Source organism: Streptomyces sp. PH10-H1 (genome assembly GCF_030063355.1).
Taxonomy (GTDB): Bacteria; Actinomycetota; Actinomycetes; order Streptomycetales; family Streptomycetaceae; genus Actinacidiphila.
In genome coordinates this window covers 1-53,335 of sequence record NZ_JASISZ010000008.1, presented here as the reverse complement: position 1 = coordinate 53,335, position 53,335 = coordinate 1, and the positions used below count along the sequence as shown (strand labels likewise).

Annotated in this window: 43 protein-coding genes and 2 riboswitches; of the genes, 34 read left to right on the top strand and 9 right to left on the bottom strand. The window is 70.7% G+C overall.

The genetic code is table 11. The features are described 5' to 3' along the window. Nucleotides 1–72: 72 nt before the first annotated feature. A complete protein-coding gene (locus tag QMK24_RS07815) occupies nt 73–1,275 on the top strand; it encodes a CaiB/BaiF CoA transferase family protein (protein ID WP_283464521.1) in 1,203 nt (400 codons plus the stop codon). A gap of 29 nt (nt 1,276–1,304) precedes the next feature. Here QMK24_RS07815 and QMK24_RS07810 read toward each other — a convergent pair whose 3' ends face one another. The 4 genes from QMK24_RS07810 to gcvT form a co-directional block, all read right to left on the bottom strand. Beyond that, nucleotides 1,305–2,672 (bottom strand): L-serine ammonia-lyase, encoded by a 1,368-nt coding sequence (locus tag QMK24_RS07810; protein WP_283464520.1) that lies wholly within the window; start codon nt 2,670–2,672, stop codon nt 1,305–1,307. A gap of 163 nt (nt 2,673–2,835) precedes the next feature. Next, nucleotides 2,836–4,104 (bottom strand): serine hydroxymethyltransferase, encoded by a 1,269-nt coding sequence (gene glyA / locus QMK24_RS07805; RefSeq protein WP_283464519.1) that lies wholly within the window; start codon nt 4,102–4,104, stop codon nt 2,836–2,838. Between the two features lie 62 nt (nt 4,105–4,166). Further along, nucleotides 4,167–4,544 (bottom strand): glycine cleavage system protein GcvH, encoded by a 378-nt coding sequence (gene gcvH, locus QMK24_RS07800; protein ID WP_283464518.1) that lies wholly within the window; start codon nt 4,542–4,544, stop codon nt 4,167–4,169. 53 nt (nt 4,545–4,597) lie between these two features. Next, complete coding sequence (gene gcvT, locus QMK24_RS07795; protein WP_283464516.1) at nt 4,598–5,728, bottom strand: glycine cleavage system aminomethyltransferase GcvT; 1,131 nt, start codon at nt 5,726–5,728, stop codon at nt 4,598–4,600. A 92-nt stretch (nt 5,729–5,820) separates the two neighbouring features. Then, nucleotides 5,821–5,928, bottom strand: a riboswitch (glycine riboswitch). Nucleotide 5,929: 1 nt separating this feature from the next. Then, nucleotides 5,930–6,025: riboswitch (glycine riboswitch) on the bottom strand. Between the two features lie 134 nt (nt 6,026–6,159). Between gcvT and QMK24_RS07790 the strand changes: the two genes are divergently transcribed. The 3 genes from QMK24_RS07790 to QMK24_RS07780 all read left to right on the top strand — a co-directional run bounded on the left by QMK24_RS07790 (nt 6,160) and on the right by QMK24_RS07780 (nt 8,550). Next, on the top strand, nt 6,160–6,912 hold the full coding sequence (locus tag QMK24_RS07790) for an AAA family ATPase (RefSeq protein WP_502962453.1): 753 nt from the start codon (nt 6,160–6,162) through the stop codon (nt 6,910–6,912). Continuing rightward, nucleotides 6,878–7,630, top strand: a complete 753-nt coding sequence (locus tag QMK24_RS07785) for an enhanced serine sensitivity protein SseB (protein WP_283464515.1) — start codon at nt 6,878–6,880, stop codon at nt 7,628–7,630. Before QMK24_RS07790 ends, QMK24_RS07785 begins: the two co-directional genes overlap by 35 nt. Nucleotides 7,631–7,788: 158 nt before the next feature. Continuing rightward, the gene (locus QMK24_RS07780; RefSeq protein WP_283464633.1) at nt 7,789–8,550 is read left to right on the top strand and encodes an enhanced serine sensitivity protein SseB C-terminal domain-containing protein; all 762 of its coding nucleotides are present in this window, start codon (nt 7,789–7,791) and stop codon (nt 8,548–8,550) included. A gap of 36 nt (nt 8,551–8,586) precedes the next feature. On the opposite strand, the gene QMK24_RS07775 is transcribed toward QMK24_RS07780, so the two are convergent. Then, nucleotides 8,587–10,116: a DUF885 family protein gene (locus QMK24_RS07775; protein WP_283464514.1), complete on the bottom strand. Its 1,530-nt coding sequence runs from the start codon at nt 10,114–10,116 to the stop codon at nt 8,587–8,589. 309 nt (nt 10,117–10,425) lie between these two features. Here QMK24_RS07775 and QMK24_RS07770 point away from each other — a divergent pair, with 309 nt between their 5' ends. The 23 genes from QMK24_RS07770 to QMK24_RS07660 all read left to right on the top strand — a co-directional run bounded on the left by QMK24_RS07770 (nt 10,426) and on the right by QMK24_RS07660 (nt 39,813). Beyond that, nucleotides 10,426–11,424 carry an ABC transporter permease gene (locus tag QMK24_RS07770; RefSeq protein ID WP_283464513.1) on the top strand — a complete coding sequence of 333 codons (999 nt, stop codon included), beginning with the start codon at nt 10,426–10,428 and terminating at the stop codon, nt 11,422–11,424. 63 nt (nt 11,425–11,487) lie between these two features. Then, nucleotides 11,488–13,242 (top strand): ABC transporter substrate-binding protein, encoded by a 1,755-nt coding sequence (locus QMK24_RS07765; protein WP_283464512.1) that lies wholly within the window; start codon nt 11,488–11,490, stop codon nt 13,240–13,242. A gap of 76 nt (nt 13,243–13,318) precedes the next feature. Then, a complete protein-coding gene (locus QMK24_RS07760; protein WP_283464511.1) occupies nt 13,319–14,329 on the top strand; it encodes an ABC transporter permease in 1,011 nt (336 codons plus the stop codon). Nucleotides 14,330–14,364: 35 nt separating this feature from the next. Next, entirely contained in the window at nt 14,365–15,432 is a 1,068-nt protein-coding gene (locus QMK24_RS07755; protein ID WP_283464632.1) for an ABC transporter ATP-binding protein, read from the top strand. Between the two features lie 11 nt (nt 15,433–15,443). Next, nucleotides 15,444–16,493, top strand: coding sequence for an ABC transporter ATP-binding protein (locus QMK24_RS07750; RefSeq protein WP_283464510.1), 1,050 nt, complete (start codon nt 15,444–15,446; stop codon nt 16,491–16,493). 118 nt (nt 16,494–16,611) lie between these two features. Beyond that, nucleotides 16,612–18,033, top strand: coding sequence for a M1 family metallopeptidase (locus QMK24_RS07745; RefSeq protein WP_283464509.1), 1,422 nt, complete (start codon nt 16,612–16,614; stop codon nt 18,031–18,033). A gap of 13 nt (nt 18,034–18,046) precedes the next feature. Continuing rightward, complete coding sequence (locus QMK24_RS07740) at nt 18,047–18,721, top strand: trimeric intracellular cation channel family protein (protein WP_283464507.1); 675 nt, start codon at nt 18,047–18,049, stop codon at nt 18,719–18,721. 125 nt (nt 18,722–18,846) lie between these two features. After that, complete coding sequence (locus QMK24_RS07735) at nt 18,847–19,707, top strand: thioesterase family protein (protein ID WP_283464506.1); 861 nt, start codon at nt 18,847–18,849, stop codon at nt 19,705–19,707. Nucleotides 19,708–19,741: 34 nt separating this feature from the next. Next, nucleotides 19,742–20,908 (top strand): cysteine desulfurase family protein, encoded by a 1,167-nt coding sequence (locus QMK24_RS07730; protein WP_283464505.1) that lies wholly within the window; start codon nt 19,742–19,744, stop codon nt 20,906–20,908. A 257-nt stretch (nt 20,909–21,165) separates the two neighbouring features. Further along, complete coding sequence (gene mnmA / locus QMK24_RS07725; RefSeq protein WP_283464504.1) at nt 21,166–22,308, top strand: tRNA 2-thiouridine(34) synthase MnmA; 1,143 nt, start codon at nt 21,166–21,168, stop codon at nt 22,306–22,308. Between the two features lie 33 nt (nt 22,309–22,341). After that, the gene (locus tag QMK24_RS07720) at nt 22,342–22,872 is read left to right on the top strand and encodes an LOG family protein (protein ID WP_283464502.1); all 531 of its coding nucleotides are present in this window, start codon (nt 22,342–22,344) and stop codon (nt 22,870–22,872) included. Continuing rightward, nucleotides 22,869–23,558: an SDR family oxidoreductase gene (locus QMK24_RS07715; protein WP_283464500.1), complete on the top strand. Its 690-nt coding sequence runs from the start codon at nt 22,869–22,871 to the stop codon at nt 23,556–23,558. Before QMK24_RS07720 ends, QMK24_RS07715 begins: the two co-directional genes overlap by 4 nt. Nucleotides 23,559–23,780: 222 nt before the next feature. Beyond that, complete coding sequence (locus QMK24_RS07710; protein ID WP_283464498.1) at nt 23,781–24,791, top strand: methionine synthase; 1,011 nt, start codon at nt 23,781–23,783, stop codon at nt 24,789–24,791. Between the two features lie 17 nt (nt 24,792–24,808). Then, on the top strand, nt 24,809–26,968 hold the full coding sequence (ligA, locus tag QMK24_RS07705; protein ID WP_283464495.1) for an NAD-dependent DNA ligase LigA: 2,160 nt from the start codon (nt 24,809–24,811) through the stop codon (nt 26,966–26,968). A 221-nt stretch (nt 26,969–27,189) separates the two neighbouring features. After that, on the top strand, nt 27,190–29,328 hold the full coding sequence (locus tag QMK24_RS07700) for a putative bifunctional diguanylate cyclase/phosphodiesterase (RefSeq protein ID WP_283464494.1): 2,139 nt from the start codon (nt 27,190–27,192) through the stop codon (nt 29,326–29,328). 140 nt (nt 29,329–29,468) lie between these two features. After that, on the top strand, nt 29,469–29,765 hold the full coding sequence (gene gatC / locus QMK24_RS07695; protein WP_283464493.1) for an Asp-tRNA(Asn)/Glu-tRNA(Gln) amidotransferase subunit GatC: 297 nt from the start codon (nt 29,469–29,471) through the stop codon (nt 29,763–29,765). Between the two features lie 5 nt (nt 29,766–29,770). After that, nucleotides 29,771–31,264 carry an Asp-tRNA(Asn)/Glu-tRNA(Gln) amidotransferase subunit GatA gene (gatA, locus tag QMK24_RS07690; RefSeq protein WP_283464492.1) on the top strand — a complete coding sequence of 498 codons (1,494 nt, stop codon included), beginning with the start codon at nt 29,771–29,773 and terminating at the stop codon, nt 31,262–31,264. Next, nucleotides 31,261–31,500 (top strand): hypothetical protein, encoded by a 240-nt coding sequence (locus QMK24_RS07685; protein WP_283464491.1) that lies wholly within the window; start codon nt 31,261–31,263, stop codon nt 31,498–31,500. The genes gatA and QMK24_RS07685 overlap by 4 nt, the downstream gene beginning before the upstream one ends. Nucleotides 31,501–31,514: 14 nt before the next feature. Continuing rightward, the gene (gene gatB / locus QMK24_RS07680; RefSeq protein ID WP_283464489.1) at nt 31,515–33,023 is read left to right on the top strand and encodes an Asp-tRNA(Asn)/Glu-tRNA(Gln) amidotransferase subunit GatB; all 1,509 of its coding nucleotides are present in this window, start codon (nt 31,515–31,517) and stop codon (nt 33,021–33,023) included. Between the two features lie 191 nt (nt 33,024–33,214). After that, on the top strand, nt 33,215–35,455 hold the full coding sequence (locus tag QMK24_RS07675) for an MMPL family transporter (protein ID WP_283464488.1): 2,241 nt from the start codon (nt 33,215–33,217) through the stop codon (nt 35,453–35,455). 201 nt (nt 35,456–35,656) lie between these two features. Next, nucleotides 35,657–36,292 carry a hypothetical protein gene (locus QMK24_RS07670; RefSeq protein WP_283464486.1) on the top strand — a complete coding sequence of 212 codons (636 nt, stop codon included), beginning with the start codon at nt 35,657–35,659 and terminating at the stop codon, nt 36,290–36,292. A 174-nt stretch (nt 36,293–36,466) separates the two neighbouring features. Then, on the top strand, nt 36,467–36,682 hold the full coding sequence (locus tag QMK24_RS07665; RefSeq protein ID WP_283464484.1) for a hypothetical protein: 216 nt from the start codon (nt 36,467–36,469) through the stop codon (nt 36,680–36,682). Then, complete coding sequence (locus tag QMK24_RS07660; RefSeq protein WP_283464483.1) at nt 36,679–39,813, top strand: helix-turn-helix transcriptional regulator; 3,135 nt, start codon at nt 36,679–36,681, stop codon at nt 39,811–39,813. Before QMK24_RS07665 ends, QMK24_RS07660 begins: the two co-directional genes overlap by 4 nt. Here QMK24_RS07660 and QMK24_RS07655 read toward each other — a convergent pair. The 3 genes from QMK24_RS07655 to QMK24_RS07645 all read right to left on the bottom strand — a co-directional run bounded on the left by QMK24_RS07655 (nt 39,794) and on the right by QMK24_RS07645 (nt 42,362). Next, the gene (locus tag QMK24_RS07655) at nt 39,794–39,955 is read right to left on the bottom strand and encodes a DUF6191 domain-containing protein (protein WP_283464482.1); all 162 of its coding nucleotides are present in this window, start codon (nt 39,953–39,955) and stop codon (nt 39,794–39,796) included. The genes QMK24_RS07660 and QMK24_RS07655 overlap by 20 nt on opposite strands. Before the next feature lie 17 nt (nt 39,956–39,972). Beyond that, nucleotides 39,973–41,145, bottom strand: coding sequence for a PQQ-dependent sugar dehydrogenase (locus QMK24_RS07650; protein ID WP_283464481.1), 1,173 nt, complete (start codon nt 41,143–41,145; stop codon nt 39,973–39,975). A 224-nt stretch (nt 41,146–41,369) separates the two neighbouring features. Further along, nucleotides 41,370–42,362 carry an aldo/keto reductase gene (locus QMK24_RS07645; protein WP_283464480.1) on the bottom strand — a complete coding sequence of 331 codons (993 nt, stop codon included), beginning with the start codon at nt 42,360–42,362 and terminating at the stop codon, nt 41,370–41,372. Nucleotides 42,363–42,449: 87 nt separating this feature from the next. On the opposite strand from QMK24_RS07645, the gene QMK24_RS07640 reads away from it, so the two are divergent. The 7 genes from QMK24_RS07640 to QMK24_RS07610 all read left to right on the top strand — a co-directional run bounded on the left by QMK24_RS07640 (nt 42,450) and on the right by QMK24_RS07610 (nt 52,833). Next, complete coding sequence (locus tag QMK24_RS07640) at nt 42,450–43,403, top strand: 2-hydroxyacid dehydrogenase (RefSeq protein ID WP_283464478.1); 954 nt, start codon at nt 42,450–42,452, stop codon at nt 43,401–43,403. 267 nt (nt 43,404–43,670) lie between these two features. Beyond that, the gene (locus tag QMK24_RS07635; protein WP_283464631.1) at nt 43,671–46,517 is read left to right on the top strand and encodes a putative bifunctional diguanylate cyclase/phosphodiesterase; all 2,847 of its coding nucleotides are present in this window, start codon (nt 43,671–43,673) and stop codon (nt 46,515–46,517) included. 197 nt (nt 46,518–46,714) lie between these two features. Continuing rightward, nucleotides 46,715–48,592 (top strand): acetolactate synthase large subunit, encoded by a 1,878-nt coding sequence (locus QMK24_RS07630; RefSeq protein WP_283464477.1) that lies wholly within the window; start codon nt 46,715–46,717, stop codon nt 48,590–48,592. Between the two features lie 31 nt (nt 48,593–48,623). Then, nucleotides 48,624–49,151 carry an acetolactate synthase small subunit gene (gene ilvN, locus QMK24_RS07625; protein ID WP_138358736.1) on the top strand — a complete coding sequence of 176 codons (528 nt, stop codon included), beginning with the start codon at nt 48,624–48,626 and terminating at the stop codon, nt 49,149–49,151. 131 nt (nt 49,152–49,282) lie between these two features. After that, complete coding sequence (ilvC, locus tag QMK24_RS07620) at nt 49,283–50,284, top strand: ketol-acid reductoisomerase (RefSeq protein WP_283464475.1); 1,002 nt, start codon at nt 49,283–49,285, stop codon at nt 50,282–50,284. A 236-nt stretch (nt 50,285–50,520) separates the two neighbouring features. Beyond that, entirely contained in the window at nt 50,521–52,113 is a 1,593-nt protein-coding gene (serA, locus tag QMK24_RS07615; RefSeq protein ID WP_283464474.1) for a phosphoglycerate dehydrogenase, read from the top strand. Between the two features lie 132 nt (nt 52,114–52,245). Further along, complete coding sequence (locus QMK24_RS07610; RefSeq protein ID WP_283464473.1) at nt 52,246–52,833, top strand: Uma2 family endonuclease; 588 nt, start codon at nt 52,246–52,248, stop codon at nt 52,831–52,833. 27 nt (nt 52,834–52,860) lie between these two features. On the opposite strand, the gene QMK24_RS07605 is transcribed toward QMK24_RS07610, so the two are convergent. Next, a partial coding sequence (locus tag QMK24_RS07605) for a PucR family transcriptional regulator (protein ID WP_283464472.1) occupies nt 52,861–53,335 on the bottom strand: 475 nt, incomplete at its 5' end.

The window sequence follows — 53,335 nt, the reverse complement described above, 5'->3', positions numbered from 1 at the left end:
CTCGTTCCAACGCCCCCGCCGCGTCTCCCTCCACCGATCTTGCGACCAGACAGCCTCACACCGGAGGTGACCATGTCCGAGCCCACTGCCGCCCCGCTGGACGGCGTCCTCGTAGCCGACTTCAGCCGCGTTCTCGCCGGCCCGCTCGCCACCGCTACCCTCGCCGATCTCGGCGCGACCGTCGTCAAAGTCGAGCGTCCCGGCGGCGACGACACCCGCGCTTGGGGGCCACCGTTCGTCGACGGCACCGCCACCTACTTCGACGCCGTCAACCGCAGCAAGCACGGCATCACTCTGGACCTGGCCGACCCGGACGACGCCGAGGCCGCCCGTGAGCTGGCCCGCCGCGCCGACATCCTGGTCGAGAACTTCCGCCCCGGCGGCCTGACCCGCTACGGCCTGGACCACACCTCCGTGCGCGCCGCCAACCCCGGCCTGGTCTACTGCTCCATCAGCGGCTTCGGCAGCGGCAGCGACCTGCCCGGCTACGACTTCGTCGTCCAGGCGGTCGGCGGTCTGATGAGCATCACCGGCGACACCTCGGGCGAGCCGCACAAGGTCGGCGTCGCACTGGTCGACGTGCTCACCGCGAAGGACGCCGTCACCGCCGTCCTCGCCGCCCTGCGGCACCGGGACCGTACCGGCGAGGGACAACTGGTCGAGGTCAACCTGCTGTCCAGCCTGCTCGGCTCGCTCGCCAACCAGGCCTCCGGCTACCTCGCCACCGGCCGCGCACCGCGGGCGATGGGAAACCAGCACCCCAGCATCGCCCCGTACGAGACCCTGCACTGCGGCCCCGGCCGCAGCGGGCTGCTCGCCGTCGCCTGCGGCAACGACGGTCAGTTCCGGGTCCTCGCCAAGGCCCTGGACGCCCCCGGGCTCGCCGAGGACCCGCGCTTCGCCACCAATCCCGGCCGGGTACAGAACCGCCTGGCGCTGATCGCCGCCCTGGAGACGGCGCTGGCCGCCCACGACGCCGCGCACTGGCAGCGGCTGCTGACGGTGGCGGGCGTCCCCTGCGGTCCGGTGAACGATCTCGCCGGCGCCTTCGCCCTCGCCGCCGATCTCGGCCTCGATCCAATCGCCGAAGTCGGCGCGGGCCGTGTCCCCCAGGTCCGCAGCCCGCTGCGACTGTCCGCGACGCCCGTGCGGCCGCCGGTCGCGCCGCCCCGCCTGGGCGAGCACGACGCCGCCCTGCGCGCCTGGCTCGCGGCCCCCGCTGATACGCCCCCGCCCGCCCTGCCGTGCGCAGAGGAAAGCCCGGGCAAGAGCTGAATAGGGGAAACTCGCAGCTCAGACCCGCGTCAGCACTCGATGACGTTGACCGCGAGCCCGCCCCGGGAGGTCTCCTTGTACTTGACCTTCATGTCGGCGCCGGTCTCCTTCATGGTCTTGATGACCTTGTCGAGAGACACGTGGTGGCGTCCGTCGCCGCGCATGGCCATCCGGGCGGCGGTGATGGCCTTCACCGCGGCCATGCCGTTGCGCTCGATGCACGGGATCTGGACGAGCCCGCCGACCGGGTCGCAGGTGAGGCCGAGGTTGTGCTCCATGCCGATCTCGGCCGCGTTCTCGACCTGCTCGGGGGTGCCGCCGAGGACCTCGGCGAGGGCGCCGGCGGCCATCGAGCAGGCGGAGCCGACCTCGCCCTGGCAGCCGACCTCGGCGCCGGAGATGGAGGCGTTCTCCTTGAAGAGCATGCCGATGGCGCCGGCGGCGAGCATGAAGCGCACGATGCCCTCCTCGTCAGCGCCGGGCACGAAGTTCATGTAGTAGTGCAGGACGGCCGGGATGATGCCGGCCGCGCCGTTGGTGGGCGCGGTGACGACGCGGCCGCCCGCGGCGTTCTCCTCGTTGACGGCCATGGCGTAGAGGGTGACCCACTCCATCGCGAGGGCGATCGCGTCGCCCTCGGCGCGCAGCTGGCGGGCCGAGTTCGCGGCGCGGCGGCGGACCTTGAGGCCGCCGGGGAGTATGCCCTCGCGGGACATGCCGCGCGCGACGCAGGACTGCATGACGCCCCAGATCTCCAGCAGACCGGTGCGGATCTCGGTCTCGCTGCGCCAGGCCTTCTCGTTCTCCAGCATCAGGGCGGCGATGGACAGCCCGGTGTCGCGGGCGAGCCGCAGCAGCTCGTCGCCGGTGCGGAAGGGGTAACGCAGGACGGTGTCGTCGAGCTTGATCCGGTCCTCGCCCACGGCGTCCTCGTCCACGACGAAGCCGCCGCCGACCGAGTAGTACGTCTTCTCCAGAAGCGTCGCGCCCTCGGCGTCGTAGGCGAAGAGCGTCATGCCGTTCGCGTGGTACGGCAGCGAGCGGCGGCGGTGCAGGATCACCTGGGTCGCGGCGTCGAAGGGGATCTCGTGGGCGCCGAGCAGGTTGAGGCGGCCGCTGGTGCGGATGCGCGCCACCTCGTCGTCCGCGGTCTCGACGTCGACCGTGCGGGGCGAGTGGCCCTCCAGTCCCAGCAGCACGGCCTTCGGGGTGCCGTGCCCGTGGCCGGTGGCGCCCAGGGATCCGAAGAGCTCGGCGCGGACGGAGGCGGTGTGAGCGAGCAGGCCCTCGTTTTTGAGCCGGTGGGCGAAGATGCCGGCCGCGCGCATGGGTCCGACGGTGTGAGAGCTGGACGGGCCGATGCCGATCGAGAACAGGTCGAAGACCGAGATGGCCACGAGAACTCCTTGGTTGAGCAGACTCCGTTGTCTGCCGGGGGTGGTGCTGTGAGCAGGGGCGTGGGGGATGTTGCGTGGGACGCGGGACGCGGGACGCGGTGCGGGGCACCGGCTCACCTTCCAGTGTGCGCGGTGCCCCGACCTGACGCGTACGACGGGCTGATTACAGTCCGGGGTACAGCGGGTGCTTCGCTGCCAGCGCGGACACCCGGGCCGACAGGCTCTTGGCCTGGTCCTCGTCGAAGGCCGGCTTGAGGGTCTCGGCGATGATGTCGGCGACCTCGGTGAAGTCCTCGGTGCCGAAGCCGCGGGTGGCCAGCGCCGGGGTGCCGATCCGCAGGCCCGAGGTGACCATCGGGGGGCGCGGGTCGTTCGGGACGGCGTTGCGGTTGACCGTGATGCCGACCTCGTGGAGACGGTCCTCGGCCTGCTGCCCGTCCAGCTCGCTGTTGCGCAGGTCGACCAGGACCAGGTGGACGTCGGTGCCGCCGGACAGCACGGAGACGCCGACCTCGGTCAGATCGGGCTGGACCAGGCGCTCGGCGAGGATCTTGGCGCCTTCGAGGGTACGGACCTGGCGGTCCTTGAACTCGTCGGTGGCCGCGGCCTTGAAGGCCACCGCCTTGGCCGCGATCACATGCTCCAGCGGGCCGCCCTGCTGGCCGGGGAAGACCGCGGAGTTGATCTTCTTGGCGTACTCGGCCTTGGAGAGGATCACGCCACCGCGCGGGCCGCCCAGGGTCTTGTGGGTCGTGGTGGTGACCACGTCCGCGTACGGCACGGGCGAGGGGTGCAGCCCGGCCGCGACGAGGCCCGCGAAGTGCGCCATGTCGACCATCAGGAGCGCGCCGACCTCGTCCGCGATACGGCGGAACTCGGCGAAGTCGAGCTGGCGGGGGTAGGCCGACCAGCCCGCGATGATCAGCTGCGGGCGGTGCTCCTTGGCGAGACGCTCGACCTCTTCCATGTCCACGAGGCTGGTCTTCTCGTCGACGTGATAGGCGGCGACCTTGTAGAGCTTGCCCGAGAAGTTGATCTTCATGCCGTGGGTGAGGTGCCCGCCGTGCGCCAGATCCAGGCCGAGGATGGTGTCGCCCGGCTTGATCAGGGCGAACATCGCGGCGGCGTTGGCCTGGGCGCCGGAGTGCGGCTGCACGTTCGCGGCCTCGGCGCCGAACAGCGCCTTGACCCGCTCGATGGCGAGCGTCTCGACGACGTCGACGTGTTCGCAGCCGCCGTAGTAGCGGCGGCCGGGGTAGCCCTCGGCGTACTTGTTGGTGAGGACCGAGCCCTGGGCCTCCAGGACGGCGACCGGCGCGAAGTTCTCCGACGCGATCATCTCGAGGGTGGACTGCTGGCGGTGCAGTTCGGCGTCGACGGCGGCGGCGACGTCCGGGTCGAACTCATGAAGGGAGCTGTTCAGGAGCGACATGGGATCTTCCTGGTCGAGGACAGGACCACAGGATCGAGGTCGGGATCGAGGTCCGGGAGGGATCAGCTGCCGGCGAAGGCGGTGTACTCGTCGGCGGACAGCAGGTCCGCGGGCTCGTCCGTCGTCTTCACCTTGAACAGCCAACCGCCTTCGAAGGGGGCGGAGTTGACGAGCGAGGGATCATCGACGACGTCCTGGTTGACTTCGGTGACCTCGCCGGTGGCCGGGGAGTACAGGTCGCTGACCGACTTGGTCGACTCCAGTTCGCCACACGTCTCGCCCGCGGTGACGGCGTCGCCGACCTCCGGGAGCTGGACGAAGACGACGTCGCCGAGCGCGTCGGCGGCGAATGAGGTGATGCCCACGGTGAACACTCCGGCCTCAGGGACGGAGAGCCACTCGTGCTCCTTGCTGTAGCGCAGCTGCTGGGGGTTGCTCATAACGGAATTCTCCCGGATGTGAAGGTGTGCTCGCGCAGGGGTCGGCGGGTCGGTCAGCGCTGGCGCTTGTAGAAGGGCAGCGCAACCACCTTGTGCGGCTCTTGAGCGCCGCGGATGTCGACGGCCACGCCCTCGGTGCCGGGCGCGGCGTGCGCGGCGTCGACGTATGCGATGGCGATCGGCTGTCCGAGTGTCGGGGAGGGCGCGCCGGAGGTGACCTCGCCGATCACGGAGCCGTCGGCGGCGGTGACCGGGTACCCGGCGCGCGGCACCCGGCGGCCGTCGGCGACCAGGCCGACCAGCTTGCGCGGCGGCGCGGTCTCGGCCCGCGCGGCGGCGGCAGTGAGCGCCGTACGCCCCACGAAGTCGCCCGGCTTGTCGAACTTCACGACGCGTCCCAGGCCGGCGTCGAACGGGGTGGTGGCGGTGGTCAGCTCATGCCCGTACAGCGGCATGCCGGCCTCCAGGCGCAGCGTGTCGCGGCAGGACAGGCCGCACGGGATGAGGCCGGCGCCCGCGCCGGCCTCGGTGATCGCCTTCCACAGCGACTCGGCGTGCTCGGGGGCCACGAAGAGTTCGAAGCCGTCCTCACCGGTGTAGCCGGTACGGGCGATCAGCGCCGGAACGCCCGCGACGGTGCCGGGCAGGCCCGCGTAGTACTTGAGCCCGTCCAGGTCCGCGTCGGTGAGGGCCTTCATGATGCCGGGCGACTCGGGGCCCTGGACGGCGATCAGCGCGTACGCGTCGCGGTCGTCGCGGACCGTGGCGGCGAAGTCCCCGGCACGGGCCGTCACGGCGTCCAGGACGACCTGGGCGTTGCCCGCGTTCGCGACGACCATGTACTCGGACTCCCCGAGGCGGTAGACGATCAGGTCGTCCACGATCCCGCCGTCCTCGGCGCAGATCATCGTGTAGCGCGCCCGGCCGACCGCGAGGGCCGAGATGTGCCCGACGAGCGCGAAGTCCAGCGCCTCGCCCGCCTGGGGGCCGGTGACGGTGATCTCGCCCATGTGCGAGAGGTCGAACAGGCCGGCGCGGGTGCGGACGGCGGTGTGTTCTTCGCGTTCGCTGGCGTAGCGCAGCGGCATGTCCCAGCCGGCGAAGTCGGTCATCGTCGCGCCGAGCCCGCGGTGCAGGGCGTCGAGCGCGGTACGGCGCGGGGCGTCGGTGGGCGGCTGGCTCATCAGTCGGGCTCCCGGTGCAGGCGTGGCGAGACTCTCATGACAAAAGATGGGGAACCCAAAGAAACCCCATAGAAACCCCAAAGAAAGGGGCCTCCCCATCTGTCATCGGAACCTGAGAGGTTCACCGCGGCCCGGCGGGGCCCCGGTTTGCACCTTGGGTGGGACAGGCCGTGAACGGGCCTGTCCGCTTTTCAGATGTGCCTCGCCCGCGCGGTGACTGTGCCTGAGAGATTCAAGGGAGGGCTTGCTCCTTCGGCGCCCTGCTCATGATGGCAGGGACTCTCCCGCGCGGCCTCGAACGGCCAGTATGCAAGTTGTGGCGCTCATCATTGCATGCGCGGGATGCCGGTGGTCCTCTGGGGAATCCCTTTACGTGCCGTTACCCTCTTCTTTACTGAGGGCGGCGGTTCTGTCCGGGGGAGGCGGGATCTGTGCAGGGGCAGGAGCGGGCCGGGACGATGCTGCGCTACCCCATGGGGGATGTGCTGGTCGTCTCGGGATTGCCGGGCAGCGGCAAGAGCACGCTGATGAGCCGTGCGGTCGACGACCGCGACGGCGAGGTCCGCAGGATCGACTCGCAGGACGTGCGGCGGCACTGGGAGGCGCTGATGCCGGCCCTGCTGCCGTACGCGGCCTACCGCCCGCTGGTCAGGATCGACCACTACGCGCGGCTGCGACGGGCGCTGCGCAGCGGCCGCAGCCTCGTCGTCCACGACTGCGGAACCCTCGCCTGGGTACGGCACTGGCTCGCCAGGGACGCCCGCCGCCGCGGCCGGGGCCTGCATCTGCTGGTACTGGACGTACCGGAGGACGCGGCCCGCGCGGGCCGGCTCGCGCGCGGACGGGGGGTGTCCGCGTACGCCATGGCCCGGCACCGCAGGGCCGCCCGGCGGCTGGTGGCGCTGGCCCGGCCCGGCGGGCGGCCCCCGGGGTGCGCCTCCGCGCTGCTCCTGGACCGCTCCGCGGCGGGTGCGGTGGGCCGGATAGTTTTCGGTGGGCGACGGACGCCCGGAGTGGCCGTTCCGGCGGATCGGGCAGCCGCGAACCCGGTAGCCGCTAGGGTTCCGGCAGAGCGGCAGGCGCCGGAAACGGCAGCCGCGGGACGCACGAACCAGACCCACCAGGCACTACACCGCGAGGCACAGCGCAGTGAATACGGAGCTTCCGGCGCAGCACACAGCTGACACATGGCCGGTGAACGAACTCGAGTCGGTACTCGCGGCGAGCGTCGGCAACCCGGGCGCGAACGCCCGGCTCCTCGAAGTGCTCGGCCGCTCCCAGCTGTGGGTGCCGCTGCCGAACGGCGGCGGTCCCGACAGCTCCGACCTGGATCTGCCGGCCTTCGAGATCGAGGGCACCTTGTACATCCCGGTGTTCAGCTCCGAGCAGCAGTTCCTGTGGGCCGCTCAGGGGATGTCCTGCACCGTCGCGCCGGCCCGGGAGTTCGCCCGGGGGCTGCCGCCGCAGGTCGGCATCGCCGTCAATCCGGGCGGAACCGCCGGGATACCGCTGCCGCCGCCCGCCGTCCAGGACTTGTGCCGGTCCGACCGCGACCCGCGGGCGGCGACCGGCGGCCGGGTCCGGCTGTGGGAGCCGGACCCCGACGACGAGCCGGTGGACTTCCTCGCCGCCGCCGCGGGCGAGTTCGCGGTCACCCCGGTGGTGCTGTCCGCGCGCCGCGCGGTGGCCAGCGTCGAGGGGGCGCCTCCGCAGCTGTTCGTCGGCGTCGAACTCGACCGCTGGCAGGAGGAGGACCGGGCGGCTGCGATGGACGCCCTCGGCCGGGCGCTCGGCGCCGTACCACTGTCCTTCCCGGTGCAGCTGGTATTGCTGGACATCGCCCAGGACCCCGTCGGCGACTGGATGCTGGAGCGGGTGCGCCCCTTCTTCGGACGGGACTGAGGCCATGCGCTGTCTGCGGGGGAGCACAACCTGGTTTGATGGCGGGCGGTGCACGGGAGTGCGCCGGACCCGGTGACACCGGTGACGGAGAGAAGGGGCGGACCCACGTGATCGCGGGCGCGCAAGGCGGTGCGGCGGCAGCCGGCCACGTCGAGCAGATGCTTCGGCAGGTGGCGCCCGGACGATTCGACGCCTACGAGAACCTGCTCGCATCACTGGCCGGCGGCCAGGTCTGGATGCTGCTGTGGCAGGGCGCGGCGGGCTCTCCCGACGCCCAGTACGGGAACATGGAGATCGACGGCTACGGGTACGCGCCGGGCGTCACCTCCGCGCAGGAGCTCTCCGCGAGCGGCTGGAACCGCACCCATGAGGTCGTGCCGGGACGTGACATCGCGACCGCCCTCTTCCCCGAGCGCTGGGGACTGTGGCTGAATCCGCACGCTCCCGGCGGCGGGGTCGGCATCCCCTGGCTGGATCTGCGCCGTATCGCCACCGGACTGGACCGGCTGCCGGCCGGCCCGCTGCAGATCGGCGAGCCCGCCCTGCAGATTCCGCAGTTCTACGCCCTGCTGTCGCAGCACGCCCACCGGACTCCGGCCGTACGGTCGCTGCGCCGCGCCTGGGTGCAGCCCGCCCTGGGCGAGCCGTATCTCGCCATCGGCCTGGACATGTACGACTCCTCGCCGCAGGCGGTGGAGGCGGTACGGCTGATGATGCAGCAGTCCATCAGCGGCGTGCCGGACGGGCTGCCGGTCTCCACGGTCGCGATGGCGGACGAGTACGACCCCGTCGCGATGTGGATGCGGATGAACGGCCAGCCCTTCTTCGACCGCGAGGCCCACGCCGTCGCGGGCCCCGCCCCGGCAGCCGCCTGGGGCTGGCCCCAGCAGGGCTGGCCCCAGGGTCAGGCCCCGCGTTAGTGCCGCGACCCCGGCGGTATCTGGGGGAGCTGAGGACTACGCGCCCGTGAGTGCCGCGCCGATGAGGCCGAGCGGCGGGCTGCCCAGGCCGAGCAGCGCGCCGTGGAAGCGCTCCAGTGAGAAGCCGGATCCCCAGTCGCGGCGTGCTCGCTCGCGCAGCCGCATGATCTCCAGCTTGCCCCAGGTGTAACGGCCGTAGGCGGCGTCGAAGGTGCCGCGGCGCGCTTCTGAGACGGCGCCCGCACGGGCGAGATGGGCGTCGCGCATGAAGAGCCGGGTGGCCTCGTCGAGCGTCATCGCGCCGGTGTGGAGGCCGATGGCGCAGGACAGCCGGGTGACGCGGACCAGCGCTTCGAGGGCGACGCCGATGGCGAAGCGCGGATCGCGGGCGCGGAAACCCTCCTCGAGACAGACCTCCTCGACATAGTGGGCCCACCCCTCGCAGAAGGAGAGGGAGTGCAGCACCCGCCGTACCGGAGTGGGCGCGCGGCGCAGTGCGCGCCCGTGCGCGAAGTGGCCGGGGGCGACCTCGTGGACGGTGATCGAGGGCAGGCTGGTGCGGCTGAAAACGGTCAGCCACTCCTCACGTTCGGTTTCCGGCCACTCCGGCTCCGGCGGAGTGACGTGGTACCAGGAGGCGGCGTCCGGTTCCCCGGGGGCGGCCCAGGTCATCATCGCCATCGACCAGCGGCGCGACGGCGGGGCGGGCCCGACGAGGCAGTCCCCGTCCAGGTACGGCACGAGCCGTTTGGCGCGGGTGAACTCGATGACCTCCTCGGTCAGCCGGGCGGCCTCCGGGATGACGCCGTCGGCGCCGGGGTGGTCGGCGAGGAGTTCCGGGATCAGTTCACCGACCTCGCGCCGGGGGTCGAGGGCACGGCAGGATTCGGCCAGCAGCTCGGTCAGCCGGTCCCGTTCGCGGGCCGCCTCGTCCGCCAGTGCCGGCAGGTCGACGGGCAGGCCCTCCTGGCCGCCCATGAGGGCCGCCAGCGCGTCGCCGCCGAGCCGCGGGTCGGGATCGCCGGTCTTCGCGGCGCGGGCCACATGAGCCACCAGCCGCTCGTGCGCGATGAGCGCCGCGGAGGCCTCGGGACCCTGGCCGGGGTGGAGATCGGCGGCCAGCCCGCGTACGGCGCCGAGCAGCGCCCCGGCCACCGGCGCGCTCACCCGGTCGAGTGAGGTGATGGCCGCGTCCACCGCCTCCGGCCACTGCGCGAGGTGCTTCAGCCGGGCGGCGGAGCGCTCCTGCTGAGGGGCGTACTCCCGGTCGTAGGAGGTGAGCTCGAGATTCGACAGATGGGGGTACGGGTCGCGGCGGTGGAGCTCCAGTTCGCCGTACTGGACCCGTAAGGACTCCTCGAAGACGGACAGGTGCGCGTCGTCATGACGCTCGCGCCCGCCGTGCGGCGCGGGGCGGGCGCGCCGGGCGTGCGCGAGAGCGGACAGTCCGCGCCGGACGCCGTCGGGTGACAGATCCTGCACCCGTCCGTCGTACTCGTGCAGACCGGCCATCTCCCGGACTGTGGGCATCATCAGGTCGCACACCGCGTGCAGCCGATCATTCATGTGCCGACGTTACATCCGCGGTACATCCCCGGTGGGCCCCTATAACGGACGATGATTCACTACATCACAGTTGCGCATCCATTCGCTTTGGGGGCTGGCGGGTGATCGCGAACTGGATGAAGACTCTCGCCGCAAGGGGCTCACGGCCCCGGCTCTCACCTGTTTCGCCTGTACCAACAGCACCGCCTGCAACGCCTGTTATCTCTGCAATTGAGCAAGACGCAGCACCAGCAGCACGACTGATGAGTAAAGCCGCTACAGCGGCGGGCGCGCGCCGGTTATCCGCCGGCGAGAGGGGTCAGTTTCACCATGACCGCACCGATCGAGACCACTGCTTCACAGGCCGAGGCACAGCCCGAAGCCATTCTCAGTGGGGTCAAGAAGAGTCAGATCGAGGGGCGATCCCTCGGCCAGATCGCCTGGCTGCGCTTCCGGCGCGACAAGGTGGCGGTGGCCGGCGGCATCGTCGTGATCCTCCTGGTGCTGCTGGCCGTGCTGGCGAAGCCGATCGAGTCGATCTTCGGACTCGATCCCGACGCGTTCCACCAGGACCTCGTCGACCCGGTACTCCTCGCGCCCAAAGGCGCCTGGGGCGGCATGAGTTGGGATCACCCGCTGGGTGTCGATCCGCAGTTCGGACGCGACCTGCTGGCCCGTGTCATCGAGGGCTCGTGGGTCTCGCTTCTCGTGGCGACCGGCGCGACGATCCTGTCCAACGTCATCGGCACGGTCCTCGGCGTCATCGCGGGCTACTACGGCGGCTGGGTGGACAGCGTCATCAGCCGGCTGATGGACACCTTCCTGGCCTTCCCGCTGCTGCTCTTCGCGATCTCCATTTCGGCATCACTGCAGGACGGCGCGTTCGGACTGGACGGACTGCCGCTGCGTATCTGCGTATTGATCTTCGTCATCGGATTCTTCAACTGGCCCTACATGGGCCGAATTGTGCGCGGGCAGACCCTCAGCCTGCGAGAACGCGAGTTCGTGGAAGCCGCCCGCAGCCTGGGCGCCCGCGGTCCGTTCATTCTCTTTCGCGAGCTGCTGCCCAACCTTGTGGCGCCGATCCTCGTGTATTCGACGCTGCTGATCCCGACCAACATCATTTTCGAGGCGGCACTGAGCTTCCTCGGGGTCGGTATCGCACCGCCGCAATCGTCCTGGGGCGGCATGCTCACCAGCGCGATCGACCTCTATGAGGCGGATCCGCAATACATGATCGTGCCCGGCCTGGCGATCTTCGTCACGGTACTGGCATTCAACCTGCTGGGCGACGGGCTGCGCGACGCCCTCGACCCCCGCAGCAAGTGACCCGTGGCGCGATGTTCCGCGCGCGGCTGTGTATCTCCACCGAATGAGGGGGCTTTCCTCGGCATGAACAGCAGAAAAGCGACAGCGGTGCTGGCGCTTGCCACGGCTCTGGCCTTGGGAGCGTCCGCATGCAGCAGCAGCAGCAAGACCACCAGCAGTGACAAGGGGTCGGGTGCCGGTACCGACGCGGCCCTCACCCAGATCGTCAACAAGACCGACAAGGCCGGCGGAACGGTCTCCTACGAGCACTCCGACGTGCCCGACTCGCTCGACCCGGGCAATACCTACTACGGCTGGGTGCAGAACTTCTCCCGGCTGTACGGCCGCACGCTGGTCACCTTCAAGCCGGCCGCCGGCGCCGAGGGCCTGAAGATCGTCCCGGACCTGGCCACCGACCTCGGCAAGGCCAGCCCCGATGCCAAGACCTGGACCTACACGCTGCGCAAGGGCGTGAAGTACGAGGACGGCACCGCGGTCACCTCCAAGGACGTCAAGTACGCGGTCGAGCGCAGCAACTTCGCGCCGGAGGCACTGTCCAACGGCCCGACGTACTTCAAGGCCTACCTCGAGGGCGGCGACGCGTACAAGGGTCCGTACAAGGACAAGAACCCCAACGGGATCGCGTCCATCGAGACCCCGGACGACTCGACGATCGTCTTCCACCTGAGCAAGCCCTTCGCGGACTTCGACTACCTGGCGACGTTCTCGCAGACGGCTCCCGTGCCGGCGGCGAAGGACACCGGTGCCCAGTACGTGAAGCACATCATGTCGACCGGCCCGTACAAGTTCGAGTCCTATGAGGACGGCAAGAGCGCCGTCCTGGTGCGCAACACGCAGTGGACCAAGGAGAACGACCCGCTGCGCCCCGCGCTCCCGGACAAGATCACGATGAAGTTCAAGGTGAACGGCGTCACGATCGACAAGGACCTGCTGGCCGGCACCATCACGGTCGACGCGGCCGGCGCGGGCGTGCAGCCCGCGAGCCAGCCGCAGGTGCTGAAGTCGGAGAACAAGAAGAGCACGGACAACTCCTACGCGGGAGCCACGTCCTATCTGGCGCTGAACGTCCATGTGAAGCCTTTCGACAACCCCGACTGCCGCAAGGCCGTCCAATGGGCGATCGACAAGACCTCGGTGCAGACCGCGGCGGGCGGCAACGTGAAGGGCGACGTCGCCACGACGCTGCTGCCACCGTCGGTCAACGGCTACAACAAGTTCGACCTGTACCCGACCCCTGGCAACAAGGGCGACCAGGCGAAGGCCAAGGCCGCGCTGACCGCCTGCGGCCAGCCCAACGGCTTCACCACCAACCTCACGGCCCGCTCCGACCGGCCCTCCGAGATGGCGGCCGCCACGGCGATCCAGAACTCGCTGAAGCAGGTCGGCATCACGGCCAACATCAAGAGCTTCCCGGCCGGTAAGTACTTCTCCAACTTCGCGGGTGTCCCGGACTACGTCCACTCCCACGACCTCGGCATGATGATGATGGCCTGGGGCGCCGACTGGCCGACCGGCTACGGCTTCCTCGACCAGATCATCGACGGCAGCGCCATCAAGCCCTCGGGCGGCAACAACCTGATGGAGCTCAACGACCCGGCCATCAACAAGGCCCTGTCGGACGCCATCGCCACCACCGACAACACGGCCCGCACCAAGGCGTGGGGCGACATCGACAAGCTGACCATGGAGAACGCGTCCGTGGTGCCGCTGCTGTACCGCAAGAACCTGCTCTACAGGCCGCCGTCCGCGACGAACGTCACGGTCACCCAGGCCTACCTGGGCATGTACGACTACCTGCTGCTGGGCTCCTCCAAGTAACCGGAAGGCAGGTGAAGGCATCGGTGTCCGCCGGGCCGGGTGACCCCCGGCCCGGCGGCCCCGGCGCCGCACGGCTGTGACTGCGTACATCATTCGACGCGTGATCGCCGCTTTGCTGCTGCTGCTGGTCGTCAGCGCGGTCACATTCGCGATCTTCTTCCTGCTCCCGCGACTCGGCGGGCAGACCACCACCCAGTTGGCGACCCAGTACGTCGGCAAGGACGCCAACCCCGACGCCATCGCGGCGGTCAAGAAGAACCTCGGGTTCGACCTGCCGCTGTACGAGCAGTACTGGCACTTCATCAAGGGCATCGTCGCCGGGGCGAACTACACGTTCGGCCCGGATGCCTCGGTGTGCCACGCGCCCTGCTTCGGCTACTCCTTCAAGACCCACAACGAGGTCTGGCCCGAACTGAAGTCCCGGCTGCCGATCACACTGTCGCTGGCCATCGGCGCGGCCGTGATCTGGGTGATCACCGGTGTGGCGATCGGTGTGCTGTCGGCCCTCAAGCGCGGCTCGTTCTTCGACCGCTTCGCGATGAGCGTGGCGCTGGCCGGCGTCTCACTGCCGACCTTCTTCACCGGCATGCTCGGCCTGGGCATCTTCCAGTACGAGTGGCACATCTGGACCAACGTCCAGTTCGTACCCTTCACGGACGATCCGGCCCTGTGGGCCTGGAATCTGGTCCTGCCCTGGTGCAGCCTGGCCTTCCTCTACTCCGCTCTCTACGCCCGGCTCACCCGCGCCGGAATGCTGGAGACGATGGGCGAGGACTACATCCGCACCGCCCGGGCCAAGGGCCTGCGGGAGAGCAAGGTGGTCGCCAAGCACGGGCTGCGGGCGGCGCTCACCCCGATCGTCACGATCTTCGGCATGGACTTCGGCCTGCTGATCGGCGGTGCGGTCATCACCGAGAACGTCTTCTCCCTCAAGGGGATCGGGGCCTACGCGGTCGACGGGATCAAGGACAACGACCTGCCCATCGTGCTCGGCGTCACCTTGGTCACGGCCTTCTTCATCGTCATGTGCAGTCTCCTGGTGGACCTGCTGTACGCCGCTATCGACCCCAGGGTGAGGTATTCGTGAGCACGGCCGGCAGCGACCCGTTCCGGAAGGACAGCGTGCCCGCCACGGTCGGCGAGCCGGTGCTCACCGCCCGGCCGGACGCCGAGGAGTCCTTCCTGGCGGTACGCGATCTGAAGATCCATTTCAATACCGACGACGGCCTGGTCAAGTCGGTCGACGGGATCAGCTTTGACCTCCAGCGCGGCCGGACGCTCGGCATCGTCGGCGAGTCCGGCTCGGGCAAGTCCGTCACCTCGCTGGGCATCATGGGCCTGCACCGGACCGCCAAGGCCAAGATCTCCGGCGAGGTGTGGCTGGACGGCGAGGAGCTGATCGGCGCCGACCCCGATCATGTGCGGCGGCTGCGCGGCCGGAAGATGGCGATGATCTTCCAGGACCCGCTGTCGGCGATGCACCCCTATTACACGGTGGGCGCGCAGATCGTCGAGGCCCACCGGGTGCACCAGGACGTCAGCAAGCAGGCCGCCCGCAAACGGGCGATCGAGATGCTGGACCGGGTCGGCATCCCGGAGCCGCACCAGCGGATCGCCGACTATCCCCACCAGTTCTCCGGCGGGATGCGCCAGCGCGCGATGATCGCGATGGCGCTGGTCAACAACCCCGAACTGCTCATCGCGGACGAGCCGACCACCGCACTGGACGTCACCGTGCAGGCGCAGATCCTGGACCTGATCCGCGATCTGCAGAAGGAGTTCGGCTCCGCGGTCATCATGATCACCCACGACCTGGGCGTGGTCGCGGAACTGGCCGACGACCTGCTGGTGATGTACGCGGGCCGGTGCGTCGAGCGGGGAACGGCCGAGAAGGTCTTCACCGAACCGCAGCACCCCTACACCTGGGGCCTGCTGGGCTCCATGCCGCGGATGGACCGTGAGCGGGCCGACCGGCTCAATCCGGTCAAGGGCGCCCCGCCCAGCCTGATCAATGTGCCGTCCGGCTGCGCCTTCCATCCCCGCTGCCCCTATGCCGAGCTCAACGGCGGCTCCAGCGAGACGATCGTGCCGGAACTGCGGGAGACCGCGGCCGGGCACTGGTCGGCCTGCCACCTCGGCCAGGAGGACCGGAACCGGATCTGGACCGAAGAGATTGCGCCCAAGCTGTGAAGGACCAGGCCGTGCCTCAAGAAGACGTGAAGATCCCCCAGCAGGCCACCGCGGAGCCCCTGCTCAGGGTGACCGGCCTGGTCAAGCACTTCCCGATCACCAAGGGGCTGCTGCGCCGGCAGGTCGGCGCCGTCCAGGCGGTCGACGGTATCGATCTGCAGGTGGCGCCCGGCCAGACGCTCGGCGTGGTGGGGGAGTCGGGCTGCGGCAAGTCCACCATGGGGCGGCTGATCACCCGGCTGCTGGAACCCACCAGCGGGAAGATCGAGTTCCAGGGCCGGGACATCACCCATCTGAGCGTGGGGGAGATGCGCCCGCTGCGCCGCGATGTGCAGATGATCTTCCAGGACCCGTACTCCTCGCTCAATCCGCGGCACACGATCGGCACCATCGTCGGAGCCCCGTTCAAGCTCCAGAAGGTGGCGACGGAGTCGGGCGTGAAGAAGGCGGTGCAGGACCTCCTGGAGCTCGTCGGCCTCAACCCCGAGCACTACAACCGCTATCCGCACGAGTTCTCCGGCGGGCAGCGGCAGCGCATCGGCATCGCGCGGGCACTCGCCCTCAAGCCGAAGCTGGTCGTGGCGGACGAGCCGGTCTCGGCGCTGGACGTCTCGATCCAGGCGCAGGTGGTCAATCTGCTGGACGACCTGCAGACCGAACTCGGGCTGACGTACGTGATCATCGCGCACGACCTGTCGGTCATCCGGCACGTCTCGGACCGGATCGCGGTGATGTACCTCGGCAAGGTCGTGGAGGTCGCGGACCGCGAAGCGCTCTACGCCAAGCCGATGCATCCGTACACCAACGCGCTGCTGTCCGCGGTGCCGGTGCCGGACCCGAAGCGGCGCACGTCGCGCGAGCGGATCCTGCTGTCCGGCGATGTGCCGTCGCCGATCAACCCGCCGTCCGGCTGCCGCTTCCACACCCGGTGCTGGAAGGCGACCGAGGTGTGCGGCACGCAGGAGCCGCCCCTGATCGCGCTGGCCCCCGGGCACGAGGTGGCGTGCCACCACCCGGAGAATCAGCCCGCGGAGGCGGGTCCGGAGGTCGTCTCTGTATAGAGCGGCGGTAATCAGCCAACTGCCGTTAGTGCATGACGACATAACGAAAAGTCATGGTCATGACGGAGCGGGAGGGTGCAGAGTCGGCGCGTCACTGTACGCGTCGAAGGGCAGATCCATGGCACCCTCCCGTCCGGCTCGTCTCCTCGGCTCCGCCCTCGCTGTCATCAGCGTGTCGGCCTGTCTGATCTCCGGCGCCCCGCCGTCGGCGGCCGGCTACTCCCACGCTCCCGCTCCCGGCGCCCCCGGCATCGGGGACCCGTACTTCCCGCAGCTCGGCAACGGCGGTTACGACGTCCGGCACTACGGCCTCGACGTGTCCTACAACCCGGTCAGTGACCGCCTCGACGGCCGGGCGGCCGTCACCGCCCGGGCCACCGAGAACCTGTCCTCCTTCGACCTCGACCTGCAGCAGCTCACGGTCGCCTCGGTCAGCGTGGACGGCAGGCCGGCCCGGTTCACCCGCAGCGGCGACGAGATCGTCATCACCCCGCGCCACGCGCTGCGCAAGGGGCAGGAGTTCACCACCACCGTCGTCTACGGCGGGGTGCCGGAGCCGCTCGGCGGCCCCATAGTCTTCGGGTCGCACTACGGCTGGATGAAGACCACCGACGGTGTCTTCGTCGCCTGCGAGCCCAACGCCGCCTCGACCTGGTTCCCGGGCAGCGACCATCCGTCCGACAAGGCCACCTTCGACATCCGGATCAGCGCTCCCAAGGGCCTGAAGGGCGTCTCCAACGGCGTGCTGACCTCCCAGTACGACAAGGGCGACCGCACCGTCTCCACCTGGCGCGAGTCCAAGCCGATGGCCACCTATCTCGCGACCGCCAGCATCGGGAAGTTCGACGTCAGGACCGGGACCACGCCCGGCGGCATCCCCATCTACGTCGCCACCGACCCGGTCCTCGCCAACGGCCCGGTGGACGTCTACGCGGTCACCGCGGAAGCCACCGACTACTGGTCCACGGTCTTCGGCCGCTATCCCTTCGAGGAGACCGGCGCGATCGTCGACGACATGCCGGAAGCGGGGTTCTCGCTGGAGGTGCAGACCAAGCCGGTCTACTCCGCCGTCCGCTCCGAGACCACGATCGTCCATGAGCTGGCCCACCAGTGGTTCGGCGACTCGGTCAGCGTCGAGCAGTGGAAGGACATCTGGCTGAACGAGGGCTTCGCGACCTACGCCCAGTGGCTGTGGGCCGAGCACAAGGGCACCCGTTCCGCCCACGATTCCTTCCTCGCCGCGTACAACAGCCGTGCCGGCACCGCCCCCTTCTGGCAGATCACGGTCTCCGACCCGCAGCGCGACACGATGTTCTCCAGCGCGGTCTACCAGCGCGGCGCGATGACCCTCCAGATGCTGCGCGACAAGATCGGCGACGCCGCCTTCTTCACGCTGCTCAAGACCTGGACCTCGCAGCACCGGTACGGGAACGCCGACACGGCCCAGTTCACCGCGCTCGCGGAGAAGGTGTCGGGCATGCGGCTCGACGGCCTCTTCCGTACGTGGCTCGCCACCCCGGGCAAGCCGGCCCTGTCATAGGAGAACATATGGCGTGATCTCGGAACTCTTCAGTCCCTCCGTCCAGCACACGCTCGATATCGTCGGCATCTTCGTCTTCGCGATCTCCGGCGCGCTGGCCGCCGTCCGCAAGAACTACGACGTGTTCGGCATGGCCGTACTCGCCGAGGTGACCGCGCTGGGCGGGGGGCTGTTCCGGGACCTGATGATCGGCGCCGTACCGCCCGCCGCCTTCAGTGACCTCGGCTACTTCATCACCCCGCTCTTCGCCACGGTGCTGGTGTTCTTCCTGCACCCGGAGGTCGAGCGGATCAACACCACCGTCAACGTCTTCGACGCGGCCGGGCTCGGCCTGTTCTGCGTCACCGGCACCATCAAGGCGCACGACCACGGCCTCGGCCTCGTCCCGTCCGCCGCCCTCGGCCTCGCCACGGCGGGGGGCGGCGGCGTACTGCGCGACCTCCTCGCCAACGAGGTGCCGTCCCTGCTCCGCTGGGACCGCGACCTCTACGCCGTCCCCGCCATGGTCGGCGCGATCATGGCGGCGCTGCTGATCAGGTTCGACGCGCTGAACGGCGTCACCAGCGGCGTCGCGATCATCAGCGCCTTCGTGCTGCGGCTGTGCGCCATGTACTTCGGCTGGCGCGCGCCCCGAGCCTGGCACCGCAGGAGCCGGGCGCGGGACGAGGAGGCCCAGGACCTGGTCTAGGGCTGGAACGGCCGGTGCGGACTCACCGCCCCAGCGCCCGCGCCGCCGTTGATGTGCAGGATCGGCTGACCAGCCGGGCGGAAAGGCTGGACAAGACGGTGCTACTCGCGGGTAACATTCGGTCCATGGCATATACGACGGCTCAGGCGACCATCGGGGACAGCGAATTCGACCGGGACACCGCGGTCGCCCCGCGACCCGGCGAGCCCGGCGTCTACGACGCCGACCTCTCGGCCGGCTGGACCATCATCCAGGCCGTCAACGGCGGCTATCTGCTCGCCGTCATCGGCCGCGCCCTCCAGCAGGCGCTGCCGCACACCGATCCGTTCACCGTCACCGCGCACTATCTGACCGCCTCCCAGCCCGGTCCCGCGACCATCCGCACCGAGACCGTCCGGGCCGGCCGCACCCTGTCCACCGGCCAGGCGTCGCTCTTCCAGACCGGCGCCGACGGCCGGGAGGTCGAGCGGATCCGGGTCATCGCGGCCTACGGCGACCTCGACGCGCTGCCGGACGACGTACGTACCACCGCCACCGTCCCCGCTATACCGCCCTACGACGAGTGCTTCGGCGCCGACGCGGCTCCCGGCGGCGGCGCCATCGCCGGATCCACCGCCATCGTTCAACGCCTCGACCTGCGGATCGACCCCGCCACCTCCGGCTGGGCCATCGGCTCGCCCTCCGGCAAGGGCGACATGCGCGGCTGGCTCGGCCTCGCCGACGGCCGCGACCACGACCCGCTCTCCCTGCTGCTCACCGTGGACGCCCTCCCGCCGACCGCCTTCGACCTCGGCATCCGCGGCTGGGTCCCGACCGTGGAGCTGACCGTCCACATCCGCTGCCGCCCCGCGCCGGGTCCGCTGCGCGTCGCCATCACCACCCGCAACCTGGCCGGCGGCTTCCTGGAGGAGGACGCCCAGGTCTGGGACAGCGGGAACCGCCTGGTCGCGCAGTCCCGTCAGCTCGCCCGGGCCCTCATGGCCTGAGAGTTGCCTACGCGACCGTAGAATCGGCCTCATCATGGCCTACCTCGACCACGCCGCCACCACGCCGATGCTCCCGGAAGCGGTGCAGGCGATGACCGCGCACCTCACGGTCACCGGCAACGCCTCCTCGCTGCACGCGCCCGGGCGGCGGGCCCGCCGCACCGTCGAGGAGTCCAGGGAATCGCTCGCCGCGGCGCTCGGCGCGCGCCCGAGCGAGATCGTCTTCACCGGCGGCGGGACCGAGTCCGACAACCTCGCCGTCAAGGGCCTGTACTGGTCCCGCCGGGCCGCCGACCCCCAGCGGGTACGGGTGCTGGCCAGCCCCGTCGAGCACCATGCCGTACTCGACGCCGTCGACTGGCTCGTCGAGCACGAGGGGGCCCGCGTCGACTGGCTGCCGGTCGACGCGTACGGGCGGGTGCACGCCGACGCGCTGCGCGAGGCGATCGAACGCGACCCCGACGACGTCGCCCTCGCGACCGTGATGTGGGCCAACAACGAGGTCGGCACGATCATGCCGGTCCGCGAACTCGCCGCCGTCGCACACGAGTACGGGGTTCCGCTGCATGCCGACGCGGTCCAGGCGTTCGGCCAGATCGAGGTCGACTTCGCCGCGTCCGGCCTCGACGCCATGACCGTGACCGGCCACAAGATCGGCGGACCCTACGGCGTCGGCGCGCTCGTCCTGCGCCGCGACCACGCGCCCGTCCCGCTGCTGCACGGCGGCGGCCAGGAACGCAGCCGCTCCGGCACCCTCGACACCCCCGCCATCGCGGCCTTCGCCGCGGCCGGCGCGCTCGCCGCCGAGCGGCGCGAGCAGTTCGCACGGGAGGCCGGAGCGCTCCGTGACGACCTGGTGGCGAAGGTCCTCGCCGCCGTCCCGGACGCCGTACTCAACGGCGACCCGTCCCCGGAGGGCCGGCTGCCCGCCAACGCCCACTTCACCTTCCCCGGCTGCGAGGGCGACTCCCTCCTGCTCCTCCTCGACGCCCAGGGCATCGCCTGCTCCACCGGCTCCGCCTGCACCGCGGGCGTCGCCCAGCCCAGCCACGTCCTCCTGGCCATGGGCCAGCCCGCCGACCGGGCCCGAGGCTCCCTCCGCTTCTCCCTCGGCCACACCACCACCCAGTCCGACATCGACACCCTCGCCACCGCCATCGCCCCGGTGGTGGCCCGCGCCCGCAAGGCAGGCCTGAGCTGACATCCTGCCGATGGCTCCGGGGCCGCCGGGCCGAGCCGCGGGTCTCCGGCTGAGCCGAGCCGAATCAGCCCGCCCGCCGCAGGCGCAGTCGGCCGGTTGACCGTGGGCCGGCGCTGCCACAAGCAGCCCGCCCGGCGTTTGAGGGCAGCATCCGCCCCGGGCCGGGGCGAATCGGCAAGGTCGCCGCAAGGGCGAACCGGCCGGGGCCGGTAATCCCGTCGAACCGCGCCGGAGGCGCAACGTACTCTGGAGGGGTTATGACTGACTTCCCCGGCGACGGACGTCGCCTGCGCGTCCTGGCCGCCATGAGCGGCGGCGTCGACTCCGCGGTCGCCGCGGCCCGAGCCGCCGAGGCCGGCCACGACGTCACCGGCGTCCACCTGGCCCTCTCCGCGAACCCGCAGTCCTTCCGTACCGGCGCCCGCGGCTGCTGCACGGTCGAGGACTCCCGAGACGCCCGGCGCGCAGCCGACGTCATCGGCATCCCGTTCTACGTGTGGGACCTGGCCGACCGCTTCCGCGAGGACGTCGTCGACGACTTCGTCGCGGAGTACGCGGCCGGCCGCACGCCGAATCCGTGCCTGCGCTGCAACGAGAAGATCAAGTTCGCGGCGCTGCTGGACAAGGCGATCGCACTCGGCTTCGACGCCGTGTGCACCGGCCACTACGCGACCGTCGTGATCAACGACGACGGCACCCGCGAGCTGCACCGCGCCTCGGACGCGGCGAAGGACCAGAGCTATGTGCTCGGCGTGCTCGACGAGCGGCAGCTCGCGCACGCGATGTTCCCGCTCGGCGACACCCTCACCACCAAGGGCGAGATCCGCGCCGAGGCCGAGCGCCGCGATCTCGCCGTCGCCAAGAAGCCGGACAGCCACGACATCTGCTTCATCGCCGACGGCGACACCCAGGGCTTCCTCGCCAAGCACCTCGGCAGCGCCGAGGGCGAGATCCTCGACGAGGACGGCACCAGCCTCGGCACTCACAGCGGCGCGTTCGGCTTCACCATCGGGCAGCGCAAGGGCCTGCGCATCGGCACCCCGGCCGACGACGGCAAGCCGCGCTACGTCCTGGACATCTCCCCGGTGAACAACACGGTCACGGTCGGCCCGGTCGAGGCCCTGGACATCACCGCCCTCACCGCCATCAAGCCCCGCTGGTGCGGCACCCCGCCCACCGGCCGCGCCACGTACACCGCGCAGCTGCGCGCCCACGGCGAGGACGTTCCCGTCACCGCCGAGCTGGTCGACGGCGAGCTGCGGGTCGACTTCGACGGTGCGCCGGTGCGCGGCATCGCCCCCGGCCAGGCCGTCGTCCTCTACGACGGCACCCGCGTCGTGGGCTCCGCGACCATCGCCACCACTCAGCGGGCGCGCGCCGCGGCCGGCAGCCAGGCGTAAAACACAGCGGCGCCGCCTCGTAGGGTGGCGGGCATGAACATCTGTGTGTTTCTGTCCGCCGCCGATCTCGATGAGCGCTATACGGGCCCGGCCCGCGAATTCGCCGCGCTGATCGGCAAGGGCGGCCACACCCTGGTGTGGGGCGGCTCGGAGTCCGGCCTCATGAAGGTCGTGGCGGACGGCGTGCAGGACAACGGCGGCCGGCTCGTCGGCGTATCCGTGGAGTTCCTGCACACCAAAGCCCGCAAGAACGCCGACGAAATGCTGATCACCAAGGATCTCGCGGAGCGCAAGGCGCAGCTGCTCGCCAGGTCGGACGCCATCGTCATCATGGTCGGCGGCACCGGCACGCTGGACGAGGCGACCGAGATCCTAGAACTGAAGAAGCACGGCCTGCACACCAAGCCGGTCGTGCTGCTGAACGCGGCGGGGTTCTACGACGGCCTCAAACTGCAACTCCAGCGGATGGACGCCGAAGGCTTCCTGCCGCTGCCCCTGAGCAACCTGGTCTTCTTCGCCGAGAACGGCGCGGCGGCCATGGCATACCTGGAGGAGAACGCGTGAGTACGCATCTGATCACCGGCGCCGGTTCCGGCATCGGCGCCGCTGTCGCCCAGCGGCTCCTGGACCGCGGTGACGAGGTGCTGCTCCTCGCCCGGGACGCGGGTCGCGCCAAGGAACTCGCGTCGCGCTTCACCGGCGCCCGCACCCTGGTCGGCGATCTGGCGGAACCGGCGAGGCTCTCGTGGGCGTTCGCGCACCAGGCGCTGCCGGACCGGCTCGATTCGCTGCTGCACATCGCGGGGGTCGTGGAACTCGGCGGGATCGGGGAGCTGACCGCGAAGGTCTGGCAGCAGACCCTCGCCGTGAACCTGATCGCGCCCGCCGAGCTGACCCGTCTGGTCCTGCCCCAGCTGCGTATGTCGCACGGCCAGGTGGTCTTCGTGAACTCCGGCGCCGGGCTCGCCGCGCACGCGAACTGGGGGGTGTACGCGGCCAGCAAGCACGGCCTCAAGGCGGTGGCCGACGCGCTGCGCCAGGAGGAGCACGGCAACGGCGTCCGGGTGACCAGCGTCTACCCCGGGCGTACCGCGACCCCGATGCAGGAGAAGGTGCACCACCAGGAGGGCGCGGAGTACGACGCCTCGCGCTGGATCGACCCGGAGTCGGTCGCCACCGCGATCCTCACCGCACTCGACCTCCCCCGCGACGCCGAGATCAACGACCTGACGATCCGCCCCGGCCGCTGAGCCGTCACTGACCGGCGGGGGCCGGGGGCCGGGCCCGCAGGGGTGGGTCCGAAATCGTATATTTACGTGCCTGGCGGCCCACAAATACACGGCAGCATTTCGGACCCCCACCCCTGCGGGCCCGTCCCCCTCCCGTTCGATCCAGCGGATGTGCTGGTCACGTAGGGGTGCGGGCCCTGCGCCGTGGGCGTTCGGGGCCTGCTGGTCTCGTACGCTTCGTGGGTGAGTACGGATGCGAAGTTCAGGCTGCCCGCAGGTGCCGCGACCGGTATCGGATCGATGCCCGGGGGTGATGCGCGGGAGGCCGCGCGAACCGCCACCGGGGCGGTGGAGGCGCTGCCGTTCCTGCCGGAACTGCCCGCGCGGGGGCCCGGCGCGGACATGATCGGGCGCTCCCTCGGGATGCTGGTCGAGCTGTACGCCCGGGTGGAGCCCAGCGGCTGGCGGTTCGGGGACCGGCCGGGGCGGGACACCCGCCGGGCCCGGGCCTGGCTGGGGGAGGACCTGGACGCGCTGGAGGAGTTCACCCAGGGGTACCAGGGCCCGCTGAAAGTGCAGGCGGTCGGGCCGTGGACGCTCGCCGCGTCGGTCGAGCGGCTCAACGGAGAGGCGGCGCTCGGCGACCCCGGCGCCTGCCGTGACCTGGCCGCATCCCTCACCGAGGGGCTGCGGCTGCATCTGGCGGACCTGCGCCGCCGGGTGCCCGGCGCCGAGCCCGTACTGCAGCTGGACGAGCCCTCGCTGACCGCCGTGCTGCGCGGGCACGTCAGGACGGCGAGCGGATACCGGACGTACCGGATGGTGGACCGGCAGGTGGCCGAGGATACGATCCGCGACCTCGCGGAGGCGGTCGCGACACCGGTGATCGTCCACTCGTGCGCGCCGGACGTCCCCTTCCGGATGCTGCGGCGCGCCGGGGTCGCGGGCGTCTCGTTCGATTTCTCGCTGCTGACGGAGAGTGACTGGGACGCGTTCGGTGAGGCGGTCGAAGGCGGTACGGCGCTGTTCGCCGGTGTCGTGCCGGGGACGGACACCGGGTTGTCGGACCCTGCCGGTAGCGTGAGTGGTGTTCGGGCGCTTTGGCGCAGGCTGGGGCTGGATCCGGGGGTGTTGGGCACCTCTGTGGCCATCACCCCCTCATGCGGTCTGGCGGGGGCCTCACCGGCCTACGCCCGTGCCGCGCTGGTGCATTGCGCCAAGGCGGCCCGTTCGCTCGTCGACAACCCTGAGTGAGGAAGGACAGGACCGCCGTGGAGATTCCTGCCGAAGTGCGCGAGCAGCACGCTCAGTTGGCCGAGAAGGTCGAGGAGCACCGCTTCCGCTACTACGTCAACGACGCACCGGTCGTCAGCGATGCCGAGTTCGACAAGCTGCTGCGGCGGCTGGAAGCGATCGAGGACGAGCACCCCGGCCTGCGCACTCCGGACTCGCCCACGCAGAAGGTCGCGGGGGCCTACCAGACGGATTTCACCTCGGTCGTGCACCGCGAGCGGCTGCTGTCGCTGGACAACGCCTTCGACGACGAGGAGCTGTCGGCCTGGGCGGAGCGGGTCGCCGCCGAGCTGGAAGGCATCCCGTACCACTTCCTGTGCGAGCTGAAGGTGGACGGCCTCGCTGTCAACCTCACCTATGAGCACGGGCGGCTGACCCGCGCCGCCACCCGCGGCGACGGCCGCACCGGCGAGGACATCACGCCGAACGTCCGCACCATCGCCGACATCCCGGACCGGCTCTCCGGCAGCCTGATCCCGGAGCTCGTGGAGATCCGCGGCGAGGTGTACTTCCCCGGCGAGAAGTTCGAGGAGCTGAACGCACGCCTGGTGGAGGCGGGCGACAAGCCCTTCGCCAACCCGCGCAACGCCGCGGCCGGATCGCTCAGACAGAAGGACCCCCGGGTCACCGCCACCCGTCCGCTGCGCATGGTGGTCCATGGCATCGGAGCCCGGGCGGGCTTCGACATCGACTGCCAGTCGCACGCGTACCAACTGCTGCACGAGTGGGGCCTGCCCACCGCCAAGTACAACAAGGTCGTCGGTTCCCTCGACGAGGTGCGGGAGTTCATCGCCTACTACGGCGAGCACCGGCACGACGTCGAGCACGAGATCGACGGCGTCGTCGTCAAGGTCGACGAGATCCCGCTCCAGGGCCGGCTCGGATCGACCTCGCGCGCCCCGCGCTGGGCCATCGCCTGGAAGTACGCGCCCGAGGAGGTCAACACCAAACTGGTCGACATCCGGGTGGGCGTGGGCCGCACCGGCCGCGTCACGCCGTACGCGGTCGTCGAGCCGGTCACCGTTGCCGGGTCCGAGGTCGAGTTCGCGACCCTCCACAACCAGGAGGTCGTCAAGGCCAAGGGCGTGTTCATCGGCGACACCGTGGTGCTGCGCAAGGCCGGCGATGTGATCCCGGAGATCCTCGGACCCGTCGTCGATCTGCGGGACGGCAGTGAGCGCGAGTTCGTGATGCCGGCCGAGTGCCCGGCCTGCGGCAGCGCACTGCAGCCGATGAAGGAGGGGGACATCGACCTGCGGTGCCCCAACGCCCGTTACTGCCCGGCCCAGTTGCGCGAGCGCATCTTCTATCTGGTGGGCCGCAAGTGCCTGGACATCGAGAACTTCGGCTATGTCGCGGCCACCGCGCTCACCCAGCCGCTGCCGCCCGCGGAGCCGCCGCTGAAGGACGAGGGCGACCTGTTCGATCTGAAGATCGAGGAGCTGCTGCCGATCCGGTCGTACGTCCTGGACCAGGACACCGGCCTGCCCAAGCGTGACGTCAAGACCGGCGAGGAGAAGATCGTCACCTTCTTCGCCAACCAGCAGGGCGAGCCGAAGAAGAACGCCCTCGCCATGCTGGAGAACATCGCGGCGGCCAAGGACCGGCCGCTGGCGCGGATCATCACCGGGCTGTCGATCCGTCATGTCGGCCCCGTCGCGGCCGAGGCGCTGGCCCGGGAGTTCCGGGACCTGGACCGGATCAGGGACGCGGAGGAGGCGGAACTGGCGGCCGTGGACGGCGTCGGGGGCACCATCGCGGCGTCGGTCAAGCAGTGGTTCGCCGAGGACTGGCACCGGGAGATCATCGAGAAGTGGCGTGCCGCCGGGGTGAAGTTCACCGAGGAGGGCTCCGACGAGGGCCCCCGGCCGCTCGAAGGGCTCACCGTCGTCGTCACCGGCACCCTCGCCAGTCACACGAGGGACGGCGCTAAGGAGCAGCTGGCCGCTCGCGGGGCGAAGGTCACCGGTTCGGTCTCCAAGAAGACGGACTTCGTGGTGGTGGGCGACAACCCCGGCTCGAAGTACGACAAGGCCGTTCAGCTGAAGGTTCCGGTGCTCGATGAGGCGGGCTTCGCGGTGCTGCTCGCGGAGGGAGCGGAGGCCGCACGGGAGGCCGCGGTCAACCCGGAAGAATAGCCGGGCCCCCATCACCCGTTCGGCCTACAAGGGAAACGTTCCGGATGCGCGGATCCCATTCGGGCAACCACGGTCGATCGGTGCCCGGGGCAGCCTTTCGCGGCCTACTGTTGAGAAGCGCGCCGGAGGGGCATGAACCCTCCAGCAGCTTTTGCGGGTTTCCGCCGCAGGCACGGGCGCGGTGGACGCAGGTGTCGCACCAGGCTGTGAGAGGGACAGGAATGGAACCGACGGAGGGCGCCGGACCGGCGCAGCGGCTGCGTTGGCCGGCCGCGCCGGTACTACCTCCGGCGGTATTACGCATAGCCGTGGTGGCTGTCGCGGCGCTCGCGCTGGCAGCCGGTGTCCTGAGCACCGTTCATGAGGGGCGTGCGCTCTTCCCCGGCGGCACGGTCGGCTGGGCGTTCGCCGTCCTCACCGGCATCATCGTCGGCCATCTGGTGGCGATGGGCCGGGACCGCTGGTGGGGCGGCACCGGCTCCGGCGCGGCCCTCACCCTGGCGATGCTGCTGCTCTACGGCTGGGTGCCCTCGGTACTGGTCAGCCTGGCCGTCGTGGTCCTGGTCGGCGCCGCCCGCAGGCACCGCTGGCGCCAGGCGCTGCTGCACGGCGCGGTGGACATACTCGGCGTCGGCACCGCCTCGCTGACCCTTGCCTGCTTCGGCATCCACCCTTCCGTGGCACAGCCCTGGCACCCCGAGGAGTGGGGCCTGGCGGCCGGTCCGGCGATCGTCGTCACCGCTCTGGCCTATCTGACCGCCACTCGCGCACTGCTCTGGTACGCGGTTGCGCCGCGCGGCGGCGGTCTGCCGACCGTGGCCCGTACCGCGCTGATGCGCCAGGGCATGGTGGGCGTCGCGCTACTCGGACTGTCCCCGCTGATACTGGTCGTCGGCTGTGACATGCCGGTGCTGCTTCCGCTGTTCGCCGTCCCGCTCGTCGCCCTGGACTCCACGCTGTGGATCGCGCACGCCCGCGCCGAGGAGCAGTTGCGCGACCCGCTGACCGGCCTTCCCAACCGGCAGTGGCTGCTGGAACGGGCCTGGACCGCGCTGGACGACGCCGAACGCAAGGGCGAACGTACGGCGCTGATCCTGATCGACCTGGACAAGTTCCGTTCCGTCAATGACACCCTCGGCCATCTTGCCGGTGACCGGCTGCTGCTGCAGGTCGCCGACCGGCTGCGGCTCGCGCTGCCGCGTGGCGCCGAGGCGGCCCGGCTGGGCGGCGACGAGTTCGCCGTCCTGCTGCCCTGCTGCGATTCCCCGACCCGCGCCCAGCGCATCGCCCGCGCCCTGGTGGCCGCCCTCGGCTCACCGCTGAGCCTGGACGGACTGACCCTCGTGCTGGAGGCCAGCGCCGGAGTCGCCGTCTTCCCGGACCACGCGGTGGACGCCGAAGGGCTGCTGCGCCGCGCCGATGTGGCGATGTACCAGGCCAAGCGCGACCGCAGCGGCGTCGAGGTCTACGAGGCCACCCGGGACGGCAACACCCCGGACCGGCTGGGCCTGTTGGGTGATCTGCGCCGCGCGCTGGACGCCGGTGACGTCGAACTCCACTATCAGCCGAAGGTCTGCTTCGACGGGAAGATCGCCGGCCTGGAGGCGCTGGTGCGCTGGGAGCACCCGCAGCGCGGCCGGGTCAATCCCGAGGAGTTCATCGCCATGGCGGAGACCTCGGGCCTGATGCCCCAGCTGACGGAGTACGTCCTGGAGACGGCGCTGGGCCAGGTCGCCCGCTGGCGGAAGATGGGCCTGGACGTGCCGGTCGCGGTGAACGTGTCGCCGCGTGACGTGCACAGTCCCGGCTTCGCGGGAGCCGTCGCCGCCCGTCTCGCCCGGCACGGCGTCCCGCCGGGCTCGCTCCAACTGGAGATAACCGAACACGTGCTGCTGGAGGACCCGCAGCGGGCCGCCGACACCATGGCGGGACTGACCGGGCACGGTGTGAAGATGTCGCTCGATGACTTCGGCACCGGCTACTCCTCCCTGGTCCACCTGCGCAAACTGCCGGTCAGCGAGTTGAAGATCGACCGCTCGTTCGTGGCCCGGCTGGTCCTCGACAACGAGGACGCGGAGATCGTCCGCTGCACCGTGGACCTGGCGCACTCCCTCGGCCTGCTGGTGGTCGCCGAGGGCGTCGAGGACGACGAGACCTGGGAGCGGCTGCGGGACCTGGGCTGCGACGCCGTACAGGGCTGGCTGGTCGCCGCCGCGATGCCGCCCGACGAGGCGACCGCCTGGCTGCGCGCCCGCGGTGAACACGGCTGGCGGCGCCCCAACGCGCTGGAGCGCGAGCCGGAGCCGGAGCACGCCCCGGTGGCGGACGCGGACCAGCCGTCCGGGCAGGCCGTACCGTAGCTCCGGGCCCCGCCACCGGCAGCCGAGGGCCCGTGGCCCAAGCAGCTGAGGGCCCGTGGCCCAAACCGTTTCGTCGCCAGGGGCTCGCCCCCATAGGATTGGGCGCGAAACCATCGAACTCACCCCCAGAGGATCGCTGCATGCCTGGCATCACACGCGAGGAGGTCGCCCACCTCGGCCGGCTGTCGCGTCTTGAGCTGAAGGACGAAGAGCTCGACCACTTCGCCGAGCAGCTCGACGTGATCATCGGCGCGGTCGCCCGCGTATCCGAGGTGGCCGGCGAGGACGTACCCCCGACCTCCCACGCGCTGCCGCTGACCAATGTCATGCGCCCGGACGTGGTCCGGCCGTCGCTGACCGCGGCCGAGGCGCTCTCCGGCGCCCCGGCGCAGGAGCAGGGGCGCTTCAAGGTGCCGCAGATCCTGGGGGAGGACTAATCACCATGACCGACCTGACCAGGCTCACCGCGGCCGAGACCGCGGCCGCCGTCGCCTCCGGCGAGACCTCCGCCGTCGATGTCGCCCAGGCCCACCTGGACCGCATCGGCGCGATCGACGAGAAGGTGCACGCCTTCCTGCACGTCGACACCGAGGGCGCGCTGAGTGCCGCCCGCGCCGTCGACGACCGGCGTGCCAAGGGCGAGAAGCTCGGCCCGCTGGCCGGCGTCCCGCTCGCGTTGAAGGACATCTTCGCCACCAAGGGGATCCCGACCACCGTCGGATCGAAGATCCTCGAGGGCTGGATCCCGCCGTACGACGCGACGGTGACCAAGCGCCTCAAGGACGCGGGCATCGTCATCCTCGGCAAGACCAACATGGACGAATTCGCCATGGGGTCCTCGACCGAGAACAGCGCCTACGGTCCGACCGGCAACCCGTGGGACCTCACCCGGATCCCCGGCGGCTCCGGCGGCGGCTCGTCCGCGGCGCTCGCCAGCTACCAGGCGCCGCTCGCGATCGGCACCGACACCGGCGGCTCGATCCGCCAGCCCGCGGCCGTCACCGGCACGGTCGGCGTCAAGCCGACCTACGGCGGCGTCTCCCGCTACGGCATGGTCGCCTTCTCCTCCTCCCTCGACCAGGGCGGGCCCTGCGCCCGTACGGTGCTGGACGCGGCGCTGCTGCACGAGGCGATCGCCGGCCACGACCCGCTCGACTCGACGTCCATCGACGCACCGGTCCCGGCCGTCGTCGAGGCGGCCCGCAACGGCAACGTCAAGGGCATGCGGATCGGCGTCGTCAAGGAGTTCGGCGGCGAGGGCTACCAGGCCGGCGTCATGCAGCGCTTCAACGAGTCCGTGGAGCTGCTGCGCGAGCTGGGCGCCGAGATCGTGGAGATCTCCTGCCCCTCGTTCACGCTGGCGCTGCCCGCCTACTACCTGATCGCGCCGTCCGAGGCCTCGTCCAACCTGGCCCGCTTCGACGCCATGCGCTACGGCCTGCGGGTCGGCGACGACGGCACGAAGTCCGCCGAGGAGGTCACCGCGCTGACCCGCGAGGCCGGCTTCGGCGACGAGGTCAAGCGCCGCATCATCCTGGGCACGTACGCGCTCAGCTCCGGCTACTACGACGCGTACTACGGCTCGGCGCAGAAGGTCCGCACCCTGATCACGCGGGACTTCGAGACCGCCTTCGGCCGGGTGGACGTGCTGGTCTCGCCGACCACCCCGACCACCGCGTTCCCGATCGGTGAGCGCGTGGACGACCCCATGGCGATGTACCTCGCCGACCTGTGCACCATCCCGTCCAACCTGGCGGGCAACGCGGCGATGTCCATCCCGTGCGGCCTCGCCCCCGAGGACGGGCTTCCGGTCGGGCTGCAGATCATCGCCCCGGCCATGGCCGACGACCGGCTCTACCGGGTCGGTGCGGCGGTCGAGGCCGCGCTCACCGGACGATGGGGCCACCCGCTGCTTGAGGAGGCACCCGCGCTGTGAGCACGCTGAAGAAGGTCAAGGGCTTCAAGAAGAGCCGGCTCGGCCTGTACATCTCGATCGGCACCACGCTCTTCGGCGCCGTGAGCACCATCAAGCAGGCGCGTAACGCCAAGGGCGAGGGCGACCGGCTGATGCTGGCCGACGCCGTGATCAGCGCCGCCGCCATCGCCACCGGACTGGCGCTGCTCGTCCGCGAGCTGCGCGTTCTCGGCGACGACGACGTCCTGGCGGACTGAGAGGTAGAGGAACTGTGACCGTCATGGACCTGGAGTCCTACGAGGACGCTCTGTCGGTGTACGACCCGGTGATGGGCCTTGAGGTCCACGTCGAGCTCGGCACGAGGACGAAGATGTTCTGCGGCTGCTCGACCACCCTCGGCGCCGAGCCCAACTCCCAGACCTGCCCGACTTGTCTGGGCCTGCCCGGCGCGCTGCCGGTGCTCAACGAGATCGGCGTCGAGTCGGCCATCAAGATCGGTCTCGCGCTGAACTGCGAGATCGCGACCTGGTGCCGCTTCGCGCGGAAGAACTACTTCTACCCGGACATGCCGAAGAACTTCCAGACCTCGCAGTACGACGAGCCGATCGCCTTCAACGGCTATCTGGATGTCGCGCTGGAGGACGGCGAGACCTTCCGGGTCGAGATCGAGCGCGCCCACATGGAGGAGGACACCGGAAAGTCCCTCCATGTCGGCGGCGCGACGGGCCGTATCCACGGCGCCTCGCACTCGCTGCTCGACTACAACCGGGCCGGCATCCCGCTCATCGAGATCGTCACCAAGCCGATCGAAGGAGCAGGTTCGCGGGCACCCGAGGTCGCCAAGGCGTACGTAGCCGAGCTCCGCGAGCTCATCAAGGCGCTGGACGTCTCCGAGGCGCGCATGGAGCAGGGCCAGATGCGCTGCGACGTGAACCTGTCGCTGCGCCCCATCGGCCGCAAGGAGTTCGGCACCCGCTCGGAGACCAAGAACGTCAACTCGCTGCGTTCGGTCGAGCGGGCCGCGCGCTACGAGATCCAGCGGCACGCGGCGGTGCTCAACTCCGGCGGCACGATCGTCCAGGAGACCCGGCACTTCCACGAGGAGGACGGCTCCACGACCGCCGGCCGGATCAAGGACAACGCCGAGGACTACCGGTACTTCCCGGAGCCCGACCTGGTCCCGATCGCCCCGGCCCGTGACTGGGTCGAGGAGCTCCGCGGCGGTCTGCCCGAGCTGCCGCGGGTGCGGCGCGACCGGCTCAAGACCGAGTGGGGCATCTCCGACCACGAGATGCAGTCCGCGCTCAACGCGGGCGCGATCGACCTGATCACCGCGACGATCGACGCGGGCGCCGCCGCCGACCAGGCGCGTAAGTGGTGGATGGGCGAGCTGGCCCGCCGCTCCAACGAGACCGGTACCGAACTGGCCGATCTCGGCATCTCCCCGGCCCAGGTCGCGCGTGTCGCGGCCCTGGTCGCCGAGGGCTCGCTCAACGACAAGCTGGCCCGCCAGGTCATCGAGGGTGTCCTCGATGGTGCGGGCGAGCCGGACGAGGTCGTCGAGAAGCGCGGTCTCAAGGTCGTCTCGGACGAGGGCGCGCTCGGCGCGGCCGTGGACGAGGCGATCGCGGCCAACGCCGCCGTCGCGGACAAGATCCGTGCCGGCAACCTCGCGGCGGCCGGCGCCCTGATCGGCGCGGTCATGAAGCTGACCCGAGGCCAGGCCGACGCCAAGCGCGTCAGGGAACTGGTCCTGGAGAAGCTCGGGGTTCAGGGCTGACCTGCACGATCGCAGGCACGCACCCACGGTGAGAGGGCGGTCCCCATGGCGGGGGCCGCTCTTTCCCTGTGAGTAAGCGCACGAAACCACCAAAGGATCTTTTTTCGCTGCAAGAGTGACAGCCGCACCTGAACCGTTCTTTGAGGGCTGTTCCCTGAAAGATCCACCCGAGATACCCAGGGAAGCAGGGAATGGCCGCACTCGCCCGGTGGTGTCTCCGCCGTCGTCTCTCTGTTGTTCTCCTGTGGCTCGTCGCACTCGCCGGCCTCACCGCCGGAGCCGCCGTCGCCGGCTCCGCGTATTCGAACAACTACGAGATACCGGGTACCGAGTCCGGCCGGGCGACCGCCCTGCTCCAGCAGGCGTTCCCGCACCAGGCCGGCGACTCGGACACGGTCGTCTGGCACACCGACGGCAACGGCAGCGTCCGCGCCGACGGCGTCGAGCGGCGGATGACCACCACCCTCGACGAGATCGCCAAGCTGCCCGGCGTCGCCTCCGTCACCAGCCCCTACGGCTCCGAGGGGGCCGGGCGGATCAGCCAGGACGGTCACACCGCCTACGCCGGGATCACCTTCGACCGCGCCGCCGACGAGATCGGCGCAGGCCGGGCCCAGGCCGTCGTGGACACCGCGAAGGCCGCCGAGAGCGACGGACTGCGGGTCGAGCTGGGCGGGACCGCCGTCGGGCTCACCGAGGGCGGCAGCGCCCACCTCAGCGAATTCATCGGCATCGGCGTCGCCGCGCTCGTGCTGCTGCTGGCCTTCGGCTCCTTCGCCGCGATGCTCCTGCCGATCGCGACCGCGCTGATGGGCGTCGGCACCGCCTCCATGGGCATCGTGCTGCTCGGCCATGTGATGACGGTGGCCGACTTCGCGCCGATGCTCGGCATGCTGATCGGCCTCGGCGTGGGCATCGACTACGCGCTGTTCATCGTCACCCGGCACCGCAGAGGGCTCAAACGCGGCCTGCCGGTGCGTGAGGCGGCCGAGCAGGCCGTCACCACGACCGGCCGCGCGGTGGTCTTCGCGGGCGGCACGGTCTGTGTGGCGCTGCTCGGCATGCTCATCCTGCGGCTCAGCTTCCTCAACGGCGTCGCCGTCGCGGCGGCGCTCACCGTCGTCATGACGGTGGCCGCATCGGTCACCCTGCTGCCCGCGCTGCTGTCGATGATCGGGCTCAAGGCGCTGAGCCGCCGCGAGCGTCGGCAGCTGGCCGAGCACGGCCCGCAGCCCGAGGTGCCCACCGGACTCGCCGCCCGCTGGTCGGCCTTCGTGGAGCGACACCCCAAGCTGCTGGGAACCCTGGCGGCGGCCGTCATGCTCGTCCTCGCCCTGCCCACCCTCTCGCTGCACCTCGGCACCTCCGACCAGGGCAACAATCCGGCCACGGCCACCACCCGGCAGGCGTACGAGCTGCTCGCCGACGGGTTCGGCCCCGGCACCAACGGGCCGCTGACCCTCGTCGCCGGCATCCAGGGCGCCGACGCCCGGCTCGCCCTCGACAAGCTTCCGCAGACCCTGCGCGACACCCCGGGCGTCGCCTCCGTGACCTCCGCGACCGTCGGCCACAGCGGTGACACCGGCGTGATCACCGTCGTGCCCGACACGGCCCCGCAGTCGCGGGCCACCTCGGACCTGGTGAACCGGCTGCGCGGCGAGGTGCTGCCGAAGGCCGAGGACGGCACCTCGCTCCAGGTGTACGTGGGCGGGCCGACCGCGAGCTACGACGACTTCGCGTCCGTCATCGTCGGCAAGCTGCCGCTGTTCATCGGGGCGGTCGTCGGCCTCGGCTGCCTGCTGCTACTCCTGGCCTTCCGGTCCATCGGCATCCCGCTGAAAGCGGCGGCGATGAACGTGGCGGCCGTCGCGTCGTCCTTCGGGATCGTCGTCGCGATCTTCCAGTGGGGCTGGGGGAGCGAGCTGCTGGGCCTGGGAGCGGCCGGCCCGATCGAGCCGTTCCTACCGGTGATCATGGTCTCGGTGCTCTTCGGACTGTCGATGGACTACCAGGTCTTCCTCGTGAGCCGGATGTACGAGGAATGGCTGGAAACCGGCGACAACCGGCGCGCGGTACGGGTCGGGCTCGCCGAGACCAGCCGGGTGATCAACTCGGCCGCGGTCATCATGATCGCCGTCTTCCTGGCCTTCGTGCTCAGCGGCGACCGCGTCATCGCCATGTTCGGCATCGGCCTCGCGGCGGCCGTCGCCCTGGACGCGTTCATCCTGCGCACCCTCCTGGTCCCGGCGCTGATGCATCTGCTCGGCGGCGCCAACTGGTGGCTGCCAGAATGGCTGGACCGCCGGCTCCCGAGAATCAGCATCGAACCGCCGGCCACTCCCGCCCCTGTTCCAGTTCCCGCCGCCGCTCCCGCTCCCGCGTGGGTGCCGGGGCCGCGGGCAGCCGAGCGGGAGCGGACGCCTACTTCCTGAGCGAGCGCTCGGACTATTTCTTGAGCAGCGGGTTGCCGAGGGCCGTCGTGCCCTGCTCCTCGCAGTACCTGGCGGCCGTCCTTCCGGTCGTATTCGATCCGCAGCCGCAGCGGGCCGCCAGCGCTCCGGTCGCCAACACGGAAGATCGCGCGCGGCGCGCTCTCAGGCTCCTCTCAGAAACGGAACCTACGGTTTCGTCCCATGGACACCACGAAGACCGACGCACTGGACAAGCCCGCCACGGAACCGGACACCAAGGACGGGGCATCGGTGGACCAGGACGCGGTCGCGCTCGACGTCCCGAAGGCGGCCGGTCCTGCCAAGGGCGCCGCAGGCAAGGAAGCGGACGCGCACGACACCGACCGTTTCGACGCCGACGGTTTCGACGCCGACGATCTCGACGCGGACGATCTCGACGACGAGCGGGCCGGTTCGCCGGCCGCGAACACCGTACTGGCCGGGGCGGGGGCGGTCGTCGCGGTCGGGCTCGGCCTCTCCTCGCTGACCGGCACCTGGATCGGCGACCTCATGTCGGACCGCCAGCAGCTGATCGGACAGATCAAGACGTCGGGCGGCTCGGTGCAGGCCCAGCTCGCCGCCGGATACGGCACCCCCTGGCACACCGTGGCGCTCTTCAACGGCCTCTTCGCGGTGGTCGCCGTACTGGTCGCCTCCGTGGTCCTGTTCCGTCCCGGCCGCCCCGCCACGGCGGGGAACCACTGGAGCCAGGCGCTGGCGTGGGGCGGACTGATCCTCGGTGTGCTCGGCATGCTGATCGCCGGGGCCATGTGGTTCGACGTCTTCACCGACCTGCCCGTGGTCGCCGCCACCAAGTGATCTAAGCCCCCCCGCGACCCCGGGTCCCGCGGTCTAAGGCCCCCGTGCCCGTGCGGCACCGGGCCTAAGTACCCCGGACGACCGGAGTTCGGGCAGCTGCCCGATGTGGCGGACCCCCCTTGGGGACGAGGCTTGTCCCAGCGGAACAAGCCGCACAGCCAAGGGGAGCACACCATGTTCGAGCTCGAACTTCACCGGGTCCGCAGCGCGGAACTCCAGCGCGCGGCCGCTGAGGAGAACCAGGCCCGCGCCGTCATCGCCGTACGCCGGAGCGAGCGGAAGGTCCAGCGCGAGGCGCTGCGCGAGGCACGCCGCGAGGGGCGGGTGAATCAGCGGACCGGACGGGTGGGACGCGCCCTGCGGGTAGTACGGCACCACACGGCGGTATGAAGGTGATATCCGCTACCGCGCTGTCGGACCCCCGTGCGATGCTCAGCAGCGTGCAGACCCAGTCCGTCAGTCCCGTCTTCGTCGGCCGCGACTCCGAATTGACCCGGCTCGCCTCCGCGCTCGCCCGCGCCGACGCGGGCGAGCCGCAAGCCCTGGTGATCGGCGGTGAGGCGGGCGTCGGCAAGACCCGTCTTACCGAGGAGTTCCTCTGCGCGGCCGCCGCCGTGGGCGCGGTCACCGCCGTCGGCGGCTGCGTGGAGATCGGCGCGGACGGCCTGCCGTTCGCGCCGGTGGCCACGGCGCTGCGCTCGCTGTACCGGCAGCTCGGGGACGAGCTGACCGCGGCGGCCGGAAACCAGGCCGGTGAGCTGTCCCGGCTGTTGCCGGAACTCGGCGAGCACCACCAGGTATCACGCGAATCGCACGACGACGACGGCCGGATCCGGCTCTTCGAGCTCACCGCCCGGCTGCTGGAGCGGCTGGCGGCCGACCGCACCGTGGTCCTCGTCCTGGAGGACATGCACTGGGGTGACCGCTCCACCCGCGAACTGCTCGCCTACCTCTTCCGGTCGCTGCACCGCGGCCGTCTCGTGGTCGTGGCCACCTACCGGTCCGACGACATCCACCGCAGGCACCCGCTGCGGCCCTTCCTCGCCGAGCTGGACCGGATGCGTACGGTCGGGCGGATCGAGCTGTCCCGGTTCAGCCGCGCGGAGGTCCGCTGCCAGATCACCGGCATCATGGCCGCCGAGCCCAAGAGCGACCTCGTCGACCGGGTCTTCGACCGGTCCGACGGCAATCCGTTCTTCGTGGAGGAACTGGCCGTCAGCATTCAGCAGGGCTGCGCCACCGGCCTGAGCGATTCGCTGCGCGACCTGCTGCTGGTGCGTCTCGAAACGCTTCCCGAGGACGCCCAGCGCGCCGCCCGGATCGTCGCCGAGGGCGGCACAACTGTCGAGTACCCGCTGCTCGCGGCCGTCGCGGGCCTTTCCGAGGACGACCTCATCGAGGCGCTGCGCGCCTGTGTGGGCGCCAACATCCTGCTGCCCTCCGATGACGGCGACGGCTACCGCTTCCGGCACTCCCTGGTCCGCGAGGCCGTCAGCGACGATCTGCTGCCCGGTGAGCGCAGCAGGATCAACCGCCGCTACGCACAGGCCCTGGAGGCCGGCCCTGGACTGGTCCGCACCGATGAGCGCGCCGCCCGGCTGGCCAGCTACTGGTACAACGCCCACGACCCGGCCAAAGCCCTTCCCGCCGTGCTGCGCGCCTCCGTCGAGGCCCGGCACCGGCACGCCTACGCCGAGCAGCACGGGCTGCTGGAGCGGGCCCTGGACCTGTGGGACGACGCCCCGGAGGAGATCCGCGCCGGACTGCGTCCCGCCGACTACGCCGAGGTCTATCCGCCGTGCGGCTGCCACCCCGACACCCCGCTGAGCTTCCTCGACCTGCTGGCCGAGATCACCGTGTCCGCCCGGCTGAGCGGTGAGCCCGAGCGCGCCTTCGCCGTGACCAAGCGGGCGCTGCGGCTGATCGACGAGTCGGACGCGCTGCGTGCCGCCTGGTTCAGGGCCCAGCGCTCCCGGCTGGTCCAGGACCTGGGCCGGGGCGACGGCTGGGAGGACGTGGCCCGCGCCCAGGAGCTCGTACGCGACCTGCCGCCGTCCGCCGTCCACGCGGACGTGCTCGCCTTCGTCGCCGGCTGGACGATGATCCACAAGTCCGGTGCCGAAGGCATCGCCACGGCCGAGCGGGCCATGGAGCTGGCGCGCCAGGTCGGCGCCCGCGAGACGGAACTGAACGCCCGGCTGACCCTCGGCCTGCTCCATGTCGACTCCGGCGACGTCGAGGGCGGCCTGGCGCTGGCCGAGGACGTCTGCCGCGAAGCGCGGGAGCTAGGGCTTCCCGGCCTCATCGGCCGCGCCCACGGCAATCTGGCCTCGGCCCTGGAGGGCATCGGCCGGTCCCGTGAAGCCGTCGCGGTCTCCGTCGAGGGCGGCGAGCTGGTCCGCGAGATCGCCACCCGCAGCGTGCGCGCCTATCTGCGCGGCAACGAGGGCGAATCGCTGTTCTCCCTCGGGCTGTGGGAGCGGAGCGAAGCGGCCGTCCAGTGGTCCCGCACCAACGCCTCGGGGCTGATGGCGGCCGGCGAACAGGCGATGTACCTCGCCTTCCTCGCGGTGCGCCGCGGCCAGACCGAGCGGGCCGAGGAGTACGCGCAAGCCGCCCGTGAGAGCTTCCTCCATGACTCCCAGCCGCAGCACCTGCTCCCCATCCGCACGCTGACGCTGGAGATCGCCGCCCGGCGGGGCCGCTTCGCCGAGGCCCGTGCCGCCCTGAGCGACGGGCTGGACGCGGGATTCGTGCCCGGCACCTCCCGTTACGCGTGGCCGATGCTGGCCGCGGGCGCCGCCGCCGAGGCGGACGCGCCCTGGATGACTGTCGACGATCAGGACCGCGCCCAGCTGCTCCGGCGCATCCGCGCCACCGCGGCCGCGCTGCCCCGGCTCGCTCCGGTCTGGGACGCGTACGCCCTGCTCGTGGACGCCGAACTGGCCCGAGCCGAGGGACATGCCGCGCCCGGGCAGTGGGCCGCGACGGCCCGCGCCTTCGAGCCGCTGGAGCGCCCGTACGAGCTGACCCTGGCCCGTTACCGGTGGGCCGAGGCGCTGCTCGCCACCGGCCATGAGACCGGCGAGGCCCGGGAGACCCGGGAGACCCGGGAGGAGGCCGGCGCGCTTCTCGCGCTCGCCCACGCCGGCGCGGAAGCTCTCGGCGCGCGTCCGCTGGCGGACGAGATCGCGCTGCTCGCTCAGCGCGCCCGGCTGTCGCTGCGCGAGCACGCCGTCCACGCCGGCCACGCCGGCCACGACCGCCCGCGGACGAGCTCCGCGGCGGACGAGCCCGTCGATCCGGCCGAGGCCCTGGGCCTGACCGCACGGGAACGTGATGTGCTGCGGCTGGTCACCGACGGCCGGACGAATCGTCAGATCGCCGAGGAGCTGTTCATCTCGCCGAAGACGGCGAGCGTGCACGTGTCCAACATCCTGGCCAAGCTGAGCGTCTCCGGCCGTGGTGAGGCGGCCGCCCTGGCGCACCGGCTGCGGCTGTTCACCGTTCCGTCCGTATGACGACCTTCCCGGACTCGAGGTCGATCGAGCCGCGGCCGGGATCGTTGTCGCCCGCGTCCTCCCTGGTCAGCTCCAGCCGGTTCCGTTCGTCCTCGGTGTGCTTGCGCCCAGGAGCGAACAGGTCGTCGATGGGATTGAACATCGCGTACCTTCCCGGTGTCAGCCGACCGTGAGCCGCAGGATGCGGTCGTCGCCGGGCTTGGGCCGGCCCCGTCCGTCCGTGTTGCTGGTCGTCAGCAGCAGGGTGCCGTCCTCCAGGGTGACCACCGTACGCAGCCGCCCGTAGGTTCCGGTGAAGAACGCCTGCGGCGCTGCCGCGGCCTTCGTGCCGTCCAGCGGGATGCGCCACAGCCGCTCGCCCCTGAGGGAGGCCATCCAGATGGAGCCGGCGGCGTAGGCGATGCCGCTGGGGGAGGCGTCCGCGGTGGGCCACTGCACGACGGGGTCGACGTATCCGGCCTGATGGGCCTGACCCTCGACGACCGGCCAGCCGTAGTTCCTGCCCGGCTCGATGAGGTTCAGCTCGTCCCAGGTGTTCTGCCCGAACTCCGCGGCCCACAGGCGCCCCTTCGCGTCCCAGGCCAGGCCCTGCACATTGCGGTGGCCGTAGGAATAGACCACGGAACCGGGATCGGGATTGCCCTCCGCGGGCAGCCCGTCCGGGGTCATCCGCAGGATCTTCCCGCCCAGCGACTTCTTGTCCTGGGCCAGCGGACCGTTCCCGCTCTCGCCGGTACCGGCGTAGAGCATCTTGTCCGGGCCGAAGGCGATCCGCCCGCCGTTGTGATTGGTGCCGCTGGGAATGCCGCGCAGGATCGTGTCGGGCGCCCCCAGCTGCTGGCCGGCGGTCCTGGCCGGGTCGTAGAGCATCCTGGCGATGCGGTTGTCGTCGGCGGTGGTGAAGTACGCGTACACGAGCCGGTCCGAGCCGAACGCGGGGGAGATCGCGAGCCCGAGCAGACCGCCCTCACCCCCCGGCGTTCCGCCCGCCACTCCCGGTACCGAGCCGACCTCGGTGGTCTTCCCGGTGGCGGGATCGACCCGGAGGATCTTCCCGGTGTCCCGCGAGGCGACCAGCACGGCCCCGTCCGGCAGTTCGGCCACGCCCCAGGGGGTGGTGAGGCCGGTGGCGAGGGTCCCGGCCACCTCGGCGGTGCCCGTCGCGGGAGCGGCGGACTCCGACGCGGAGGGGGCGGGGGTGGTGGCGGCGGACGCGGACGGTTTCTTCGTGGGCGACGGGCCCACGACCCCGCCGTCGGGCGACGAGCAGCCCGCCGCCAGGAGTGCGGCAGCGGCGAGCACGGCGGTCACGGTGGTGGTACGGCGGTGCACTGCGGGTCCCCCCTCGTTGTCCCCCGCGACGGCGCCACGGGGTTCCGCTCCGCGATGCCGGCCAGGGGCCAGGGGACGACCCCCGGGAAATTCCAGCACACATCGGACCCGCGCCGCCCGGCTCTTCCCGGTTCCCATCGGCCACCACTCCGTTCCCTCCGGTTCTCGCCGGTCCCGCGCGAGCCCCTCCTCAGTCTCCCGCCGGTGGCGGGAACCGGCACGGGTCAGTCCCAGGAGCCCCGTACCGCGGGCAGCGCCGCGATCTCCGCGAAGTCCGCCGCCGCCAGGCGCAGTCCGGCCGCCCCCGCGTTCTCCGCCGCCCAGCGCTCCGTCTTCGTGCCCGGCACCGGGACCACGCCGGGCCCCTGGCCCAGCACCCAGGCCAGCGCCACCTGCGCGGGAGTCGCGCCGAGCCGTTCCGCGATCCGCCGCAGCCCCGCCACGATCGGCTGGTTGGAGGCCATCATCTCGGCCGTGAACCGGGGATGCCGGGCCCGCAGATCGTCCGGCTCGAAGCCCTGCCCCGGGGTGAGGGTGCCGGTGAGGAAGCCATTGCCGAGCGGCATCGCGGCCATGAATCCCACGCCGCGGGCCGCGCACCACGGCAGCAGCGCCTCCAGCGCCTCGGTGGACCACACAGACAGCTCCGCCTGCACACAGCTCACCGGGAACACCTGCTGGGCGCGCACCAATTGCCGGATCGTTTCATCGTGCATATGGGAGCCGGTACGCCGGTTCCCGCGCGCTCCGACCGCGCACAGCCCCAGCGAGCGCACCTTGCCGGCCGCCACCAGCTCCGCCATCGCGCCCCAGGTCTCCTCGATGGGGACCTCCGCGTCGATCCGGTGCAGCTGGTACAGGTCGATGACATCGGTCTGCAGCCGCCGCAGCGACGCGTCACAGGCCCGCTTGATGTACCCGGGCCGTCCGTTGGCCACGATGTGCTGTTCGCCCACCAGCAGACCGCACTTGGTGGAGACGAAGACATCCCGGCGGCGCTCCCGCAGCACCCGCCCGACCAGGAGTTCGTTGGTGAACGGGCCGTACATGTCCGCCGTGTCCAGCAGGGACGTCCCGCTGTCGAGCGCGGTGTGCACCGCCCGCAGGGATCCCTCGCCGTCCTGCCGCGAAGCGCTGTACGCCCAGCTCATGGGCATGCATCCCAGGCCCACGGCGCCCACTTCGAGAGCTGCCGCACCGATTGTCCTGCGCTCCACCTGGCCTGCCCTCCTCACCGCGCCCCAACAGGGGCGTGGACCAAGGTAACGTCCCCCTCCGACGGCGCATCGCATAGCCTCCTGACCATGGCTGACACGTTGCTGAACCACCGGCCCCAGGTCTGGCTGCCCATTCCCGCCGAGGAGATCGGCGCGCTGCCCACCGGGCTGGACTACCTCTTCTGGGACGGTGCGGACGACTTTCCGGCGGACCCGGCCGAGGCCGCGTTCTACGTCGTCCCGTACATGAAGGGCGCCGCCGTCGCGGTGCGGCCGCTGTCCCGCATGACGGGCGTCCGCGTCGTACAGACCCTGAGCGCGGGCGTCGACAACGTCGCCGGGCACCTCGGGCAGCTGCCGCCCGGCGTGCGGCTGTGCAACGCACGCGGGGTGCACGAGGCGAGCACCGCCGAACTCACCCTCGCGCTCGTCCTCGCCTCCCTGCGCGGCATCCCGCGCTTCGTGCGCGGCCAGGACGCCGAGGAGTGGCGCGACGGCTTCTACCCGGCGCTCGCCGACAAGAATGTGCTCGTCATCGGCTACGGAGCGATCGGCACCGCGATCGAGGACCGGCTCACGCCCTTCGAGTGCGACGTCGTGCGCGTCGCCCGCACCGCGCGCCCCTCCCCGCGCGGCCCCGTGCACGCTCTCTCCGAACTGCCCGAACTCCTCCCGCAGGCCGATGTGGTGATCCTGTCCACGCCGCTCACCGAGGCGACCAGGGGGCTGGCGGGAGCGGAGTTCCTGTCGCGGATGAAGGACGGCGCACTCCTGGTGAACGTCGCACGCGGTCCCGTGGTCGACACCAAAGCGCTGCTCGCAGAACTGGAGTCCGGACGACTGCTGGCGGCACTCGATGTCACAGACCCCGAACCGCTGCCCGCCGGGCACCCGCTCTGGCACGTTCCCGGCCTTCTCATCAGCCCGCACGTCGGCGGCAGCACCTCCGCGTTTCTCCCGAGGGCCAAGCGGCTGCTGCGCGCCCAGTTGTTCCGTTTTGCCACAGGAGAGCCGCTGAACAACGTGGTCACCACCACCTGACGCCCCCGGCGGAGGGTCCGCGGCACCCGGTGACTGCAGCCAGTGGCGGTGATCTCCCTTGCGGTTACGCTGTGTAGAGGAACTATGTCCCTGAGTGACGAGTCTGGTGTATCGTCCCGACCGGGGGACGTGCCGCGGACACCCAGGGGGTCATGACGGCGCGCGAAAGATCAGCAAGCGAGGGGGGCGACGGGCGATGTACGGCCAATGGCGAGACAACCTGACGCGGTACCGTGGCGGTCCGCGACGGCGACACCGGACCACGTGGTGAGTTCGACCGGGGCGGTGCTCGCCCAGTCACCCGTCCAGGGCGGCAGGGCGGGACTGTTGCCCCAATTCCTCGTCGCCGTGCTCTGCGGCGGCTATGCCACCGGCGCCGCGCTGGGCTGGGGGTCCGCGGGGGTGGCCCGCTTCATGGGCGACTTCGGGCTCTCCGCCGCCGCGGGCACCGCGAGCATCTCCTCGTTCGTCTACGCCCGGACGCTCTCCGGCCGGGAGCGGCCGGCCTGGTTCCTGTTCGCCGTGTCGTCCGCCATGGTGGCGACCGGCAACGGCACCTGGGGCTGGTACGAAGTGGTCCTGGGCACGTCCGTCCCGACGACCTCGGTGGCCGACTTCTGCTTCCTGCTCTTCGCGCCGCCCGCCATCATCGGTCTGCTGGTGCTCGCCAAGCGCCCGGTGACCCGGGCCGGCTGGATCTGCCTCGGGCTCGACACCTGGCTGATCGGCGGCTCGCTGGTCACGCTGTCCTGGAGCCTCGCGCTCGCGCACGACGCGAACCTGAAGGGCCAGAGCACCGCCCATGCCGCGCTGGCGCTCGCCTACCCGCTGCTGGACATCGCGCTCGCCAGCATGGTGCTGGCGCTGCACTTCCGGCGCTCCTCGGTGAACCGCGCGGCTGTCAACACCGCCATCGCCGCGCTCGCTCTGACGGTGCTGTGCGACGCCCTGTTCAGCTCGCCGCTCTGGCGCGACCAATACCACTCCGGGCAGATCCTGGACGCCGGCTGGTTCGCCGGCAGCATGCTGCTCGCGTACGCGCCCTGGGCGGGCAGACGCGACCTGGCCCGGCTCGAGGCCCCGCGCGCCACGTCGCACTCCAGCCGCAAGGTCGCGGGCTCGCTGGCCGCTCTCATCCCGTACCTCGCGGCGGCGGTCTGCACCCTCGGCATCCTCTACAACGTGATCGACAACCGGAAGATCGACCAGGTGGTGCTCCTCACCGGCTGCACCGTCGTCCTCGCGCTCGTGGTCCGCCAGGGCATCATGCTGCTCGACAACATCTCCCTCACCCAGGAGCTGGCCCAGAAGGAGAACCACTTCCGGTCCCTGGTGCAGGGCTCCAGCGACGTCATCATGATCGCCGCGCCCACCGGCGTGCTCCGCTATGTGAGCCCCGCCGCCCAGGGCGTGTACGGCCGCGGCGCCGAGGACATGGTCGGCACCGAACTCGCCTCCCACATCCATCCCGAGGACCTGGGGAGGGTGGTGCACGAGGTCCGCAGGTTTCTCGCCGCCTCGCCCGCCGCGGAGCCCGCTACGCGCATCGAATGCCGTATCCGCGCCGGGCGCGGCCGGGACGGCGACGGCGGCTGGCTCAATGTCGAGTCCAGCGTCAACCGCTACCAGGGCGGGCTGATCTTCAACAGCCGCGATGTGACCGAACGGGTGCGGCTGCAGGCCCAGCTCCAGCACAACGCCTCGCACGACCCGCTCACCGACCTGCCCAACCGGGCCCTGTTCACCGAACGGGTCAGCCGGGCACTGGGCGGCCGCCGCAACGGCGACGGCGAGGCGGCGGTGCTCTTCGTCGACCTCGACGGGTTCAAAGCGGTCAACGATACGGTCGGCCACCAGGCCGGTGACGAACTTCTCGTCCAGGCGGCCCGGCGGCTCCAGGAGTCGGTCCGGTCCGGGGACACGGCGGCACGATTGGGCGGCGATGAATTCGCCGCCCTCATCTGTGGCGGGAGCGCGGACCGGCGGCTGCGGGAGTACCAGATCCACGAGATCGCCGACCGGCTGCGTTCCGCCCTCTCCGAGCCGTACCGGGTGGAGTCCGGCGAGGTCCGGGTCGCGGCCAGCATCGGCGTGGCCTTCGCCGAGCCGGGGATCACCCCCAGCGAGCTCATGCGCAACGCCGACCTGGCGATGTACCGCGCGAAACAGGCGGGAAAGGGGCGGGTCGAGATGTACGCGCCCCAGATGCAGGCCGATGTGGTGCGCCGCGCGGAGCTGGCCACCCGGCTGCGCAACGCCCTGCACGACGGGGAGTTCACCCTGCTGCACCAGCCCGTGGTCGAGCTGAGGACCGGCCGTGTCGCCGCCGTCGAGGCACAGGCCCGCTGGCGCTCCGCCCAGGGGATCCTGTTCACCCCCGCCGAGTTCCTCCGGGTGGCGGAGGACACCGACCGCACCGCCGAGCTGAGCCGCTGGCTGCTGCAGGAAGCCGTCGAGCAGGCCGCGCTCCGGCACGGCGCGGGACATCCCGTGCCGGTGGCCGTCCGGATGTCCGTCCGCCGGCTGATGCACCGCGATCTGCCGCTGGGCAGCATCGAGACGCTGCTGAGCCGTCATGAGCTGCCGACCGGCGGGCTGGTCCTCGAGCTGACCGACAGCGACCCGCGGATCTCCTTCGAGGAGCTGGAGCGCAGGCTGTCGGCGCTGCGCCGGCTGGGGGTGCAGATCGCCCTCGACGGCTTCGGCGCCGGATACGCCGCGATGACCGCGCTGCGCAGGCTCCCGGTGGACGTACTCAAACTCGACCGCACCTTCGTCGAGGGTGTCGTCGAGTCCGCCCGGCTCCACAAGATCACCTCGGGGCTGCTGCGGATCGCCGAGGACCTGGGCATCCGCACCGTGGCCGATGGTGTGGACCGGCCCGAGCAGGTCCTCGCGCTGCGCGCCATGGGCTGTACCCACGGCCAGGGGATGGCCTTCTCCGGTCCGCTCGACGAGCACCGGCTGCGGGGCTCGCTGTCCCGCGGCGGGTACCCCGTACCACACGGCTCCAGCGCCCTGACCAGCGGTCCGCGCCCGGTGCGGCACACCGGATGCACCGGAACGGGTGACCCGCTTCGCTCAAATGCTGAGACGCCCGTCCCACCCGCTTGACACTCCAAGGGGTCCCGGAGGAAGGTCGTGGCCATGCGCACCCGAATTCTCGTACTTGGAAAGCGCGTCGGCTGACCGAGGCCCACCATCGCCTTGGACAACGCACCGGCGCGCTCCCCTCGCTTGCCTAACGGCACGAGGGGTTTTTTGTTGCCTGGCACCCAGAAGAAACTCATCTTCGAGAGAAGAGAACGCAGATGACCGAGCAGGCCACCGGGGCCCCCCATCCGCAGCAGCGGGCCCGTAGCGGAGGGCACACGCCCGCCACCGTCGAGCGCATGACGGGCGCACAGTCCCTCATCCGTTCTCTCGAGGCGGTCGGCGCCGACACCGTATTTGGCATCCCGGGCGGTGCGATCCTGCCGGCCTACGACCCGCTGATGGACTCCGTCAAGGTGCGGCACATCCTGGTCCGCCACGAGCAGGGCGCCGGCCACGCCGCCACCGGCTACGCGCAGGCCACCGGCAAGGTCGGGGTGTGCATGGCCACCTCGGGTCCTGGCGCCACCAACCTCGTGACGCCGATCGCCGACGCCCACATGGACTCCGTCGCGCTGGTCGCGATCACCGGTCAGGTCGCCTCCAAGGCGATCGGCACCGACGCCTTCCAGGAGGCGGACATCTGCGGCATCACGATGCCGATCACCAAGCACAACTTCCTGGTGACCAAGGCCGACGACATCCCGCGGACCATCGCCGAGGCGTTCCACATCGCCTCCACCGGCCGTCCGGGCCCGGTCCTGGTCGACATCGCCAAGGACGCGCTGCAGAACCAGACGACGTTCTCCTGGCCGCCGCAGATGGACCTGCCCGGCTACCGTCCGGTGACCAAGCCGCACGCCAAGCAGATCCGTGAGGCCGCCCGGCTGATCAACGAGGCCGAGCGCCCGGTGCTGTACGTCGGCGGCGGCGTCATGAAGGCCCGCGCCACCGCCGAGCTGCGGATCCTGGCCGAGCTGACCGGCGCACCGGTCGTCACCACCCTGATGGCCCTCGGCTCCTTCCCCGACAGCCACCCGCAGCACGTCGGCATGCCCGGCATGCACGGTGACGTCACCGCGGTCACCGCGTTGCAGAAGGCCGACCTGCTGGTCGCCCTCGGCGCCCGGTTCGACGACCGGGTCACCGGCCGGCTCGACACCTTCGCCCCGCTCGCGAAGATCGTGCACGCCGACATCGACCCCGCCGAGATCGGCAAGAACCGCGCCGCGGACGTGCCGATCGTCGGCGACGCCCGCGAGGTCCTCGCCGACCTCATCGTCGCGGTCCAGGCGGACCACGAGGCCGGTCACAAGGGCGACTACACCGACTGGTGGAAGGACCTCAACCGCTGGCGCGACACCTACCCGCTGGGGTACGACACCCCCGACGACGGCAGCCTGTCACCGCAGCAGGTCATCGAGCGGATCGGCCAGCTGGCCCCCGAGGGCACCCTGTTCGCGGCCGGCGTCGGCCAGCACCAGATGTGGGCCGCGCAGTTCATCAAGTACGAGAAGCCCAACACCTGGTTCAACTCCGGCGGCGCCGGGACCATGGGGTACGCGGTGCCCGCCGCGATGGGCGCCAAGGCAGGCGTCCCCGGCGCGACCGTCTGGGCGGTCGACGGTGACGGCTGCTTCCAGATGACCAATCAGGAGCTGGTCACCTGCGCGCTCAACAACATCCCGATCAAGGTCGCCATCATCAACAACGGCGCCCTGGGCATGGTCCGGCAGTGGCAGAACCTCTTCTACGGGGAGCGGTTCTCCAACACCGTGCTGCACGCCGGTGAGACCAACGCCGACAGCGGCTCGACCGTCGGCGTCGGCTCGACGGTCAACCGCGGCACCCGCGTCCCGGACTTCGTCAAGCTGTCCGAGGCGATGGGCTGCGTGGGCCTGCGCTGCGAGAGCCCGGACGACCTGGACGCGGTCATCGCCAAGGCCAACTCCATCAACGACCGCCCGGTGGTCGTGGACTTCATCGTTCACGAGGACGCCATGGTGTGGCCGATGGTCGCCGCTGGTACCTCCAATGACGAGATCCTGGCCGCCCGCGATGTCCGCCCGGACTTCAGCGATGGCCAGGAAGACTGAGGCGCAGGACCGAGAGAAGGAACGAAGCGACATGTCCAAGCACACGCTCTCCGTCCTGGTGGAGAACAAGCCCGGCGTCCTGGCCAGGATCACCGCGCTGTTCTCCCGCCGCGGCTTCAACATCGACTCCCTCGCGGTCGGCACCACCGAGCACCCCGAGATCTCCCGCATCACGATCGTCGTCAACGTGATCGACGAGCTTCCGCTGGAGCAGGTCACCAAGCAGCTCAACAAGCTGGTGAACGTCCTGAAGATCGTCGAACTGGAGCCGGCCGGCGCCGTTCAGCGGGAACTCGTCCTGGTGAAGGTGCGGGCCGACAACGAGTCCCGATCCAAGATCGTCGAGATCGTCCAGCTGTTCCGCGCCAAGACCGTGGACGTCTCCCCCGAGGCGGTCACGATCGAGGCCACCGGCGGCGCGGACAAGCTCGAAGCGATGCTCAAGATGCTGGAACCCTTCGGCATCAAGGAGCTGGTGCAGTCCGGCACCATCGCGATAGGGCGTGGCGCCCGCTCCATCACCGACCGCTCGCTGCGCGCCCTCGACCGCTCCGCGTAGCAAGAGCGGTCCCTGAACCACCGCAGCACCACCGCGGCACGCCGGGGACCGCATGGCGAGACCGACAAGCTTTCTTCCGCCCACCGGACGTACTGTGTGGGCAATCCACCAGAACCAAGGAGATATCCCAAGTGGCTGCCGAGCTGTTCTACGACGACGACGCCGACCTCTCCATCATCCAGGGCCGCAAGGTCGCGGTCATCGGATACGGCAGCCAGGGCCACGCCCACGCGCTGTCGCTGCGCGACTCCGGCGTCGACGTGCGCGTCGGCCTGCACGAGGGCTCCAAGTCCAAGGTCAAGGCCGAGGAGCAGGGCCTGCGCGTGGTCAGCGTCGCGGAGGCCGCCACCGAGGCCGACGTCATCATGATCCTGGTCCCGGACCCGATCCAGGCCAAGGTCTACGAGGAGTCCATCAAGGACAACCTCAAGGACGGCGACGCCCTCTTCTTCGGCCACGGCCTCAACATCCGCTACGGCTTCATCAAGCCGCCGGCCGGTGTCGACGTCGCCCTGGTCGCCCCGAAGGGCCCGGGCCACCTGGTCCGCCGCCAGTACGAAGAGGGCCGCGGCGTCCCGTGCATCGCGGGTGTCGAGCAGGACGCGACCGGCAAGGCGTTCGAGCTCGCCCTGTCCTACGCGAAGGGCATCGGCGGCACCCGCGCCGGCGTCATCAAGACCACCTTCACCGAGGAGACCGAGACCGACCTCTTCGGCGAGCAGGCGGTCCTGTGCGGCGGCGCCTCGGCGCTCGTCAAGGCGGGCTTCGAGACCCTCGTCGAGGCCGGCTACCAGCCCGAGATCGCGTACTTCGAGTGCCTCCACGAGCTCAAGCTGATCGTGGACCTCATGTACGAGGGCGGCCTGGAGAAGATGCGCTGGTCGGTCTCCGAGACCGCCGAGTGGGGCGACTACGTCACCGGCCCCCGCATCATCAACGACCAGACCAAGGTCGAGATGAAGAAGGTCCTCGCCGAGATCCAGGACGGCACCTTCGCCAACAACTGGATCGCCGAGTACAACGCCGGCCTCCCGAACTACAACAAGTACAAGAAGGCCGACGAGAACCACCTGCTCGAGACCACGGGCAAGAAGCTCCGCAAGCTCATGAGCTGGGTCGACGACAAGGCGTAAGCCTCATCGGGTGCGGGGCGGTCACAGCGGCCGCCCCGCACCGTTGTCCACGGCGTACACCCACGTGCGGGTGATCCTTCCACCAAGGCACAAGTCGTACTCGGCGTCGCCGATACACTGCTAAACATCAAGCGCGTCAGGCTCACAGCGTCGTGCGTCTACCACGCGGCATGCCATCCCCTCCCTCCCTGGGCGTCCGCGGGACCGGCCGCCCACGAAGGACAAGTGAGGACCACGTGAGCCAGAAGCCTGTCGTACTCATCGCCGAAGAGCTGTCGCCCGCCACCGTCGGCGCGCTGGGGCCGGATTTCGACATCCGGCACTGCAACGGCGCCGACCGGGGTGAGTTGCTCTCCGCGATCAAGGATGCCGACGCCATCCTGGTCCGAAGCGCCACCAAGGTCGATGCGGAAGCCATCGCCGCCGCGCCCAAGCTGCGCGTCGTCGCCCGCGCGGGTGTCGGTCTGGACAATGTCGACGTCTCCGCCGCGACCAAGGCCGGCGTCATGGTCGTCAACGCGCCGACGTCCAACATCGTCACCGCCGCCGAGCTGGCCTGCGGCCTGCTCATCGCTTCCGCCCGGAACATCGCTCCGGCCAACGCCGCGCTCAAGAACGGCGAATGGAAGCGGAACAAGTACACCGGTGTGGAGCTGGCCGAGAAGACCCTCGGCGTGGTCGGCCTCGGCCGGATCGGCGTGCTGGTCGCTCAGCGCATGTCCGCGTTCGGTATGAAGATCGTCGCGTACGACCCCTATGTGCAGCCGGCGCGGGCCGCACAGATGGGCGTCAAGCTCCTCGCTCTCGACGAGCTGCTGGAAATCGCGGACTTCATCACCGTCCACCTCCCCAAGACCCCCGAGACCATCGGCCTGATCGGTGAGGACGCCCTCCACAAGGTCAAGCCGTCGGTCCGGATCGTGAACGCCGCGCGCGGCGGGATCGTCGACGAGGAGGCGCTCGCCTCGGCGCTGAAGGAGGGCCGCGTCGCGGGCGCGGGCCTGGACGTGTACGCGAAGGAGCCGTGCACCGACTCCCCGCTCTTCCAGTTCGACAACGTGGTGGCCACCCCGCACCTGGGCGCCTCCACCGATGAGGCGCAGGAGAAGGCCGGCATCGCCGTCGCCAAGTCCGTCCGCCTCGCGCTCGCCGGTGAGCTGGTACCGGACGCGGTCAACGTCCAGGGCGGCGTCATCGCCGAGGACGTACGGCCCGGCCTGCCGCTCGCCGAGAAGCTCGGCCGGATCTTCACCGCGCTCGCCGGCGAGGTCGCCGCCCGGCTCGATGTCGAGGTCCGCGGCGAGATCACCCAGCACGACGTGAAGGTGCTCGAACTCTCGGCGCTCAAGGGCGTCTTCGAGGACGTCGTCGCCGAGACGGTCTCCTACGTCAACGCGCCGCTGTTCGCCCAGGAGCGCGGTGTCGAGGTCCGGCTGACCACGTCGAGCGAGTCCCCCGACCACCGCAACATGGTCACGGTGCGCGGCACCCTGTCGAGTGGCGCGGAGGTCTCGGTCTCCGGCACGCTGGCCGGCCCCAAGAACATCCAGAAGATCGTCGCCGTCGGTGACGAGGACGTGGACCTGGTCCTCGCCGACCACATGGCCTTCCTCCGCTACACCGACCGCCCCGGCGTCGTCGGCACCGTCGGCCGCATCCTCGGTGAGGCCGGCGTCAACATCGCGGGCATGCAGGTCGCTCGTGCGACGGTCGGCGGCGAGGCCCTCGTGGCCCTCACCGTCGACACCTCCATCCCGCCGGCCGCCCTCGCGGAGATCGCAGAGGAAATCGGCGCCACGTCGGCCCGCGCGGTGGACCTCACCGACTGACCGCAGGTCACCGACCGGCCATGGCCCGGACGTCAGCGACGCAGCCGCCCTTCATTCGTTCGAGGGGCGGCTTCGTCATTCCCTCCCGCTACGCTGGACGCTGCGGACAGAATGCCGTCCATGGGAGGAATCATGACTGCCCAACCGCTTCCGGCCTGGGCCTTCCCGCCCGTGGATGGATTCACCGCGGACGACCTTGACCGCATTCCCGATCTCCCGCCGCACACAGAGCTGATCGACGGGAGCCTTGTCTTCGTGAGCCCGCAGAAGAGTTTCCACACGCTGGTCATGGATGTCCTGGTGAACGGACTGCGACGCTCCGTCCCCGAGACACTGCGGGTACGCCGGGAGATGACGATCGTTCTGGACCGGCACAACCGTCCTGAGCCGGACATCTCTGTCGTACGCGCGGAAGCGGTGGCCGACGAGGGGCTCAACGAGACCCGCTATCTCGTCGAGGATGTCGTTCTCGCCGTGGAAGTGGTCTCCCCGGAGTCCGTGGCGCGTGACCGCAATCGCAAGCCCCAGCTCTACGCGGAAGCGGGCATCCCGAACTTCTGGCTCGTCGAGCAGTCAGAGGTGGGCGAGCCGATCGTCCACGTCTACGAGCTGGACCAGGTCGCCAAGAAGTACGTGCACGCGGGCATCCACCACAAGCGCTTGAAAATCTGCGTCCCCTTCACCATCGACATCGATCTCACCGAAATCGACCGTCTCTAGGACTCCCGCAGGACCGCAGCCGGCCGATCACAGCCGTGCGGCCTTCAACGCCATGTGCAGCAGCAGCCGGTCCTCGCCCTCGTCGAGGTCGAGGCCGGTGAGCTGTTCGATGCGGGAGAGGCGGTAGTAGAGGGTCTGGCGGTGGATGGCGAGGGCGGCGGCGGTGCGGCCGGCCTGGCCGGCGCAGTCGAGGTAGACCTCGGCGGTGCGGGCGAGTTCGCGGTGGGACGGCTCCAGCAGGGGGCGTACGGCGGGGTCGGGGGCGGCGCCCGGGGGGATCGCCGCGAGCATGCGGTACGGGCCGAGGCCGGCCCAGTCGGCGACCGGTGCGAGCCGGGGCTGGGCGCGGGCCGCGCGGGCGGCGGTGGTCGCCTGCAGCCAGGCGTCGGACAGCCCGGCGAGACCGCGCGCGGGCTCGCCGATGCCGGCCACGGCGGCGGGCGCGGCCGACAGCCCTCCCACCCCCACGTGCCGGGGCCCGGCCCGCGCCACGTCCCCCACC

Coding starts and splice junctions, on each gene's coding strand:
- QMK24_RS07815 (WP_283464521.1), top strand. CDS start 73: ATGTCCGAGCCCACTGCCGCCCCGCTGGACGGCGTCCTCGTAGCCGAC.
- glyA (WP_283464519.1), bottom strand. CDS start 4,104: ATGTCGCTCCTGAACAGCTCCCTTCATGAGTTCGACCCGGACGTCGCC.
- gcvH (WP_283464518.1), bottom strand. CDS start 4,544: ATGAGCAACCCCCAGCAGCTGCGCTACAGCAAGGAGCACGAGTGGCTC.
- gcvT (WP_283464516.1), bottom strand. CDS start 5,728: ATGAGCCAGCCGCCCACCGACGCCCCGCGCCGTACCGCGCTCGACGCC.
- QMK24_RS07780 (WP_283464633.1), top strand. CDS start 7,789: ATGCTTCGGCAGGTGGCGCCCGGACGATTCGACGCCTACGAGAACCTG.
- QMK24_RS07775 (WP_283464514.1), bottom strand. CDS start 10,116: ATGAATGATCGGCTGCACGCGGTGTGCGACCTGATGATGCCCACAGTC.
- QMK24_RS07770 (WP_283464513.1), top strand. CDS start 10,426: ATGACCGCACCGATCGAGACCACTGCTTCACAGGCCGAGGCACAGCCC.
- QMK24_RS07765 (WP_283464512.1), top strand. CDS start 11,488: ATGAACAGCAGAAAAGCGACAGCGGTGCTGGCGCTTGCCACGGCTCTG.
- QMK24_RS07745 (WP_283464509.1), top strand. CDS start 16,612: ATGGCACCCTCCCGTCCGGCTCGTCTCCTCGGCTCCGCCCTCGCTGTC.
- QMK24_RS07735 (WP_283464506.1), top strand. CDS start 18,847: ATGGCATATACGACGGCTCAGGCGACCATCGGGGACAGCGAATTCGAC.
- QMK24_RS07730 (WP_283464505.1), top strand. CDS start 19,742: ATGGCCTACCTCGACCACGCCGCCACCACGCCGATGCTCCCGGAAGCG.
- mnmA (WP_283464504.1), top strand. CDS start 21,166: ATGACTGACTTCCCCGGCGACGGACGTCGCCTGCGCGTCCTGGCCGCC.
- QMK24_RS07720 (WP_283464502.1), top strand. CDS start 22,342: ATGAACATCTGTGTGTTTCTGTCCGCCGCCGATCTCGATGAGCGCTAT.
- QMK24_RS07700 (WP_283464494.1), top strand. CDS start 27,190: ATGGAACCGACGGAGGGCGCCGGACCGGCGCAGCGGCTGCGTTGGCCG.
- gatC (WP_283464493.1), top strand. CDS start 29,469: ATGCCTGGCATCACACGCGAGGAGGTCGCCCACCTCGGCCGGCTGTCG.
- gatA (WP_283464492.1), top strand. CDS start 29,771: ATGACCGACCTGACCAGGCTCACCGCGGCCGAGACCGCGGCCGCCGTC.
- QMK24_RS07675 (WP_283464488.1), top strand. CDS start 33,215: ATGGCCGCACTCGCCCGGTGGTGTCTCCGCCGTCGTCTCTCTGTTGTT.
- QMK24_RS07670 (WP_283464486.1), top strand. CDS start 35,657: ATGGACACCACGAAGACCGACGCACTGGACAAGCCCGCCACGGAACCG.
- QMK24_RS07665 (WP_283464484.1), top strand. CDS start 36,467: ATGTTCGAGCTCGAACTTCACCGGGTCCGCAGCGCGGAACTCCAGCGC.
- QMK24_RS07660 (WP_283464483.1), top strand. CDS start 36,679: ATGAAGGTGATATCCGCTACCGCGCTGTCGGACCCCCGTGCGATGCTC.
- QMK24_RS07655 (WP_283464482.1), bottom strand. CDS start 39,955: ATGTTCAATCCCATCGACGACCTGTTCGCTCCTGGGCGCAAGCACACC.
- QMK24_RS07640 (WP_283464478.1), top strand. CDS start 42,450: ATGGCTGACACGTTGCTGAACCACCGGCCCCAGGTCTGGCTGCCCATT.
- QMK24_RS07630 (WP_283464477.1), top strand. CDS start 46,715: ATGACCGAGCAGGCCACCGGGGCCCCCCATCCGCAGCAGCGGGCCCGT.
- ilvN (WP_138358736.1), top strand. CDS start 48,624: ATGTCCAAGCACACGCTCTCCGTCCTGGTGGAGAACAAGCCCGGCGTC.
- QMK24_RS07610 (WP_283464473.1), top strand. CDS start 52,246: ATGACTGCCCAACCGCTTCCGGCCTGGGCCTTCCCGCCCGTGGATGGA.